The following is a 55,149-nucleotide window of genomic DNA, read 5'->3' on the forward strand; positions in this document are numbered from 1 at the left end:
CCCGCCACGCGGGTACGTCCGGCCGGGGCGGCGTACGATCGGAACCGGACCACAACCGGGAATCACTGGACGGCGCGCGGCGTTGGCCAGTGCGTCCGGACCCAAAACCGCGCAGGGAGACTTCCACGTGACCACGCCAGCGCAGACCGAGTCGACCGAGGCCCAGGCCCCTACTTCCGTCGTCCTCACCGACGTCGCGGCGCAGAAGGTCAAGGCCCTGATCGAGCAGGAGGGCCGCGACGACCTGCGGCTCCGCGTCGCGGTGCAGCCGGGCGGCTGCTCCGGCCTGCGGTACCAGCTCTTCTTCGACGAGCGTTCGCTCGACGGTGACGTCGTCAGCGACTTCGGTGGCGTCGAGGTCGTCGTCGACCGGATGAGCGCCCCCTACCTGTCCGGCGCGACGATCGACTTCGCCGACCGGATCGACGCCCAGGGCTTCACCATCGACAACCCCAACGCGGGCAACTCCTGCGCCTGCGGCGACTCGTTCAACTAAGTCGCGCACCACGCACCACCGACGACGGGGCCGTCCTGCGGGACGGCCCCGTCGTCGTGTCGGGCCGATGGTGGGAGCGGTCCCGGGTGACCCGGGTGCACGGGTGGACGGGCGGTTGCCGTTGCCCGACCGACCGGACACGTCCGGGTTGCCGGGCCGGTAGGCTGACCGCGCCCTGCTCCCGACCCTGAGGGTTGACATGAAGATCGCCGTGACCGGCTCGATCGCCACCGATCACCTGATGAGCTTCCCGGGTCGGTTCGCCGACCAGCTCATCGCCGATCAGCTGCACAAGGTTTCCCTCTCCTTCCTGGTGGACGACCTGGTGCTCCGCCGTGGCGGGGTCGCGGCGAACATCTCCTTCGGCATGGGGCAGCTCGGGCTGCGCCCGGTGCTGCTCGGGGCGGTGGGCGCGGACTTCGCCGACTACCGCTCCTGGCTGGAGCGGCACGGCGTGGACTGTGACTCCGTGCACATCAGTGAGGTGGCGCACACGGCGCGGTTCGTCTGCACCACCGACACCGACATGTGCCAGATCGCGTCGTTCTACGCGGGTGCGATGAGCGAGGCCCGCAACATCGAGCTGGCCCCCGTCGCCGACCGGCTCGGCGGGCTGGACCTGGTGCTGGTCAGCGCCAACGACCCGGAGGCGATGCTGCGGCACTCGGCCGAGTGCCGCAGCCGTGGGTACGCCTTCGCCGCCGACCCCTCCCAGCAGCTCGCCCGGATGCCCGGCGAGGACGTGGTGGCGCTGATCGAGGGCGCCGAGTACCTGATGACCAACGACTACGAGAAGTCGCTGCTGCAGAGCAAGGCGCAGCTGACCGACGACCAGTTGCTGGACCTGGTCAAGGTGCGGGTCACCACACTGGGCAAGGACGGCGTGGAGATCGCCGGCCGCGGCATCGACCCGATCCACGTGCCCATCGCCCGGGAGATCCGGGCGGTCGACCCGACCGGGGTGGGCGACGGCTTCCGGGCCGGTTTCTTCACCGCGCTCTCCTGGGGCCTCGGCCTTGAGCGGGCCGCCCAGGTCGGCTCCCTGCTGGCCACGCTGGTCCTGGAGACGGTGGGCACCCAGGAGTACGACGTCCGCCGCGACCTGTTCGTCAAGCGCCTCGCCGAGTCCTACGGCGACGCCGCCGCCGAAGAGATCCGCCCCCACCTCCTCCCGTAACCCCCGCCCCACCCAGCTCAACCTTGCCCGCCCCGCCCCGCCCCGCCCCGCCCCGGCCCCAGCCCCAGCCCAGCCCCAGCGATCTTGCACTTTCTGTCGCTGTTTCGCGGCTTATGCGCGGTTTTGTCGCGGCAGAAACTGCAAGATCGCGGGGCGGGGCGGGGCGGGGCGGGACGGGGCGGGGCGGGATCGCGGGGCCGGGCGGGGTCGGGCCGGGATCGCGGGGCCGGGATCGCGGGGCGGGGTGGGGTTAGTGGGTGCGGCGGATGTCGTAGGCGGGGCCGTCCGGGCCGGTCACCGCGCCGAGGAACTCCTGGCCGCGCATCCGGCACCAGGCGGGGATGTCCACCGCCGCGGCCGGGTCGTCGGCGAGCACCCGGACCACCGTGCCGACCGGCACCTGCGGCATCCGACGGGCCGCCGCGATCACCGGCAGCGGGCAGCGCTGGCCCCGGCAGTCGAGCACCTCGTCCGGCATCGTCACAGCCCCACCACCCCGGCGTCGGCGCGCAGCCCGGCGACGATCCCGGGCAGTTCGGCGAGGAACCGCTCGACGTCGGATTCGGTCGTGTCCCGGTGCAGGCTGACCCGGACGTTGCCGTGCGAGAGCACTCCCATCGCCTCCAGCACGTGCGACGGCCGCAGGGTGGACGACGTGCAGGACGAGCCGGACGACACCGCGAACCCCCGCCGGTCCAGCGCGTGCAGCAGCGTCTCGCCGTCGACGTACAGGCAGGAGAACGTCACCAGGTGCGGCAGGCGCAGGACCGGGTCGCCGACCACCTCGACGTCGGGCACCTCGGCCGCCACCCGCGCCCGGATCCGGTCCACCAGCGGCGCCAGCCGGGCCTCCTCGGCCGCCGCGTCGGCCGCCGCCGCGCGCAGGCTCGCCGCCGCCGCCACCACCGCGGGCAGGTTCACCACCCCTGGCGTACGCCCACCCTCGCGCTCGTCGGCCGGCCAGGGCGACTCCCAGCGGGTGCCCTTGCGGACCGCCAGCAGCCCCACCCCGGGTGGCCCGCCCCACTTGTGGGCGCTGGCGCTGAGCATGGACCAGCCGGCCGGCAGGGGCACCCGCCCGACCGACTGGGCCGCGTCGACGTAGAGCGGCACCCCGACGTCGGCGCAGACGGCCGCCGCCTCGGCGACCGGCTGCACGGTGCCCACCTCGTGACTGGCGGTGATCAGCGCGGCCAGCGCGACGCCGGGCGCCCGGACGGCCGTCGACCACTCGGCCAGATCCAGCCGACCCACCCGGTCGACGGGCACCGCGTGGGCGACGCCGCCGGCCGCGAGGTGCCGCTCGGCGGCGTGCAGGACTGCGGAGTGCTCGATCGCGGAGTGCACCAGGGTCGCCCCGGTCCGGTGCCGTCCCGCCAGGCCACCGAGCACCGCGCCGTGGGCTGCGGTCGTACCGCTGCTGGTGAAGGACAGCTCGTCGGCGCGGACGCCGAGCGTCTGCGCGGCCGCCTCGCGGGCGGCGTCGAGCAGTTGCCGCGCGCGGCGTGCCTGGCTGTAGAGCTTTCCCGGGTCGGCCCAGCCGTCCTCCAGGGCGGCCAGCAGCGCCTGCCGGGCGACCGGATGCAGGGGCGCGGCGGTCGCCGCGTCCAGGTAGACCGAAGAGGCGCTCACGGATCAGTACGCTATCGCGACGTTATGCCCAGGATCCCCCCGATGGGGGCGGACAGTGACCCCACCACGGCCGAGTCCGTCATGGTCGAGTAATCTGCGACCGTCGGTGACGCCTTTGCCGCCGGTGCGCAGGAAAGACGCACCGCGGCGCGCTAGGGAGGCAGGACCAGGTGGTCGCAAGGAGTTCGGAGGTACGGCCGTCGGCCGTACGGCACGGTGCTGCCCCAGGGGTCGGTGGACGCCGGGGACGCGGTGCTGGTCGGTTGGCCGGGCTCGGTCTCGGGGGCGTGGCACTGCTGGTTCTGCTCACGGGCTGTGACGTGGGCCAGACGTTCGACGGCTTCGGTTGGCCGCAGGGCGGCATCTCGGCCGAGTCGCACCGGATGTACGACCTGTGGATCGCCTCCTGCGTCGCCGCGCTCGCGGTCGGCGTCTTCGTGTGGGGCCTGATCTTCTGGTGTGTCGTGCGCTACCGCAAGCGCGGCAACGCGCTGCCGGTGCAGACGCGTTACAACCTGCCGATGGAGTTCCTCTACACCATCGCGCCGATCCTGATCGTCTCCGTGCTCTTCTACTACACGGCGATCGTGCAGACCGACGTCGACAAGTTGTCGAAGAACCCGGACGTCACGGTCGAGGTCGTCGCCTTCAAGTGGAACTGGCAGTTCAACTACCGCGACGGTCAGGGCACGGAAGCCAAGACCACCGCGTCGACGCTCGGCACCAGTGAGGTCATCCCGGTGCTCGTGCTGCCGACCAACCGGTCCATCCGGTTCGAGGAGACCAGCCGCGACGTCATCCACTCCTTCTGGGTGCCGGAGCTGCTGTTCAAGCGGGACGTCATGCCGGGCAAGATCCGCAACGTCTTCGAGGTCTCCAGCCTGGATGCCGAGGGCGCGTACGTCGGCCGCTGCGCCGAGCTGTGCGGCAGCTACCACGCGTTCATGAACTTTGAACTGCGGGTGGTCTCGCCGGAGAAGTACGACCAGTTCCTCGCGGCGAAGCAGAGTGGCAAGTCGACTCAGGACGCGCTGGCCGCGATCGGCGAGCAGCCGTACGCGGAGACCACGCAGCCGTTCGACACCCGACGGACGCAGAGCAACTTCAACCCGGACGACGCTCCGGCCGGCACGGGAAGCTGAGGCAGCCGCATGAAGACCGAGTGGCGTATCTTCCTGATCATCGCCGGGTTCCTCTTCGGCGCGACCATCCTCTACGGCGCCTGGACCCACGGTGAGTCCGGCAACATCGAGTGGGTGGGCACCGTCGCCCTGCTGCTGTCGTTCCTGCTCTGCTCGATGTGCGGTGGCTTCTTCTGGTTCGTCTCCCGCCGTATCGATCTGCGCCCGGAGGACCGGCCGGACGCTGAGATCGCCGATGGCGCCGGTGAGGTCGGCTTCTTCAGCCCGGGCAGCTACTGGCCGTTCGGTCTGGCGCTGGCCGCCGCGATCGCCGCGCTGGGCATGGTGTTCTGGCAGTTCTGGCTGATCGGCGCCGGCCTGGTGGCGGTCGTCTTCGCCGCCTGTGGCCTGCTGTTCGAGTACTACACCGGCACCCGGCGCACGGCCGAGCACTGATCCACCCGGTCGCCCGGCGCGACCGATCCCGTACCGCCACGAAGGCCCGCACCCTCCTCGGGGGAGCGGGCCTTCGTCGTGGCGCATCCGGATGCGACCGCGTCGGCGCGGTGGGGGTGGCGGCCCACCGGCGTTGCGGGGCCGGTCGGGGCGGCGCCGGTCGGGGCGGCGCGGGTCAGGCGGCTCGGGTCGGGCGGCGCGGGTCAGGCGGCGTAGCGCCGGGTGGGCTGGCGACGGCGGCGGTCGGCCAGCCGGGTGACGGGGGCGGCGAACGTGGCGATCACCACGGCCGCGCCGCAACCGGTGCAGATCAGCTCGGGACAGTCGCTGCCGTGGCCGTCAGCGCAGGGCGGCGCCTCGAACGGTGCCACGCCCTCGCAGACGTCGCAGTAGAGATCGCGGTGCGACACGGGCGTCTCCTCTCACTCCAGGCGAGCCGCAGCCGAAATGCGACAGCGACGCACATCGGAAGCGGAGAACTACTCGCCTGTAGTTTCCCACGCGGGTCCGACAAATCTCCGCGCCGGCCGTCCGCGCACCGTCCGCCGGGCACCGACGCCACCCGGACGTGGGCCACCCCGCGTTCGGCCGGACACCTGCGGATGCCAGGCATCCCGGTTCGGTCGCCCGGGACGCTCGCGTCCCACGCGGCGGATCAGGCGGTGGTGGCCGCCTCGGCGGTGGTGGCGGTCTCGATCCAGCGGTCCAGGGTGGCCGCCGCCGCGCCCGAGTCGATCGACTCGGCGGCGCGGTCCAGGCCGGCGCGCAGCGCCTCGGTCAGGTCGCCGTCCAGCGGACCCTGGGTGGCGAGCGCCGCCGCCGCGTTGACCAGCACCGCGTCGCGGACCGGGCCGGTCTCACCGGCCAGCAGGCGACGGGCCACGCCGGCGTTGTACGCGGCGTCACCGCCGCGCAGGTCACCGAGGGTGGACCGGGGTACCCCCAGGTCGGTCGCGTCCAGCACAGCCTCGCGTACGGTGCCGCCCTGTGCCGCCCACACCCGGGTCGGCGCGGCGGTGGTGAACTCGTCCAGCCCGTCCTCGCCGCGCATCACCAGCACCGAGTCACCCCGGGCGGCGAACACGCCGGCCATCACCGACGCCATCCGTGCGTCGAAGCAGCCGACGGCGCCGGCGCGGGGGCGGGCCGGGTTGGTGAGCGGGCCGAGGAAGTTGAACACGGTGGGGACGCCCAGCTCCCGGCGGACCGGCCCGGTGTGCCGCATTCCCGGGTGGAACCGGGCGGCGAAGCAGAACCCGATCCCGGCCTCGGTGACGCAGCGCACGATGGCGTCCGGGTCGAGGTCCAGCGGGACGCCGAGGAACTCCAGCAGGTCGGCGGTGCCGCAGGAGGAGGACGCCGCCCGGTTGCCGTGCTTGACCACCCGGACACCGGCGCCCGCCACGACCAGGGCGGCCATGGTGGAGATGTTGACCGTGTGGGCGAGGTCACCGCCGGTGCCCACCACGTCGAGCGCCGTCGAGCGCAGGTCGTCGGGCAGGTCGACCGGAACGGCCCGGCTCAGCATGGTCTCCACCAGGCCGGCCAGCTCGGCCGAGGTCTCGCCCTTGGCCCGCAGCGCCACGGCGAAACCGGCGACCTGCGCGGCGCCCGCCGAGCCGGCCATGATCTCGCCCATGGCCCAGGCGGTGTCGGCGGTGGACAGCTCCTCGCCGCGCAGCAGCGAGTTGAGCAGGTGCGGCCAGGTCCGATCGCCCATTGCGGGCCTCCCGAGCGTACGAAGTGCGGGTGGGCTGGAATCGGCGCCGGCTGGTCCGGCGCCGTGTCGGTGCCGGAGAGCGGGGGACGTCAGGCGGGTGCGTGCGTCCGCAGCAGCTCGGCCACCGTGCTGCCGGTGGTCACCGGGTCGAGCGGGTGCACCAGCGTCGCGTCGACCTCGGCGTACGCGGCGAGCCATCGGTCCGCGGCGCGGGCGATCACCAGGCAGGTGGGAGGGGCGTCGTCCCGATCGTCCTTGATCTGGCGGGCGATGCCGATGCCGCCGCCGGGGCTCGCCTCACCGTCGAGCACCAGCAGGTCGATCTCGTAGTCGTCGACCAGCCGGATGGTCTCGGCGTACGTCGACGCGTCGACGAACTCGATCTGCAGCCCGGGGGCGGGCCGGGTGCCGACAGCGAGCCGCATCCGGTCACGGACCTGCGGGTCGTCGCTGTAGAGCAGGACGGTGCACAGACGATCGCTCATGGCTGACAGGCTCCCACCTCGTAGCTGCCCGCCGATCGTACCGGTCGACGTGACGTAGTCGACATCCCGCCCGACGCTCGGCCGCTGGCGTACCGTCTGCGCAGCTCAGGTCGTCGCGGCGTCGGCGGCGCGCTCGCGGGCCTCCTGGCGGTCCAGCTCGCGGTCCACCCGGCGGGCCTCCCGTTCGGACTGCTTCACCCACTGCACGACCAGCACCGCGAGCATGGTCACACTGACGAACTCACCGCCGGCCCAGAGGATGCCCCCGGCGACCACCTGGTCGGCCTTGGGGTCGGCCCAGCTCAGGTTGAGCGACGGATACCAGTCGCCGCCGAAGAGCGTGGTGCTCTGCATGATGGTGAGCCCGAGCACGGTGTGGAAGGGCACGGAGAGCAGCATCAGCAGGGCCCGCGCCGGGTACGGCCAGCGGCCCGGGAGCGGGTCGAGGCCGAGCAGCGGCCAGAAGAACACGCAGCCGGTCATGATGAAGTGCGCGTGCACCAGCTCGTGCGCCCAGGCGTGTTCCAGGGTGAAGCGGTACAGGTCGCTGAAGTACAGCGCGAACGGGTTGACCACGAAGATGGCGAACGCCACCAGCGGGAAGCTGTAGACCCGGGCGACGCGGCTGTGCACGATCGCCAGGAGGCGCTTGCGCGGCCCGACGGGCAGGGTCCGCAGGGCGAGCGTCATCGGTGCGCCCAGCGCCAGGAAGATCGGCGACACCATGGAGAGCACCATGTGCTGGACCATGTGCACCGACAGCAGCGCGGTGTCGTAGGCGTGCAGCCCGCTGACCGTGACCAGCGCGATACCGCCGAGGCCGGGGCCGAGGAAGAACGCCGTACGGGCGATCGGCCAGCGGTCCCCGCGGAGGCGCAGCCGGTGCACCCCGTAGAGGTAGAGGCCGGCGGCGAGCACCAGGCCCAGGGCCAGCCAGCTGTCCAGCCGGGTCTCGGTGAGCACCGCGCCGACGGTGAACGGCGGCGGGGTCGCCCCGGCCCCGGCGGCGAGCACCGACGGGCCGGCCGGAGTGGCCGCGAGCACATCGGCCGGGACGGCCGAGGTGGCGGCGAGGATCAGATCGACGTGCAGCACGCTTTTCAGGCTAGGCCAGGCGAACCGGACCCTGACGCCCGGGCCACGGAAGGCGCAGGTTTGCCACCCCGCTGATCGCCGGCCCCGGTCAGGGGCAATAATGACGGCGTGACTGCGGCCCCAGCCATTGACAAGAGCCGGATCCACTCTCTGACGCGACCCAACATGGTCAGCGTCGGGACGATCGTGTGGCTCTCCAGCGAACTCATGTTCTTCGCGGCGCTCTTCGCGATGTACTTCTCGATCCGTGCGGCAGCGCCGGAGCAGTGGGAGAAGCACACCGAGTCGCTGAACATCCCGTACGCGACCACCTTCACGGTGATCCTCGTGCTGTCCTCGGTGACCTGCCAGCTCGGCGTCTTCGCGGCGGAGAAGGGTGACGTGCACGCGCTGCGTCGCTGGTTCACCGTCACCTTCGTGATGGGCCTGATCTTCGTGCTCGGCCAGGTGAACGAGTACCGCCACCTGGTGGAGGACGGCGTCAAGCTCAACGTCGACGGTTACGGCTCGATGTTCTACCTGACGACCGGCTTCCACGGCCTGCACGTGACCGGCGGTCTGATCGCCTTCATCATCTTCATGGTCCGCACGACCATGGGCCGGTTCACCCCGGCGCAGGCGACCTCGGCGATCGTCGTGTCGTACTACTGGCACTTCGTCGACGTCGTGTGGATCGGCCTGTACGCCATGATCTACTGGCTTCAGTGATCTTGGCGCGTCACGAACCGCGCCGCTGCTCCGTCCCCTGAGACAAGGTCCAACCGGTTAAGGACACAGCTCATGACTTCTGACAACGACCGCCGACGCGGTCTGCTCGCGCGCTTGCGCGGGCGGCCCGCCGCGCGCAGCAGGGGCCGCCGCCGGCTGGGCGCCGCGGTCCGGCTGTTCGCCGCGCTGATGCTCGCCGGCGGCGCCTACACCGTCTTCGCCCCCGGTGCGCAGGCGCAGGACAATCCGCCGCTGACCGGCGCCGCAGCCGAGGGCAAGGCGCTGTTCGACGTGAGCTGTGTGACCTGCCACGGACGCAACGCCCAGGGCGTCGAGGGCCGCGGGCCGAGCCTGATCGGCGTCGGCGCGGCCTCGGTCGAGTTCCAGGTCAGCTCGGGCCGGATGCCGCTGGCCCGCCAGGAGGCCCAGGCGCACCGCAAGCCGCCGGTCTTCACCGACGAGCAGACCCGTCAGCTCGGCCAGTACATCCAGGAGCTGGGTGGCGGCCCGGTCGTCCCCGAGGGCGACGACCTCCGCGACGGCGGCAACGTCGCGGCCGGCGGTGAGCTGTTCCGGATCAACTGCTCGCAGTGCCACGCCTTCGGCGGTGGCGGTGGCGCGCTCTCGTCGGGCAAGTTCGCCCCGAGCCTGCACCCGGCCACCGACCGGCAGATCTACGCGGCGATGCTGAGCGGCCCGCAGAACATGCCGGTGTTCGGCGACAACCAGATCACGCCGGAGCAGAAGGCCGACATCATCGCCTACATCCAGGAGACGCTGAAGACCGACCAGGACCCGGGCGGGTTCAACCTCGGTCGGTACGGGCCGTCCACCGAGGGCCTGGCGATCTTCCTGGTTGGCATTGTGGCGCTCGTGTTCGCTAGCCTGTGGATTGCGGGCAAGTCGTGACCGAGCGGATCGTCAGATTCAGTGCCGTGGTGCCGCTCGGCGCCACCCGTAGCGAGGTGACGGCATGAGCACGCACACCGAGCACCAGGCCCCGCAGGGCCGGGAGCCGCTCGACGTGAACGACCCCAGGCTGACCCGGTTCGACATCGTCCGTGAGGGCGCGCGTCGGGACGACATCGAGATCGTGCACTACGAGCCGCAGGTGCTGCCCGGCACCAAGGCCGAGCGTCGGCTGACCCGGGTGGTGGCCGGCTTCTTCCTGATCACCGGCCTGGCGGCGACCGCGTTCCTGGCCATCTACATCTGGTGGCCCTGGCAGTACGCGCCGGGCCGCGGCGGCGACAAGTTCTACACGCCGCTGCTGGGCGCCACCCTCGGCATCGCGCTGCTCGCCGTCGGCTTCGGCATCCTGACCTGGGGCAAGAAGTTGCTGCCCAAGGAGGTCTCGATCCAGGACCGGCACGAGGGCGCGGTGGACGCCGACGGTCGCACCATCACCGGCCAGACGATGCTCTACATGGCCGACGAGCTGGGTGTGAAGCGTCGTCCCCTGCTCGGCATCTCGCTGCTCGCCGGTCTCGCGCCGGTCGCCGCGGTCGCGGCGGCGCCGCTGGTCGGCGGCCTGATCTCGCAGCCGCACAAGAACAACCAGATGTTCACCACCGGCTTCGCCACCCCCGAGGGCGGCCAGCGGATCCGGCTCGTCCGCGAGGACGGCCGCCCGGTGCGCCCGGCGGACATCAGCACCGGCGGCCAGTTGACGGTCTTCCCGGGCATCGAGCACGGCGTGAGCAACAGGCACGCCGACTCGCCGACGCTGCTGATCCACCTGCGTGACTCGGACGCGCAGGAGTCGCGCCGGGCCAACGAGCGGGTCGGCCACGGCGACTACATGTGGGGCAACTACGCGGCGTTCTCCAAGATCTGCACGCACGCCGGCTGCCCCGCGAGCCTCTTCGAGCAGCAGACCAACCGGCTGCTCTGCCCGTGCCACCAGTCCCAGTTCCTGATCACCGACAACGCCCGGCCCGTCTTCGGCCCCGCCAGCCGGCGGCTGCCGCAGCTGCCGATCGAGGTGGACTCCGAGGGCTTCTTCGTGGCGAAGTCCGACTACACCGAGACCGTCGGGCCTGATTTCTGGGAGCGGCCATGAAGCGTCGAAAGTTTGACCTGGCAGCCACGCCGGGCAAGGCCGCGGTGGGGGTGGACGACCGCTTCCAGGTGGCCACCCCGCTCCGTCGGCTGCTGAACAAGGTCTTCCCGGACCACTGGTCGTTCCTGCTGGGCGAGATCGCGCTGTTCTCGTTCATCGTGCTGCTCCTGACCGGTGTGTTCCTCACCTTCTTCTACGAGCCGGCGATGACCGAGGTGGTCTACGACGGCAGCTACGCGCCGTTGCAGGGCACCCCGATGTCCGCCGCGTACGCCTCCAGCCTGGACCTGTCGTTCGACGTCCGCGGTGGCCTGGTGATGCGGCAGATGCACCACTGGGCGGCGCTGCTGTTCATGGCCGCGATCGTCGTGCACATGCTGCGGGTGTTCTTCACCGGCGCGTTCCGCAAGCCGCGTGAGACCAACTGGATCATCGGCTCGCTGCTGTTCTGGGTCGGCTTCCTGGCCGGCTTCACCGGCTACTCGCTGCCGGACGACGGCCTGTCCGGCACCGGTCTGCGGATCGCCTCGGCGATCATGCTGTCCATCCCGGTGATCGGCTCCTGGCTCACGTCGTCGATCTTCGGTGGCGAGTTCCCCGGCACGATCATCATCAGCCGGTTCTTCATCGCCCACGTCCTGCTGATCCCGGGTCTGCTGCTCGCGCTGATCAGCGCCCACCTGGGCCTGGTCTTCAAGCAGAAGCACACCCAGTGGCCCGGCCCCGGCCGGACCAACGGCAACGTGGTCGGCGAGCGGATGTTCCCCCGCTACGCGCTGAAGCAGGGCGGCTTCTTCATGGTCGTCTTCGGCGTCATCGCGCTGCTGGGCGGTCTGTTCCAGATCAACCCGATCTGGCTGTTCGGCCCGTACGAGGCGTGGGTGGTCTCGGCCGCCAGCCAGCCCGACTGGTACGTCATGTTCCTCGACGGCTCGACCCGACTCATGCCGGCCTGGGAGATCAACATCCCGATCGGCGACGGGTACGTCATCCCGCCGCTGTTCTGGCCGACGGTCGTGCTTCCCGGCATCCTGGTCGGCCTGTCGACGATGTACCCGTTCCTGGAGGCCCGGCACCTCAAGGACCGCAAGAGCCACAACCTGCTCCAGCGGCCCCGTGACGTTCCGGCCCGTACGGCCGTCGGCGCCATGGCCGTCGCCTTCTACATCGTGTTGACGCTCTCGGGCGCCAACGACGTGATCGCCGACAAGTTCCAGATCAGCCTGAACGCGATGACGTGGGCGGGCCGGGTCGGCCTGCTGATCGCCCCGCCGCTGGCGTACTACATCACCTACCGGCTCTGCCTGGGTCTGCAGCAGCACGACCGGGAGGTGCTCGCGCACGGCGTGGAAACCGGCATCATCCGGCGCCTTCCGGACGGCCGGTTCGTCGAGGTCCACCAGCCGCTGAGCGCAGCGAACGGGCACGCGGACGGCCACGGCGAGCTGGACTACGTCGGCTGGGTGGTGCCGAAGAAGATGAACCGGCTCGGGGCCCTCGGCCCGGCGGTCCGGGGCTTCTTCTACCCGATCGAGAAGCCGGTCGAGGCGCCGGTCTCGCCGGGTCACCCGCCGGTCGAGCCCCGCGGAGAGCGCGCGGAGATCGGCAGCGGCGAGAGCCGCCACTGACCCGACAGCAACCCCTCGTGGCGCCCGCCGGCCTTCCGGGGGGCGCCACGTCGTTGTCGGTGTCCCGTCGCCCATCCGAGCAGGAGTCGGACGGCCACGGCGGGACCGGTCGACCCCGCGCGTCGGGCGATCGCAGGAATAACCCCCGTGAGCCGGGTATCCGTGCGGTCCAACGTCTCAAGGGGGGGAAGCATGTTGGGTCTCAAACGCCTCGGCCTGTTGGCCGCGCTGGTGCTGGTAGGTGTCGCGCCGGCTGCGGCCGCGCAGGCCGCGGCACAGCCGTCGACGCAGGACACCCAGTATCTGCAGGCGGTGCACCAGGTGAACCTGTTCGAGATCACCGCCGGTGACCTGGCTCAGCAGAAGGGCCAGAACCAGGGGGTCAAGGACCTGGGCGCGATGTTCAAGACCGACCACACCCAGCTGGACCAGACGGTGCAGCAGACCGCGTCCCAGCTCAACGTCCAACTGCCGAACGAGCCCACGGCCGACCAGCAGGCGGTCATCGACAAGCTGAACAACGCCAGCGGCGCGGAGTTCGACAGGCTCTGGGTGACCAGTGAGCTGGCCGGTCACGTCCAGGCCATCCAGGCCACCCAGACGGAGATCTCGCAGGGCTCCGAGCAGTCGGTGGTCCAGTTGGCGCAGACCGCCCTGCCGACGCTGCAGGCGCACTACGACGAGCTGGTTCAGCTCGCCAACCAGTTGGGCATTCCGGTCCCGCAGACGAGCGCCAGCGGTACGCCCAGCCCGGGTACCTCGGCACCGGCTCCGGGTGGCACCACCACCGAGTCGCCCGCTCCGGGTGGCATCACCGAGTCCCCGGAACCGGGCCTCGGCACCACCGAGCGGCCCGCTCCCAGCGAGAGCTGACGTAGCGGCAGCAGACGGCCGGTCCACCCGCGCGGGTGGACCGGCCGCGCCACGTCCGGGGCCGGCCGTCCGCGCGGCCGGGCGGGTCAGTCGGCGTCGGCGAGGCCGATCGCGAACGTCTCCTCGAGGTCGAGCTGGGAGTACGCCCGGAACGCGATGTGCGACTCCGTGTTCAGCACACCCGGCACCTTGGAGATGCTGCCCGCGATGACCTGTGCGATCTGGTCGAACTCGCGGACCCGGACGATGGCGATGAGGTCGACGTGCCCGGCCACCGAGTAGACCTCGCTGACGCCGGTGACATTGGCCAGGGTCTCCGCCACCTCGGGGATCGCGTCGGTGGCGCAGTCGATCAGCACGATCGCGGTGATCACGGGGCAATTCTCCGTTCGTCGGCGTCGTCGCCCATGCTAGATGTTCCCGACGGGACCGGGGTCGGGTGTACCCGACGCCCGTCCTCCCGCGCCCGCGCGGTAGCCAGCAGCCCGCCGGCGCGGGTGTGCGGGTCAGCCGTGGGCGGCGGCGTGCACCGTGCCGCCGTCGCCGAACCGGATCACGTCGTGCAGCCGCTCGCCGCTGCGCACGAGGGCGTCCGGCCAGACCACGGTGCGGCGCACGTCGCCCTCGACCCGTGCGCCCGCGCCGACCACCGACTCCAAGCAGCGGCCGGTCACCGTGGCGGCCGGGTCGACCAGCACGTCGCCGCCCGCGGCGTGCAGGTTGGCCGCCAGGTAGTCGGCGGGGGTGCCGGTGTCGTAGAACGTGCCCGGGTAGGGCACGACCTCCAGCGCGCCGGCCGCCTCCGCCGGACGCCACACCGCGCGTACCAGGTCGGAGAAGACCACCGGCAGGTCGCGGACCAGTCGCCACGGCAGCAGCGAGAAGCCGGTGAAGCAGTGCCCGGCGAAGGTGCCCGGTGCGGTCGGGTCGGGGGCGGGCTGCCCGAGCAGGCGTACGGAGTCCCCGTCCCAGCCGTCCAGCAGCGCGGCCACGTCCGGGCCCGGGGGAGTGGCGGGGTCGGCCAGGTACGCGTCGGCGTTGCCGACCAGCACCGGCCGACCGGCGATCCAGTCCCGCAGGTTGGCCACCCCACCGGCGGTGCCGAGCGGGTCACCGGGCTCCACCGACAGGTGGGCGCGATCGCCGACATGCGCGACCACCTGGTCGGCCAGGTAGCAGGCGTTCACCGCGACGCGTGCGGGACCGCTCAGGCCGAGGCCGGCCAGGCGGGCCAGCGCCCGGTCCAGCAGTGGCATGTTGCCGACCGGGCAGAGCGCCTTGGGCACCCGCGCGGTGAGCGGGCGCAGCCGGGTGCCCTCACCCGCGGCGAGCACGACCGCGCAGACGTCCGCCGGCCCGCCCGTTGCGCTCACGGCGCGGTGTCGGGCACCGGAGGCGGGAACTGCCCGGCCAGGGGCCCGATGTCGTAGTAGGCGAGCAGCCGGGCCGTCGGCCAGGTCAGCTTGGGCAGGTCGTCCAGCGGATGCCAGGCGGCCTCGAAGACCTCCGCGCCGTCGACGGTCAGTTCGGTGCTGGACGCCGGCACCTCCGTCTCGAAGACCATGTCCACCCAGCCCTTGGCGTGCACGATCGCGTTCGGCACCGCCGGGCGCAGCCGGGACGGTGCAAGCCGGATGCCGGACTCCTCGAACAGCTCCCGGGCCGCCCCCACGACCGGAGGCTCGGCCCGGTTGAGCAGGCCGGCGGGCAGTGACCAGCCCTTGCCCGGGGGTTGGCGCAGCATCAGCAGCCGGCCCGCGCCCGTCGCCTCGGAATCGCGGACCAGGGTGACCGCCCCGACGATGTACTTGGGCACGGCCAGCTTGACCAGGCGACGGCGCACCGGCAGAGGCAGCCGGTAGAAGGCCTGGTAGAAGATGGCCCGACCGGTGGCGCGGGAACGGGGGATCATGACCCCAGGCTAGTGGTCACGAATGTCCTTCGGACGCGCTGGGGCCGGGCCGGTCACTGTCGATGGTCGACCAGGTCGATGAGCTGGCGTACCACGGTGTCCGGTTCGATCACCCGGTCGAAGACCGCGACCAGCAGGGTCTCCAGGTCGGGATAGCCCAGCTCCTCGGAGAGCCGCAGCAGCGGCAGGTCGCTGGCGAGGCCGCGGTTGTGCTGGCGCAGGGCGAGCCCGATGGTGGCCCGACCGAGGCGGACCTTGTCGCTGATCGTGATGCCCGGCTCGGTGTGCTCGGCGAACCACCTGTTGATCTGCATCTGCGCGTTCGGCGACTTGACGAAGCCCAGCCACTCCTTGCGCGGGCCGCGTGGCGCCACGCCAGCCTCGAAGCCGTTGTCGCCGTCGCTCTCGGTGAAGATCTCCACCACGTCGCCCTCGTCCAGCTCCGAGCTCAGCGGCGCGAGCCGGCCGTTGATCCGGGCGGCGAGGCAGTGGTCGCCCCGCTGGCTGCCCAGCTCGTACGCCAGGTCGACAGGTGTGGCGCCGGCCGGCAGCACCACCTGACGCCCGTCGGCGAAGACCTGGATCTGGCCCTCGGCGAGGTCGCAGCGCAGCGACTCGTAGAACTGGGCCGGGTCGGCCGCGTCCGGCTCCCAGTCGAGCACGCGGCGCAGCCAGTCCAACTGCTCGGCGCGCGCCGCCGCGCCGCCGCTGCCCGAGCGCGGGAAGCGGAAGTCGGCGGCGATGCCGTACTCGGCCGAGCGGTGCATCTCCTCGGTGCGGATCAGCACCTCCACCGTGCGGTCCTGTGGGCCGCAGACGCTGGTGTGCAGCGAGCGGTAGAGGTTGTTCTTGGGTGAGGCGATGAAGTCCTTGAAACGGCCCGGGATCGGCCGCCACGTGCCGTGGATCGCGCCCAGTGCGGCGTAACAGTCGGTGGCCGGGCCGTCGACCACCACCGAGATGCGGGGCAGGTCGTACGGGGCGGTGTGGCCGCCGGCGATGGTGTCCTTCCAGATCGAGTAGAGGTGCCGCGGGCGCGGGCTCACCTCGGCGTCGACCCGGCTGCGGCGCAGCGCCACCCGGGCCCGGGTCACCACCGCGTCGAGGTACGAGTCCCACCCGGGCCGGTCGTGCACGTGCCGGGCCAGCCGGGCGTGCTCCTCGGGCTCCAGGTGCAGCAGCACCACGTCGTCCAGCTCGCGCTTGAGGGTCTGGATGCCCAGCCGGTCGCAGAGCGGGACCAGCACCTCCTGGGTCTTGCGGGCGATCCGCTCCCGGGACGCCGCGGAGCGCACACCGAGCGTGCGCATGTTGTGCAGCCGGTCGGCCAGCTTGATGATCAGCACCCGGACGTCCTTGGCGGCCGCGACGATCATCTTGCGGATCGTCTCGGCCTCGGCGGCCTTGCCGTAGAACGCCTTGTCGAACTTCGTCACCCCGTCGACCAGGTGGGCCACCTCGCCGCCGAAGTCCTCCGACAGCGCCTGGAGCGTGTAGCGGGTGTCCTCGACCGTGTCGTGCAGCAGCGCCGCCACCAGGGTCGTGGTGTCCATGCCCAGCTCGGCGCAGATCTGCGCCACCGCGAGCGGGTGGGTGATGTACGGTTCCCCGCTCTTACGGAACTGACCGCGGTGCATGTTCTCCGCGATCGTGTACGCGCGGCGCAGCACGGCGGGATCGGTGCCCGCGTGGATGCCCCGATGGGTGCGGACCAGGTGGGTGACCGGGTCGGAGTCGGTGGTCGGCCAGGTCAGCAACGACCGCAGTCGGCGGGTCAGGGGCAGCTCACCCGACCGGGTCGGCAGGGCGCCCCCCAGGGCGGCGCCGTGTCCGGCGTCGACGTCCACGAGGGACACCTCCTCACCCCGGCTCCGCGACCGCCGGACCGGGCGATCGGGAGCAGGCCCACGAAACGGGCAGGACTGCACTTCTCTAACAGCCTAAGGGAGTCGACGTAGTCCGATCGGTCAGTTGGTCATGAGCGTTCGGTCGAGAGTTGGTGCGACGCGCCGCTCTCGGCCTTCGCCAGCAGGTCACGGAAGCGGCCCGCCCCGCCCGCCGGCGAGGACCAACCGGACGACATCTCGACCAGCCGGGTCTCCGGCCGCTCCAACCAGGACAGGATGCGCTCGGACTCCTCGGCCGTGGCCGACGGCACCGGGCCGTGCCCGCCCGACACCGTCTCGGCGGTGGCCCGGATGGCGTTCAGCGTGGGTCGCGGGTGGACGCCGGGCGGGGACACCCCGGCCCCGGCCAGGCGACCGTGCCGGACCAGGGCCAGCTCCCAGCCGCCCCGGGCGGCCGGTCGGGCGGCGGCCAGCTCCACGATCCCGGTCAGCGCCGCCAGCCGCTGCATCCGCACGGTGGCGCGCAGCACCGCGGCCAGCCGGGACCGCACCACGGCGGCCTCCTCGTAACGCTGGTCGGCCGCGAGCACGTCGATCCGCGCCAGCAGCGCGTCCACCACGGGCTGCGGGTCGCTGGCTGTCGCGGTGCGGAACGGACCGGCTGCTCTGTCGTCGTACTCCTCGGGGGTGATCTTGTGCTCGCAGGGCGCCGGGCAGCGACCGAGCTCGGCCAGCGCGCAGGCCGGCGTGACGGTGCGCAGCGAGAGCCGGTGCGTGCACTGGCGCAGCGGCACCGCGTCGTGAAAGCCGGCGGCGGCCAGCTCGGCGGCCCGCCGGGAGGTGAAGGGCCCGAGGTAGGCGGTGTCCGTGGGGGAGATGTCGCGCACGATCGACAACCGGGGGTACGGACCGTCGGTCAGCTTGAGCCACACCATCCGCTCCGGGTATTTCGACCGCCTGTTGTACGGGGGAGCGTGCGCGGCGATCAACCGCAGCTCGCGGACCTCCGCCTCCAGCGAGTGGGCACACTCCACCGCCTCGACCCGCTCGGCAGCGGCCAGCATCTCGGAGATCCGGGCACGCTTCTCGCCGGCCGTGAAGTAGCTGCGCACCCGGGTGGCGATGTCGCCCGAGGTGCCGACGTAGAGCGGCCGGTCGTCGGCGGCCCGGAAGATGTAGACGCCGGGCACCCTGGGCAGCCCCTCGGCCAGGTGTCGCTTGCGACGCTGCGTCGGGGTGACCGCGCGGGCGAACTCGATGGCGTCGCCGACGGTGTCCACCCGGTGCCCACCGAGCCGGCCGATCAGCCCGTGCAGCACGTCGACGGTGGCCTTCGCGTCGTCGAGCGCCCGGTGGGTGGGCTGGGTGGCGGTGCGGAAGTAGGCGGCCAGGGTGCCCAGCTTGCGGTTGGGCACCTCGTCGCGGGTCAGCACCCGGCGGGCCAGCGCCGCCGTGTCCAGCACACGCGGATTGGGCCAGCGGTGCCCGTGCTTCGCGCAGGCGGCCTTGAGGAACCCCACGTCGTACGGGGCGTTGTGGGCGACCAGCACCGCGTCGGCGATGAACTCCAGGAAGCTGGGCAGCACCTGCTCGATCGGCGGCGCCGGCACCAGCATGGCCTGGGTGATCCCGGTCAGCACGGTGATGAACGGCGGGATCGGCTGCCCCGGGTTGACCAGGGTGGCCAGCTCACCCAGGTGCTCGCCACCGCGCACCTTGACCGCGCCGATCTCGGTGATGCCGCCGCCGTCGGGTGCGCCGCCGGTGGTCTCCAGGTCGACCACCACGAAGGTCGTCGCGTACAGCGGCAGGGCCGGGTCCACCCCGCCCACCGCCGGGTCGAGACCGGCAAGTGACTCCTGGACGTACTCCGCCTGTGCCATCGGCGGCACGCTAGCGCCCCGGTCCGACACTCCCGTCGCAGCGGTCCCAGCAGTCACCATGGGGCTAGGATGAGAGATCGGCTCACCAACGGGCGGTGGGCCCGGTCGCGGTGGGAGACTTGCCACATGCCCCTCACCGAGCCGTACGATGACCACCTCCCGCAGGAGGATCCGGTCGCGGGCGACGGTGCCGTGGGCGACCCGGACAGCGGTGACACTCCTGCCGATTCGGGTGGCGACCCGGCCGTCGAGCCCGAACCGACACTGCCCGAGCCGGTCCGGCAGCGGATCGTGGCGCTGACCGCCGCAGTGCTGCCCACCCTGCCCGCCGACGAGGTGCCGGTGCCGCTGCGCCGGGTGGCCAAGTTCGCCCCCAACCGCCGGGCCCGACTCGGCGCCCCGGCCATCGCCGCCCAGCTCACCGCCGACCCCCTGTTCCGGCAGCGGGTCACCGCGCGGGTGCTGGCCGACGCCGGTGACCTCGGCGCGGCAGTGGTCGAGGGCACCGCGCCGGCCGCCGCCGATCCGGTCGAGGTGGCCGCGCTGGCGTACCTGGCCCGGCCCCGTGGCTGGCGCGAGCTGATCGACTCCAGCGGCGCGGCGGTCCGCGCCGAGGCGGACAGCGCCGTCGTCGCCGAGCTGGTCCGCGAGGCCGAGCAGCGGGCCACCCGCGCGGAGCACGACCGGGCGGTGGCCCGGGTCGAGGCCGACAAGCTCCGCGACGAGCTGGCGCGGGTCCGCGAGGAGCTGGGCCAGCTCCGCGAGGAGTCCCGGCAGCTGGCCCGTACCCTGCGCGAGACGCAGACCCGTGAGCGCAAGGCCAGCGAACTCCTGGCCACCGAACGCGGCCGGGCCGCGCGCGCCAGCGCCGACGTGGACGCCGAACTGCGCCGCGCCCGCGCCCGGCTCGCCGAGGCGGAGGCCGCCGCCGGGGTGGCCCGGGCCAGCGCCAAGGAGGCGCGTTCGGTCGACGACGCCCGCCTCTGGCTGCTGCTGGAGACCATCGGTCAGGCCGCCGTCGGGCTGCGCCGGGAGCTGGCGCTCGACCCGGTGGACAAGCTCCCCGCCGACTTCGTCGCCGACGCGTTCGCCGAGCACCCGGGCGCCGCCCCGGCCGGCCCGGCCGCCCGTGCCCGCGACACCGACGACCCGGCCCGGCTGGACCAGTTGCTCGCCCTGCCCCGGGCGCACCTCGTGGTGGACGGCTACAACGTCACCAAGCGTGGCTTCGGCGAGATGTCGCTGGAGCAGCAGCGCAAGCGCCTCATCACCGGTCTGGGCGGGATCGCCGCGCAGACCGGCGACGAGGTCACCGTCGTGTTCGACGGCGCCGAACGGATGCACGGGCTGCCGCCCGCGCCCCGCGGCGTGCGGGTGCTCTTCTCCCGCAAGGGCGAGACCGCCGACGAGCTGATCCGCCGCCTGGTCCGCGCCGAGCCGGCGGGCCGCCCGGTCGTCGTCATCTCGTCCGACCGCGAGGTCGCCGACGGCGTACGCCGGCACGGCGCGTACCCGCTGGGCGCCGACTCGCTGCTGCGGCGCCTCGCCCGGTCCTGACCGCGCGAGCGGGCCGAGGAGTCGGGGCGGGCAAGAATACGGCGAGGTTCCTGCAGGTTCGGTCGGCGACGGTGTCCGCATCCGCCCGGCACCGCCGGGCACCGGACAAAGGCAGGCGTACGACATGAGAAAAAGACTGCTGGGCACCATCCTCGGCACGGTTGTCACACTGGCGGCGCTCCTCGTCGCTCCGGGACCGGCCCAGGCGGCCTCGGGTGGCGGCTGCACCGGCGCCTACCCGATCAGCTCGTGCATCTCGTACCAGGGCTCCAACCAGACCGTGGTGGGCGACTTCTACATGAACGCCATACCTGACCAGTCCCGGTGCACGGCGTACCTGCAGCTGCGGACCACGAACAACGGCAACAGCTCCTGGATCTACTACGACCTGAGCCGGACCGGCCGGTTCGGGCCGATCAGCCGCAACGTCAACGTGATGAACAACTTCAAGGGCTCCGCCGTGGCGGTGGTCGAGGTCTACACCTGCAGCGGAACGTTGCACGGCATCTTCACCAGCCCTCGGGTGTACTACCCGTGACGTCCGGATCCGGCCGCTGGTGCGTCGGCGCCAGCGGCCGGATCGCGGGTCAGACGCAGCGGGAGACGGCGGGGTTCGGGTCGTGCCCCGTGTTCACGTAGTCACCGGCGAGCATGCCGCTCGCGTTGCCGTAGAACGCGTTGTACCAGACGGTGTCGCCGTTGACCGACGAGCCGGGCGCCCAGCAGTTCAGGTAGACCGACTGGCCATTCGGGATCGTGAGGATCACCGAGCACTGCGAGTTGTTGAGCCACTGGCAGTAGCGCAGGTTCAGGTCCGTCTGCGTCTGGAAGTAGCCGCCGGCGAACGCCGGTGTGGCGACCAGGCCGACCGCCGCGGTCACCGTGACGGCGCAGGCGGCCAGGAGACGTCGTGGAAACATGTCGTCAACCTCCGGCGATCGGGTCAGTAGGAGCAGTACGGGGAGTCCATGATGTCGAGGGCTACCGCGTAGCCGTACGGCTCGAGGTAGGCCAGCTCGCCCGGGGAGACGCAGACCCAGTCGCCGTTGGAGTAGAAGATCTTCGCGCCGTCGTCGTTACGGCTGTTGTAGACCCAGTCCGCGCCCCGGCTGCGGGACCCGAGGGTCTGGTAGTAGTTGTCCTGGAACGACGCGGTCGGCGGGGCGCCGTCGTACGGGTTCCCGGTCACCCAGAAGCAGACGCGGGGGTAGTTGCAGCCGAGCGCCGAGGTGGCCTGCGCGGGCGTGGCGACGAGCCCGCCCGCGGCCGTCGCGATGGCCGCGAGGAGCGCGCCGGCCGAGAGTCGGGATCGTGTGATCGAGGATGGTCCACGCATGAAGTCCTCCGGTGGGTCAACGTGGGGACGGCCGGTTCCACTCGGCCCGGCAGGTGCGCCGGTGGACCTCGTCGGGCGGTGGATCGGCCGTACCGCAACGATCGCAGCGGCCTCTGGCGGGGGACAGGCGCTTGACCGGCAGTTGACCGGCGATTGGAACAGACGCGATCGACAAGCGTGCGCGCGTGATCGACACGGGATCGCCGATATCGGGGTGTCCGGCCGGTCGGGATACCCCGATTTCGCTGATCTGGAGTCGATCTAGCCCTCAACGGGGCGGTGCGGGCGGTTCTGTCGTACCCGGTGGATAGCGTCGATGTGACCGACGGTGCTCGGGTGACGACGACAGGGTGTCGACCGCGCATCGCGAGCGATCAGGAGGCGTGATGCTCATCGACTGCGACGGGTGCGCGAAACGGGCCGACGGCTGTTCCGGCTGCCCGCTGACCGCCCTGTTCGACGAGACGTCCCCGGCGGCCGGGCTGGTCGCCGCCGAGGTCGAGGCGATCGAGGTGCTCGCCCGGGCCGGCTTCGACGTCGAGGTGCTGGCCGCGCCCGCGCGGCCCGACGCCGCCCCACGGCCGGGTGCCCCCGGGCGCCGGGTCCGCCGGGTGGCCTGACTTCCCGCACGACTGAGTTCCCGCACGACCACCCGCGCCGGCCCCCGACGGAGCGCGACACCGCGGGCGAAGCGGGCTTTTCGCGGGCCATAGGATGGGCGGTCACGGCGGGAGGAGCGGCGGGATGAGCGGGGTACGACGCGAGCGCGGCGGGCCCGTCGGTGCCACGCGCGCCGGCGCCGCACGGCAGGGGATGCCCCGGTGACCCCGCGCGGCTGGGCGCTGCTGACGCTGGCCGGGTTGACGGTGGCCCTGCTGGTGACCGCCGCGCTGTTCATACCCTGGCACCGGCCACCGGCGCCCCGCGCCGACCAGCTCGCCGCGCTGCGTGACCTCCCGGCGGAGCAGGTGGCCAAGGCGCGCGAATTCCGTTCCGCGCTGCGCCCCGGCAGCTACGCCGCGCTGGCCGTCGGGCTGCTGATCGCCGTCGCGCTCGGTCTCACCCCGCTAGGCAGCCGCCTGGTCGAGCTGGTGGGCCGGCCGTTCGGTGGGCACTGGATCGCGCAGGCGGTGCTCGGCGGTCTCGCCGTGGTGCTCGTCGCCGACCTGCTCACCCTCCCGTTCTCCGCCTGGCGGCAGAGCGTGCTGACCCGCTACGGGCTGAGCACCAACGGGTGGAGCGGCTGGACCGTCGACCTGCTCAAGTCGTACGCGGTCAGCGCCGTGATCGGCGCGGTGGCGCTGTTCGGCTTCTACGCGGTCATCAGGTTCGCGCCGCGCTGGTGGTGGGCGTTCGGCGCGGCGGGCGCGGCCCTGCTGGTGGTGCTGCTCTCGTTCGTGCTGCCCGTGCTGGTGGAGCCGGTGTTCAACAAGTTCACCCCCATGGAGCAGGGTCCGCTGCGCACCGAGCTGATGAGCATGGCCGCCCGCGACGGGGTGCCGGTGCGCGACGTGCTGGTCGCCGACGCCTCGCGGCGCACCAGGGCGGTCAACGCGTACGTCTCCGGCCTCGGGCCGACCCGCCGGGTGGTCGTCTACGACACGCTGCTGAGCGAGGGCACGCCGGCCGAGGTGACCGCCGTGGTGGCGCACGAGTTGGGGCACGCGAAGGACTCCGACGTGACGGTGGGCACGCTGACCGGGGCGCTGGGCGCGGCCGCCGCAGTGGTCGCGCTGTACCTGCTCGGCTCGTGGGGGCTGCTACTGCGGTTGGCAGGTGTCGACTCGGTGGCCGATCCACGCGCGTTTCCGCTGCTGATCGCCCTGGTCACGGTGGCCGGCCTGGTCGCCACACCGGTGCAGGCGCTGATGTCCCGGCGGGTGGAGGCGCGCGCCGACGCGCACGCGCTCGCGCTCACCGGCGACCCGGTGGCCTTCGAGTCGATGCAGCGCCGCCTCGGCTCGGTCAACCTCGGCGACCCCGATCCGCCGCGTTGGGAATACCTCTACTCGGCCTCGCATCCGTCCACCGTGGAGCGGATGGCCGCCGCCCGCGCGTACGCCCGGGAGGCCGGCCTGTGAGCCGCACGCTGCTGATCACCAACGACTTCCCGCCCCGTCCGGGTGGCATCCAGTCCTTCGTGCACAACCTCGCCGTGCGTCAGCCGGCCGGGTCGGTTGTCGTGTACGCGTCGAGCTGGCGCGGCGCCGCGAAGTTCGACGCCGACCAGCCGTTCGAGGTGATCCGCGAACGCACCCGGGTGCTCCTGCCCACCCCGCTGATCGCCCGCCGGGCGGCCCGCCTCGCCCGCACGTACGACTGCGACACGGTGTGGTTCGGCGCGGCGGCCCCGCTGGGGTTGCTCGCCGCCGGCCTGCGCCGCCGCGCGGGCGTACGCCGGGTGGTGGCGCAGACCCACGGCCACGAGGTCGGTTGGGCGGCGCTCCCGGCTGCCCGGCCGGCGCTGCGGCGCATCGGTCGGGGTGTCGACGTGACCACCTACCTCGGCGAGTACACCCGGGTCCGGCTGGCCCGCGTGCTGGACGGGGTGACCGACCTGCGCCGGTTGGCGCCCGGGGTGGACGTGGACACCTACCACCCGACGGTGGACGGCGAGCCGGTCCGGGCCCGGTTGGGGCTGACCGACCGGCCGGTGGTGGTGTGCGTGTCCCGGCTGGTGCCGCGCAAGGGTCAGGACATGCTGATCCGGGCGCTGCCGGAGATCCGCCGCCGGGTGCCCGACGCGGCGCTGCTGATCGTCGGCGGCGGTCCGTACCGGGCGACCCTGGAGAAGCTGGCCCGGCAGACGGGCGTCGAGCGGGACGTGGTGTTCACCGGTTCGGTGCCGTCGGCCGAGCTGCCGGCGCACTACGCGGCCGGCGACGTCTACGCGATGCCCTGCCGCACCCGCAACCGCGGCCTGGACGTCGAGGGGCTGGGCATCGTCTACCTGGAGGCGTCCGCGACGGGTCTGCCGGTGGTGGCGGGGGACTCCGGCGGCGCCCCGGACGCGGTCCGTGAGTCCGAGACGGGCTACGTGGTCCGCGGCCGCGACGTCGCCCAGCTCGCCGACCGGGTGGCCCGGCTGCTCGAAGACCGGGATCTGGCCCGCCAACTGGGCGCGGCCGGCCGGGCGTGGGTGGAGCGGGAGTGGCGCTGGGAGGCGCAGGCACAGCGGATGGCGGCTCTGCTCGCCGGCTGACCGCCGCTGGTGTTCAGGTGCGGGTCGGCCGGGGCGGGGCGTAGCGGGGCACGTACTCCTGGTCGGTGAGCCGTTGGATCGCGGCCATCACCTCGTCGGTGATCGTGCGGATGTCGCGGGGGCCGGTGATGCGCCCGGCGACCGGGATCGGCGGACCGAACCGCAGGGTGACCGGGTGTCGGCGGGGCAGCCGCGCGTCGACCGGCAGGACCTCGGCGGTGCCGAGCACACCGACCGGGATGATCGGCACCTCGGCGTCGCGGGCGAGCCGGGTCATGCCGACCCGACCCCGGTAGAGCCGCCCGTCCGGGGACCTGGTGCCCTCGGGGTAGATGGCGACGAGACCACCGGCGCGCAGCACCGGCACTGCCGCGTCGAGGGCCGTGAGGGCGGCCCGGCCGCCGGCGCGCTCGACCCGGATGGCGCCCATGCCGGCGACGATCTGCCGACTGAGCCAACCGCTCGGGCCTCGGCCGGTGAAGTACTCGGCCTTGGCCCAGAAGGTGACATGGCGCGGCGTCAGGCAGCCGAGGAACACCTCGTCGGCGACGGACAGGTGGTTGCCGGCGAGGATGGCGCCTCCCTGGCGGGGCACATGCTCCAGCCCTTGGACGCGGGGCCGCCAGCCCAGCCGCAGGGTGGTGCCGACGGTCAGTTTGCCGATGTCGTACAGCAGGGGCACGTCTTCTCCCGGTTCAGTGCGGCGCGGGGCCGAGGTGCGCGTCGAGCGCGGCCCGCAGCAGGGTGTCGTCGTCGGTGACGCCGGTGGCCAGCGGCAGGCTGCCCCAGGCCCAGAGCTGGGCGATGCCGTGCAGGTTGGCCCAGAGCGCGCCGGCCAGCACCGGGGCGGGCGCGGCGGCCGGCTGGCGTGCCTGGGCGACCAGGTCGACCAGGAGGGTGAACAGCGGCAGGCTCGTCTCGCGCAGCCGCAGACGACCGCTGGCCAGCAGGTCGTGGCGGAACATCAGCTCGAACATGCCGTGGTGTGCCGCGGCGAAGTCCAGGTACGTCCGGGCCAGCGCGACCAGGCGGGTACGCGGATCCGGGCCGGCCGCGCGCAGCGTCTCCTCGACGCGGGCGGTGAGGTCGGCGAAGCCCTCCCGGGCGATGGCGGAGAGCAGGTCGACGTGGGTGGGGAAGTAGCGGCGCGGGGCGCCGTGCGAGACGCCCGCCCGACGGGCGATTTCCCGCAGTGACACCGCCGACTGGCCCTCGCGCAGCACGAGGTCCACCCCGGTGGCCACCAGTCGGGCGCGCAGGCCCGCCTCCCCCTCGTTCATAGACAGTGTCTACCAGTCGGGCGTAGACGCTGTCTACTGCCAGTGTGGGGGTTTCAGCGGATGCGGGCCAGGATGCGGTCGGCGGGGGCCGGCCGGCCGAAATGCCAGCCCTGGGCGGCGTCGCAGCCGATCGCCCGCAGCCGCTCGGCCTGCCCGGCGGTCTCCACCCCCTCGGCGGTCACCGTCAGGTCCAGCGCGTGCGCCAGCGACACCAGCGAGGCGAGGATCCGCTCGTCGGTACGCCCCACCGCCGGCGAGCGCAGACCGGCCACGAACTCCCCGGCCACCTTCAGTTCGGTGACCGGCAGGTCCCGCAGGTACGCCAGGTTGCTGTAGCCGGTGCCGAAGTCGTCGATGGCGATGCGGACGCCGAGATCGGCCAGCACCCGCAACGCGCGCACCGGCTCCTTGGCGCTGCTCATCATCGTGCTCTCGGTGATCTCCAGCTGAAGTCGCTCGGGCGGCAGACCGGTCTGGCGCAGCAGCGTGCGGACCTCCTGCACCAGGCCGGGCCGGTGCACCTGCCGTACGGCCAGGTTGACGCTCACGAACGGCGCCTCGACGCCGTCGGACGACCACGCCTCCGCCTCGCGGCACGCCTCGGCCAGCACCCACCCGCCCAGCTGCACGATCAGGCCGGTCTCCTCGGCGAGCGCGATGAAGCTGTCCGGCCGCAGGACACCCAGCTCCGGATGGCGCCAGCGGACCAGCGCCTCCACGCCGAGCAACCGGCCGTCGCGCAGCGAGGTCAGGGGTTGGTAGTCGAGGTAGAACTCGCCCCGCTCCAGCGCGGCCGGGATGGCCGCCGAGAGGGCGTAGCGGGCCAGCTCGCGGCGGTTGCGCTCGGCGTCGTAGAGCGCCCAGCGCGCCCCGCCGGCCGACTTCGCCCAGTGCAGCGTGCTGTCGGCGGCCCGCATCAGGTCGCTGGGCGTGGCCCCGGCCACCTGCCGCTCGACGATGCCGATGCTCGCCGTGACCTGGAGTTCGTGCCCGTCGACAACCGCCGGTGTGCGGACCGCGGCCAGGGCGCTCTCGGCCACCTCCACCACGGCGTCGGTGCCGCTGGCCCCCTCCACCAGGATGACGAACTCGTCGCCGCCGAGGCGGGCCACCAGGTGCTCACCGAGGGCCTCGCGCAGCCGCTCGGCCACAGTGGTCAGCAGCCGGTCGCCCACCTGGTGCCCCAGGCTGTCGTTGACGACCTTGAAGCGGTCCAGGTCGAGGAAGCACACCCCCATGCGCTGGGCGCCCCGGCCCGGCTCGTTGAGCGCGGCGGTGAGTCGTTCGGTGAACAGCGTCCGGTTGGGCAGGCCGGTGAGCGGGTCGTGGGTGGCCTGGTGGCGGAACCGGGCCTCGCTGGCCCGCAGCGCCCGTTCGGCCTGCGTCCGGGCCATCATGGCGGCCCGACGGATCGACTCCTGCTCGTCGAGCGTCCGGTCGCGCAGCGCCCGGGCGTAACCGGTCGCCACGGCGGCCAGCAGTCGCGCCATCCGGTCCTCGACGTCCTCGGCCACCAGTCCCAGGTCCCGCACGAGCCGGAGCTGGATGACCTCGACCGTACGCCCCAGCCCCTCCGCGGACGCGATGTGCGCGGCGACCAACTCGGCGCCGACCCGGTGCCCGGCGCGCAGGTCGAACGGCTCGGCGAGCAGCGCGCCGGCCAGCTGCCCGGTGAGCCGGTGCAGGAGGGCTTCGAGCTGGGCCTGGGTCATCGGCAGGTAGCTCGTCCCGGAGACCGCCTTGGCCCACGCGCGGGCGAAGGTGCCCGGACGGGTAACCTCCCCGGGCGACTCAGTCACCGAGTCGTCCGACGCCGCCCATGAAGACCGCGCGCTCGGCGTCCTCCGCGCTCTCCGGGGTGTCCGGTCGCCACTGCGGCACCCAGACGACGCCCGGGTCAACCAGCTCGAACCCGTCGAAGAGCGCGGTCAGCTCGGCCCGGTTACGAATCCAGAGCGGACTGTCGGTACGCCGGTAGACCCGCTCGGCCTCGGCGCGCTCGTCCTCGCTGCGCCCGTCGTCGCTGGCCTGCGACAGCACCAGGTAGCTGCCGGGCACCAACGCGTCGCGCAGCGTCGCCAGCAGCTCCGCCGGCCGGTCGTCGTCGGAGACGAAGTGCAGGACGGCCACGACCATCACGGCCACCGGCTGGCTCAGGTTGAGCAGCTTGCGGACGTCGGGGTGCGCCAGGATCCGGTCCGGGTGTCGCAGGTCCTCCTGGACGACCACCGCGCGGTCGTTGCCGGCCAGGATCTCCCGGCTGTGCGCCACCGCGACCGGATCGACGTCCACGTAGACCACCCGCGACTCCGGGTCGATGCGCTGGGCGATCTCGTGCACGTTGCCGACGGTGGGAATGCCCGAGCCGATGTCGAGGAACTGCCGGACGCCGGCCTCGGCGAGATGGTGGACCGCTCGGCGCAGGAACGCCCGGTTGGCCTGCGCCATCAGCGGCGCCTCCGGGACGGCGGCCACCATCGCCTGCGCGGCGGCCCGGTCGGCGGCGAAGTTGTGCGATCCGCCGAGGTAGTAGTCGTACATCCGCGCGACGCTCGGGCGCTCGATGTCGATGGTGTCGGGTGCCCAGTCCGGCCGCTGCATGCGCTCAACCCCTTGAGTCCGCGACGCGGGCGTCGTCGCCCGCGCGGGTATTCTGCCCCCGACGTACCCGCCAGACCATAGCGTGCCGCCAGATTCCCGCCGACGTCGGTCGATACGCGAAGGTCCGCGCCGGCAGAGAGCCGGCACGGACCTGCGATCGCGGTGTCCCGCTCGACGAGCGGGCGCCGGTCAGAACTTCGGGGCGTCCGGTGCTTCCAGCAGGCCGAGCCGCAGCGCGGTCATCAGCGCCTGTGCCCGGTTGGCGGCGCCGAGCTTCTCGTAGAGCTTCGAGATGTGCGTCTTGGCGGTGGACTCGCTCACGAACAGCTGCTTCGCGATGCCCGCCACGCTCATCCCGTCAGCGAGCAGCCGCAGCACCTGCCCCTCGCGGGGCGACAGCTGCGGGCCGGACGGGGCGAGCCGACGCTTCATCGCCTCGGCCAGGTCGGCGGCGGTGAACGCGCTGGGCGAGGACGCGGCGTGCCGCGCGGCGGCCACCACCTCGTCGGCCGGGGCGGTCTTCGGCACGAAGGCGCTCGCGCCGGCCTCCAGGGCACCGAAGAGCTGGTCGTCGCCCGCGTACATGGTCAGCACCACGATGCCCATCGACGAGCTGGACTTGCGCAGCGCGCGGGTGGCCTCCAGGCCGCTGCCGTCGGGCAGCCGCAGATCCATGATCACCACGTCCGGCTGCAGGGCGCCGGCCTGGCGTACCCCCTCAGCCGCGGTCGCGGCCTCGCCGACGACCTCGAACTGGCGGTCGCGCTCGAAGGCGTGCCGCAGGCCCTTGCGAATCAGGTCGTGATCGTCGACAAGGAGAACCTTGGTGCGGGTGGCCGGTGTCGGACTTGTGGTCATCCTCGGGTTACTCCCCTTCTGGTGCTGCGCTGTCGCGCACGTTGTCGCGCCGGGACGAGGAACCGAGAACCACCGCCACGGTCGTGCCGCTGGGTTGCCGCGGCCTGATCTCCAACCGGCCCCGGATACGTTCCGCCCTCTCGGCCATGATCGCAAGACCGTACCGTCCGTCGGGGCGCTGGTCAGCCATCCCCTGACCGTCATCCGACACTTCAATTTGAGCGTACGGGGGGTCCACCTCACACGTGACCCAGAGATTCGAGGCCCCGGCGTGCTTGCGGGCGTTGGTCACCGCCTCCTGGGCGATGCGCAGCAACTCGGCCTCGGTGGCCGCCGGCAGGCGCGCGGTGGACTCGTCCAGCGACAGGTGCACCCGCAGCCCACCCGAGGCGCCAACGGTCCGGGCGTACTCGGCGATCGCCGCGGCCAGGCCGCCCTGGCGGTCCACCTCGCTGCGCAGCTCGAAGAGGCTCAGCCGCAGCTCGGTGATCACCCGGGTCACCTCGCCGCGCAGCGTACGCAGCGCCTCGGCGGTCTCGTCCGCGTCGTCGAAGACGGTGGCCAGGGCGTTGTCGATGCCGTAGCCGACCATCACCAGCTCCTGCGCCACCCCGTCGTGGATCTCGCGGGCCAGCCGTTGGCGCTCCTCGTTGGTGGCCAGCGAGCGGACCTCGTCGAACAGCAGCGCCGCCTCCAGCCGCAGCGCGGCCGGCCGGGTCAGTGCGGTCACCCGGGACACCACCGGCGGCGGGTACGCCTGCGCGACGTCCGCCTCCAGCACCACCAGCCCCACCGTGCGCACCCCGGCGACCAGCGGGACGATCAGCGCCGACACGTCCCCGCCCCGGTGGGAGCGCGACTGTGAGCGGGCGGCCGTCGTGGCCTGCTGACTGGCCCAGGCGTCGGCGATCGCCGAGTCCGCGTCCAGGGTCGTCTCCCAGTCCACCCGGTCCACCCCGGCCTGCGCGAGCACCACGAGCCGGCCCCCACCGCTGGCCGACAGCACCGCGCCCCGGTCCGCCCGGGCCACCGTGCGCAGCTCCTCCAGCAGGTGCTCGGAGATGCCGCCCGGGTCCAGGGTCGCCCCCGGCAGTTGCCGGGCCACCGTCCGCAGCTGGGTCAGCAGGCGGGTCGCCTCGGCGTACGGCTGGGGCTTGCCGTCGGCGCGCACGGCCATCACCCGGTGCAGGGTGCCGGCGGCGTAGAGCCCCAGCGCGGCGAGGATCAGCCACTGCGCGCAGACCGCGAGATAGCCCACCTGGCCGAGCTGACGCCCGCCGTCGACCTGGGTCAACGCGCCGCTGACCAGCAGCGTGCCGGCGGTCACCGCGAGCAGCGCCGCGCCCTCGCGGAAGCGGCGGCGCAGGGCGGTGACGGTCACCGGCACCGCCAGGTAGGGCAGCACCGCGGAGGCGCCGAGCCCGTCGACGGTCCCCCCGATCGACGCGACGGCGGCGACCTGGCTCGCGGCCAGCCCCAGCACCACCACCTCGGCCACCCGGCTCAGCGGCCCGATCAGCCGGTGCTGCGGGGCGAGCAGGGAGGGCGCCCCGGCGACCGCCAGCAGCGCGATCCACCACAGCTGGGTGACGTCGCGGGTGGCGAACAGGGTCAGGATCGCGACCAGCGCCAGCATCACCAGGCGGGCGGCCGCGGCGAGGGGATGCGGATGCGGTGTGGCGGATGCGGATGCGGGCACGTGACGGATGGTAGTCAGCCTCGGTAGATGTCGGCGATCTCCGCCGCGTACGTCTTGTGGACGACCTGTCGTTTGACCTTGAGCGACGGGGTCAGCTCACCCGTCGCCTCGGTGAAGTCGCGGGGCAGGATCCGGAAGACCTTGATCGCCTCGGCCTTCGACACGGACTGGTTCGCGGTGTCGATCGCGGACTGGACCTCGGCGCGCAGGCCCTCGTGCTCGCGCAGCTTCTCGACCGGGGTGTCCGGGGGCAGGCCGGCGCTCGCGAGGAACGTCGGCAACGCCTCCTCGTCGAGGGTGACCAGCGCGGCGATGAACGGCTTCGCGTCCCCGACGACGACGCACTGGCTGATCAACGGGTGAGCGCGGACCTGGTCCTCCAGCACGGCGGGGGCGACGTTCTTGCCGCCCGCGGTCACGATCAGCTCCTTCTTGCGGCCGGTGATGCTCAGGTAGCCGTCGGCGTCGAGCTGGCCCAGGTCGCCGGTGCGGAACCAGCCGTCGGCGCTGAGCGCTTCGGCGGTCGCCGCCTCGTTGTGCCAGTAGCCCTGGAAGATCAGCTCGCCGGAGATCAGGATCTCGCCGTCGTCCTCGATCCGGATGGTCACACCGGGCAGCGGTCGGCCGACGGTGCCGATCCGGGTGCCGGTGGGCAGGTTCGCTGCGGCGGCGGGCGAGGTCTCGGTCAGCCCGTACCCCTCCAGGATCGTCACGCCGACGCCGCGGAAGAAGTGACCGAGCCGGGCCCCCAGCGGTGCGCCGCCGGAGATGGCGTCGCGGCACCGCCCGCCGAGCGCGGCGCGCAGCTTGCGGTAGACGAGCCGGTCGAAGACCGCGTGCTGGGCGCGCAGCGCCAGGCCCGGTCCGCGCGGGGTCTCCAGAGCCTCGCTGTACGCGATGGCGACCTGCTCGGCGCGGGCGAAGACGCCGCCCTTGCCGTCGGCCTCGGCCTTCTGCTTGGCCGCGTTGTAGACCTTCTCGAACACCCGTGGCACCGACAGCACGAAGGTGGGGCGGAACTCCTGCAACTCGCCGACCAGGTTCTTGGTGTCGGCGCAGTGCGCCAGGGTGGCCCGCGCCTGCACCACGCCGATCTGGATGAGCCGGGCGAACGCGTGCGCCAGCGGCAGGAAGAGCAGGGTGGCCGCGCCGGCGTTGAACAGGTTCGGCAGCACCGGCACCGCGTTGGCGATGTCGGCGTACATGTTGCGGTGGGTGAGCACGCAACCCTTGGGGCGGCCGGTGGTGCCGCTGGTGTAGATGATCGTGGCCAGGTCGTTGGCGCGGACGGCCTTGCGGCGCCGCTCGACCTCGGCCAGCTCGACTGCGGCACCGGCGGTGACCAGCTCGTCGACCCCGCCGCGGTCGATCTGCCAGAGGTGGACCAGCTCGGGCAGGCGGTCGCGGACGCTGGCGACCAGGTCGGCGTGCGCGTCGGTCTCCACCACTGCGGCGACCGCGCCGGAGTCGGCCAGGATCCAGGCGGCCTGCTCGGCGCTGGAGGTCTCGTAGATCGGCACGGTGACCGCGCCGACCGTCCAGATGGCGTAATCGAGCAGCGTCCACTCGTAACGGGTGCGGCTCATCAGCGCGACCCGGGCGCCCGGGGCGACACCGGCGGCGATCAGGCCCCGGGCCACCGCCGCCACCTCGTCGCGGAACGCCAGGCAGGTCACCTCGGCCCAGGTCGTGCCGCTGCCGTCGGCCGAGCGCGTGGCGCGGGCGAACTGGACGGTGTCCGGCGCGGCCTCGGCGTTGTCCCAGACCGGATCGGTGAGGTTGGCCGCGTCGCCAACGGTGACGATCGGCGGAACGGAGAACTCGCGCACCTGCACTCCTTCGTGCTCGCACTGGCCGGGCCGCTGCCCATCCACGGTCTTCGGCTCTGTCGAAACCTACCCGGCGGGGGCGGCGCGGCGTACGGGCGGTACCCGCCGGGTAGCCTCCCCCCATGGCGGACTCCTCCACCCAGTCGATCATCATCGGCGCGTCACCGGACCTGGTGGCGGCGGTCATCTGCGACTTCCCGAGCTACCCGGAGTGGACCGAGGCGGTGCGCCACGCCGAGGTGATCGAGGAGTACGAGGACGGCTACGCCAGCCAGGTGCGCTTCGCGATCGACGCCGGCGTGATGGCCGACGAGTACGTGCTCGCCTACGAGTACGCCGAGGACCTGTCCCGCGTCGAATGGCACCTGCTGGCCCCCTCGAAGATGCAGAAGAGCCAGCGCGGCTCGTACGACCTGGTGGCGAACCCGGACGGGAGCACCACCGTGACGTACACGCTCGAGGTCGAGCTGTCGGTGGGGATGCTCGGCATGTTTCGGCGCAAGGCCGAGAAAATGATCATGGACACCGCGTTGAAGCAGCTCAAGCGCCGGGTAGAAGCACTCGGTGCGGCGCAGTGACGCGTCCGGCGGCAGGGTAGAGGAGCCGAGGGTGGGCGGAACGGATCCGGGTTCGGCCCGGGAAGAGGCGGAGCGTCTGGTCGCCACGGTGCTCGCGGGGGCGCGACTGGCCTCCGCCGGGTCGGCGGGCGGCGCGTTCGGCCCGCTGGGCGGGATGCTGGCCGGTGTCCTCGGTCACAGTGCCGCTCCGGGCGGCGGCACCCAGGGCGGTGGGGGTTTCGCCACCGGTTCGGCCGAATGCTGCGTCTGCCCGGTCTGTCGCGGCATCGCCGCGTTACGTGATCCGAGTCCGGAATTCGCCGAACGCCTTGCCACCGGCGCCGGAGACCTCGCGGCCGGCGTGGCCAGCCTGCTCCGGGCGTTCGCACCGCCGGAGCCGTCCCCGACGACCGCACCGCAGCCGTCCGCCCCGTCGCGGCAGACGCCCGCCGCGAGCAGCGGCGACGAGGCCCCGCCCTCCGCCCCGGCCGACCGGTCCGCCGACACCGACGACGAGCACGTGTGGCGCGATGCCACCCGCAGCGGGCATGATTCTCAGCCGGCGCCGGAGCGGGATGTCTGGTCGGTCGCCACCCGGACGGCGGACCCACTCGCCCCGGCCACCGCAGCACCCGTCGACGACGCCGGGTCGGTGGCCGCACCGGCGCCGACCAGCCGACCCGCAGTGCCCGCGTCGCGGGCGTCCGACGACACCGGCGCGGACGCGCCGGGCGGCGGCGCCTGAGCGCGGGACATCGCGATCCGGACCGGCGCGTCATCGGCGCGCGGACCGGACAGCACAGCAGAGGGGAGCGGCAGCGGTGACGCTGACCATCGGAGTCGACGTCGGTGGCACGAAGGTGGCCGGCGGTGTCGTGGACGACACCGGCACGGTTCTCGTGCAGAGCCGACGGGACACTCCCGCCGATGACGTCGGCAAGACCCGCGACGTCATCATCGAGCTGGTCGGCGAGCTGGCTGCCGGGCGGACGATCGAGGCCGTCGGTATCGGCGCGGCCGGCTGGATCGACGCCACCCGCTCGACAGTGCTCTTCGCCCCGAACCTCGCCTGGCGGGACGAGCCGCTGCGCGAGTACGTCAGCACCGCCGTCGGCCTGCCGGTGATCGTGGAGAACGACGCCAACGTGGCCGCCTGGGCCGAGTTCCGCTACGGCGCGGCCCGGGACGCCGACGACTCCATGATCATGTTCACGATCGGCACCGGCGTCGGCGGCGGCATCGTGCTCGGCGGCGAGCTGATGCGCGGCGCGCACGGCGTCGCCGCGGAGCTGGGCCACATGCTGGCCGTGCCGGACGGGCACCAGTGCGGCTGCGGGCGGCTGGGCTGCATCGAGCAGTACGCCAGCGGCAGCGCCCTGGTCCGCTTCGCCCGCGCGGGCGCCCGACAGGAACCCCAGCGGGCCGCGGCCCTGCTGGACCTGGCCGGCGGCGAGGCCGAGGCGATCACCGGCCACATGGTGACCGCCGCCGCGCAGGGCGGCGACCCGGTCTCCGCCGAGGCGTTCGCGCAGATCGGCCGGTGGCTGGGCACCAGCCTCGCCGACATGGCACAGATCCTCGACCCGCAGACCCTTGTCGTCGGCGGCGGCGTGATCGACGCCGGTGACCTGCTGCTCGGCCCGACGCGCCGCTCGTACCTCGACGCGCTCGCCCAGCGGGGCCGCCTGCCGGTGGCCGAGGTGCTCCCCGCCCAGCTGGGCAACAGCGCCGGGGTGATCGGCGCGGCCGACCTGGCCCGCCGGATCTGAGGGGGCCGGCGATGGGTGAGGCTGCCGGCGTACCGCTGCGCGTGGTGTCGTACAACATCCACAGCCAGCGCGACGACACGGCCGCGCTCGCGGCGGTGGTCCGGGCCGCGAGGCCGGACGTCGTGATCGTCCAGGAGGGGCCGCGTCGGTTCCGGTGGCGGCAGAAGTCCGCCACCCTGGCCGAGTCGTTCGGCCTGGTGGTGGCCGCCGGGGGCCTGCCCGCCCTGGGCAACCTGCTGCTGACCAGCCTGCGGGTGCAGGTGCGCGACACCCGTTGCCAGCGCTTCCCGCTGACCCCGGGCCGACACCTGCGCGGCGCCGCGTACGCCGAGTGCCGGGTCGGCGACGCCCGGTTCACCCTCGCCGGGTCGCACCTGTCCACCGACCCGACCGAGCGGCCCGCGCAGGCCGCCGAGTTCCGGCGGGGGCTGGACGCGGCGAGCAGCCCGGTGGTGGCCGGAGCCGACCTGAACGAGGGCCCGGACGGGCCGGCGTGGGCCACCGTGGCGCGTGGCCTGACCGACGCGGCGATCGCCGCCGACCGCGCGGAGCGGCTCACCTACTCGTGCGCCGACCCGCGCCGCCGCATCGACGCGCTCTTCGTCGATCCCCGGATCAGCGTTGTCGACTACGACGTGGTGGACACCCCGCAGACCCGCCGGGCCAGCGACCACTTCCCGGTCCTCGTCGACCTGCTGCTACCCACCGCCGGCTGACCCCCCCGTCTGGTATCCGTCGATCGGTCCGCTCCGGGGCTGGACATCCGGCTCCGATGTGGAGAGGATTTCGCGGCGACCGGCACCCGTGCCGCACAAAAGGAGATGTCCCGGTGTCCACCTCCACCGACCACGGCCGGCCCGACCCGGATGCGACCCAGTCCGCGCAGAGCCCCGACGGCCGTCCGCTCTCCGACCGGGGCGACACGGTCTGCGTCATCGGGGCCGGGGCCAGCGGCCTGACGGCCATCAAGAACCTGCGCGAGCACGGGTTCGGGGTGGACTGCTACGAACGGGAGACCGGCGTCGGCGGCGCCTGGAACTGGCGACACGACCGCAGCCCGGTGTACGCGAGCACCCACCTGCTGTCGTCGAAGCCGTTCACCCAGTTCCCCGACTTCCCGATGCCGGACTCGTGGCCGGACTACCCGCACCACAGCCAGCTCCTGGCGTACTTCGAGCGGTACGCCGACCACTTCGACCTGCGCTCGCACGTCTGGTTCGGCACCGAGGTGGTCCGGGTGGAGCCCGCCGAGGGCGACCGCTGGGACGTGACCACCCGCTCCACCGGCGGGTACGGCCCGGAGCGCACCTCCCGGTACGCCGCCGTGGTCATCGCCAACGGGCACAACTGGTCGCCGAAACTGCCCCGCTACGAGGGCCTCGAGGAGTTCCGCGGCGAGATCATGCACGCGTCGTCCTACAAGGACCCGGCGCAGCTGCGCGGCAAGCGGGTGCTGGTGGTCGGCGCCGGCAACACCGGCTGCGACATCGCCGTCGAGGCCGCCCAGCAGGCGTCGCGGTGCTGGCACTCCACCCGGCGCGGCTACTGGTACGCCCCGAAGTACGTCCTCGGGCGGCCCGCCGACCAGGTCAACGACGCCCTGCTGGCGCTGCGTGTGCCGCTGCGGGTCCGCCAGTGGCTCTACCACTGGACGCTGCGCCTGACCGTCGGCGACCTGACGCGCTTCGGCCTGCCCAAGCCCGACCACCGGGTGTACGAGACGCACCCGATCGCCAACAGCCAGCTCGTCTACTACGTGGGCCACGGCGGGATCGCCCCGGTGCCGGACCTGGCCCGTTTCCGCTCGTACGCCGTGGAGCTGGCCGACGGCCGCGAGATCGACCCGGACCTGGTCATCTTCGCCACCGGCTACCTGCCCCGGTTCGAGTTCCTCGACGCGTCGGTGTTCGGCGACAGCGCCGGCACGGGCCGGCCCACGCTCTGGCTCAACGCCTTCACGCCGGGGCACCCGACGCTGGCGGTCGCCGGCCTCGTGCAACCGGACTCCGGGATGTTCACCCTGGCGCACTGGCAGACGGTGCTCTTCGCCCGGCTGTTGCAGGCCCGCCGGGACCGGCCCGAGCGGGCCGCGGCGTTCGCGCAGCGGGTGCGCGACCGGGCCGGGGAGCGTTACTCGGGGCAGGTCAAGGACAGCAGCCGGCACTGGTTCGAGGTCGGGCACGCCGACTACCTGCGCGCCGTCCAGCGCGCCCTGCACGACCTGGAGGCCAAGTGAGCGCGAGGAGTGAGCTTGCGAGCCCCGCAGTCGCGAACGGAAGGCAGGATCAGTGACCGAGCTGCGGATCATGCGGGGTCGGGAGTGGTCCCGGCCGGTCCGGCCGGCGCGACGCGAGGTGCTCAGCGCCGTTCCCGAGGTGGAGCAGGGGCGGCCTCCGCTGCTCTTCGTTCCCGGCTTCGGGCACGGCGCGTGGGCGTTCGCCGAGCACTGGCTGGGTCACGCCGCGTCGCGGGGCTTTCCGGCGTACGCGCTGAGCCTGCGGGGGCACGGCGCCAGCGAGCCGGCGCCGGAGGCGACGCTGCGCGCGTACGCCCACGATGTGGTCCAGGTGGCCGCGAGCCTGCCGCGCCAGGCGGTGCTGGTGGGGCACGGCGCCGGGGCGCTCGTGGTGGCGCACGCGTTGGCGCGTTACCCGGCGCGCGGTGCGGTGCTGGTGGCGCCGGTCTTCGGCGGCTGGGGGGTGCTCTCCGCGGCGGTGCGCCGCAACCCGGCCGGGACGTTGCCGGCGGTGTTCGGCGGGCCGTTGCGGCTCAGCCGCACGCAGTTGTTCAGCCGCGAGTTGGCCGACGAGGAGGCCCGGCGGTACGTGGCGCGGCTGGGTCGGGCGGGCCGGCGGGCGCAGTGGGCGCTGCTGGGCGAGCCGGAGGCCGAGCCGGCGGTGGGTTCGCCGCCGGTCCTGGTGCTGGGCAGCCCGGACGACCGGGTGGTGCCGGCGTCGACGTTGACGCGGATCGCCCGCCGGTACGGTTCGGCGCCGTTGCTCTTTCCCGGCATGGGGCACGACCTGATGCTCGACGCGCGCTGGGCCGAGCCGATCGACGCGATCCTGGACTGGCTGGAGAAGGAGCCCGCCGCCCGGTGAGTGGTCGCGCCGGTCAGCCGCCGGTGTGCTGCGCGGCGGAGGTGGCCCGGGTCGCCGGGTGCGGCACGAGGGGGGCGCCGTCGCCGCTGGTGAGGCGGCCGACCAGGGCGCCGCGCTCGTCCAGCGCGCTCAGGTAGGAGCGCGCCCAGGCCCGGATGTCGTGCTGGTGCAGGTGGGCGCGCATGGCCCGCATCCGTTCGGTGACGTCGGCGGGACTGGCCCGCAGCGCCGTGCGCAGCGCCTGCTTGAGCCCTTCCAGGTCGTGCGGGTTCACCAGGTACGCCTGCGACAGTTCGGCGGCCGTGCCGGCGAACTCGCTGAGCAGCAGCGCGCCCGTGTCGTCCACCCGGGCGGCGACGTACTCCTTGGCGACCAGGTTCATCCCGTCGCGCAGCGGGGTCACCGCCATCACGTCGGCGACCCGGTAGAGCGCGGCCAGCTCGGCCCGGTCGAAGGGCTGGGTGAGGTAGTGGATGGCGGGCTCACCGACGCGGCCGAACTCGCCGTTGATCCGGCCCACCTCGCGCTCGATGCGTTCGCGCAGGATCTGGTACTGCCCGACGCGTTCCCGGCTCGGCATGGCGACCTGCACCAGCACCGTGTCGCGGACCTTGACGTCGCCGCTGGCGAGCAGCTCGCTGTACGCCTTGAGGCGCTGCTCGATGCCCTTGGTGTAGTCCATCCGGTCGACGCTGAGGATGACCTGGCGGGGATCGCCGAGGTCCTGGCGGAGGCGGCGGGCCCGCGCGGCGACGTCGGGGCGGGCGGCGAGGGCGGCCATCTCGGCCGTGTCGATGGAGACGGGGAAGGCGCCGATGCGCACGACCCGGTCGTCGATGCCGATCCGGCGGTCGGTGGCGGGCAGCTCCAGCACCCGGGTGACCAGTTGGGCGAAGTTGTGCGCCGCCTGAGCGCGCTGGAAGCCGACCAGGTCGGCGCCGAGCATGCCGCGCAGCAGTTCGGCCCGACGGGGCAACTGCATGAACAGCTCCGGCGGCGGGAACGGCACGTGCAGGAAGAAGCCGATGCGCAGGTCGGGGCGCAGCGCGCGCAGCTGCCCGGGAACCAGCTGGAGGTGGTAATCCTGCACCCAGACCACGCCGCCCGGCTCGGCCACCTCGGCGGTCGCCTCGGCGAAGCGCTGGTTGACCCGCTGGTACGCCTCCCACCAGCGGCGGTGGTGCTCGGGTTGCTCGACGGCGTCGTGGTAGAGCGGCCAGAGGGTGGCGTTGGAGAAGCCCTCGTAGTGGTCGCGCAGATCTTCGTGGCTGAGGGCGACGGTGTGCATGTGGACGCCGTCCACGTCCGGCAGGGCGGGCGCGGCCCCGGTGCCCCCGGCCCAGCCGACCCAGGTCGCCGGGGTGTGCCGGAGCAGGGGGTGCAGCGCGCTGACCAGCCCACCGGGACTGCGGCGCCACTCGCAGGCGCCGTCGGGCGCCTGGCTGTCGTCGATGGGGAGGCGGTTGGCCACCACCACGAGGGAACTCTGTCGCATCTCGGGCATTCCGATCAGCAGAGGACTGACCGCCACGAGGAAGGGAAAACCGGTCAGTCAGCGGGGGAAGTGACGTACAGCGGTATTCCTACTGACAGTAAGTTACACCATTGTTACGCCCCGGGCGGGGGGCGTCGTCGTCCCGCCATGCGGTAGACGGCGCGCGGGTCAGACGACGGCGCCGTTGTCCGGGTCGTCGTCGTCCTCGTCGCCGGGGCGCAGCCGCCAGATCAGCGTGACGAAGCCGGCCAGGATGCCGGTGAACCCGAACAGGGTGACCGCCGAGCGGTCCACCGGGAGCAGCGACGGGAAGAGGAAGAGCACGAACCCGACGACCACCGCGAGCGCGCCGACCACCGCGTACTTGGAGATCCGGGGCAGTGGCGGGGGTGGCGGCGGGTGGTAACCCTCGTCCTCGTCGTCGTCGGGCAGATCGGCGCCGAAGGTGTCCAGACCGTCCAGCAGCGAGGGCTCGTCACCGCGGGTGCCCCGGCCGACCGAGATCCCGGAGAAGTCGGTGGCCGACGGCAGCCGGCGGACGTCGGTGGCTGTCGGCCCGGCCTCGTCGACGCCGGAGCGGGCGAGCGGACCGGCCGTCGACTCGTCCCGGGTTTCCCGGTCGTCGCGCTCGTCCACGTCCTCCGCTGCCGGCCAGGGGCGCTCGTCGGCGGTCGAGGTGGTGTGGAAGCCGGCCACGATCCGGGCCCACTCGGCGTCGATGTCCGGTTCGTCGCGGGCCGGCGGCTGCTCCGGGGTGCTCTCGTCGGCGAGCTGGGTGAGGTAGTCGCGGGCCGTGGTCAGGTGCGAGCGGTCGACGTAGAGCCGATCGACCGGGCGGGCCGGAACCGTCGTGGTGCGGGTGACGGGGTTGAGGTCGGCGGAGGGTTGCAGGTAAGCGGCGATCCCACCGGCCGCCAGGACGTCGAGCAGGTGCTCGCCGACGCGCGGATCGACGTCGCCGACGACGGCGTACTCGCTCGCGTCGAGCCCGTTGTCCCGCCGTCCCCGGCGGGCACCACCCGCTGACACCCGGCAATCCTCCTCAACGCGCCCTCGGCGCGGCCGCCCCTGCCCCCTCGGCGTCCGTCCGCACGCCGTGCTCTGAATCGTGACACGTCGGAGGCCGGTTCCGGGAGTGCGTTGTGTCGCGTCTTGGAAAGTCAGGGGCACTGCCGCAGGTCGCGGCGGTGGCTCTTTGTCCGTTCTTGCGCGACACGTGCGATCTCGGTGATCGTCGGCGACCGGGTGTTTCGACCCGCCCACACCGTGCCGACGATCGAAAAAATGAGAGACGTCGACGTCCGTTGTGGTGCGAGCGCGGGCTTCGTAGGCTCGTCGGCGACGGCGGCGCTCCCGGCATGGTGCTGTCGCGGGCACACCACGGGAAAGGACGCCGGTGCTCTACTGGCTGTTGAAGTACGTTCTCCTCGGTCCGCTGCTCAAGCTGATCTTCCGCCCGCAGGTGGAGGGCCTGCACCACGTGCCGGCGACCGGGCCGGTGATCCTGGCCAGCAACCACCTCTCCTTCTCCGACTCGATCTTCACCCCGTTGATCATTTCGCGGAAGGTCACCTTCGTGGCCAAGGCCGAGTACTTCACCGGCAAGGGGATCAAGGGCTGGCTGACGAAGATGTTCTTCGTCGGCACCGGCACCATCCCGGTGGACCGCTCCGGCGGCCAGGCCGCCCGCGCCGCCCTGGACACCCAGCTGCGGGTGCTGCGCGCCGGGGGAGTGGCCGGCATCTACCCCGAGGGCACCCGCTCCCCGGACGGGCGGCTCTACCGGGGAAAGACCGGGGTCGCGCGGCTCGCGCTGGAGAGCGGCGCGGTGGTGGTGCCCGTGGCGATGCTCAACGCCGACCAGATCCAGCCGCCCGGCACGCTCATTCCCCGGATCGACCGGGTGCGGATCCGCTTCGGCGCCCCGCTGGACTTCTCCCGCTACGCGGGGCTGGCCGGCGACCGGTTCGTCGAGCGCGCGGTCACCGACGAGATCATGTACGAGCTGATGGAGCTCTCCGGCCGCGAGTACGTCGACATCTACGCGCAGAAGCTCAAGCCGGTGCCCGCCTGAGTCGTCTCAGCAGGCCACCGCCGGCCCCGTCGGGCTGATCGGCCGGCCGGCCAGCGCCAGCAGGCCCGGGGCGTCGTTGCGCAGCGCGAAGGTGCGGACCTCGGCGCGCGGCACCCGGGCGCCCGCCGGGTCGCCGGCGCGGGTCAGCTCCGCCGCCGCGAGCGCCAGCGCCAGCACCCGGTCGCTGACGTCCGGAATCCGCCCGTACGTCTCGGCGGCGGCCAGGTGCAGCTCGGCCGCCCGCCGGTGGTCGCCGTCGGCCGCCGCCACCGCCGCCGTCACCGTCCGCAGCGCCGCCTCCGACCACGGCGTGCGATGTCCGACCCGGTCCAGCATCGCCCGGACCCGCACGGAGGTGTCCCGGCCGGCCAGAGCGGCGGCGTACGCGGCGGCGGCGATCCACTCCCCGCTGGCCAGCGCCGGCACCGCCGACCAGGACCGGTCCAGCTCGTCGATCAGCTCCGCCGCCTCGGCGTCGCGGCCCTGCAACGCCCGGCACAGCGCCGCCATGCTCAGCATCGTCCACCGCAGGCGGTGAAAGCCGCTGCGCCGCGCGGTGGACAGCGCGTCGGCCAGGTCGGCCGGGTCCTCGTCGTCGCGGAGCACCAGCAGACAGCAGCGCAAACCCCGCACCTGCATGTCCCAGCTGCCCGTCGGCGTGTCCACGAACGCCTCCGCGGCGGCGAGCAACCGGCCGAAGTCACCCTCGAACCACGCCCGCATCGCCTCGGCCGAATAGCTCGTGGTCAGCGTCTGGCCGCTGGCCGTACGCGCCGGCGCGGCCGAGAGCAGGGCGTTCGAGCGCAGCCAGTCACCCTCCTCGCGGATCGCCCAGGCCAGGTTCTGGGTGGCCCGGGGCAGCGCGAGCAGCTGACCGGCGCGGGCGAACTCGACGATCGCGTGCAGCTCGTCCAGGCCGACCCGGTCACCGGCCTGGTAGCGGGCGGTGGCCGCGGTGATCCGCGCGTTGGTGCGCGCCTCGGTCAGGCCCAGCCGCTCCGCGATCTCCGCCGCGGTGTCCGCCGCCGACACGGCCGGGTCGCGCTCGTAGTTGAGCATGTGCAGGCGGCCCAGCTCGGCGTACGCGTCGGCCTTCTGCGGGCTGTCCGGCAACGGCTCGAACAGCTGGACCGCGCGGTCCAGGCAGGCCAGCGCGTCACCCCGGTCCGCGCGCAACCAGGCCGCCTGACCGAGCAGCGTCCACGCCCGTGCGGCACACGCGTCGTCGCCGTGCGCCGACAGCCGGTCCGCCAGCGCGTGCACCTGCTCCGGTCCGCCGCCGGACAGGAACGCGTTGCCGTCGCGGTAGAACGAGATCTCCGTACTGAGCAGCTCCAGCTGGAGCCGGCCCACCGGGTCGCTGTCGTCGGCCAGGCCCAACGCCCGGCCCGCGTGGCTCGCCGCCGCGTCCAGCCCGTGCAGGGCGTACGCCCGCCGGGCCGCCCGGTGCAGCGCCTGCCGCGCCGGCCCCGCGTACCGGCGGACCTGCATGCCGAGCGAGCGGGCGATCTCGTGGGCCGCCCAGCGGTGGTGGGCGAGCACCTCCGCCAGGTCGGTGTCGCGGCTGTGCGACAGCGCGTCGAGCCAGTCCGCGGCCCGCTCGTGCCGCGCCACCCGCTCGGTGCGCGGCAGCCGCTGGTAGCAGACGTCGCGCACCAGCACGTGCCGGAACCGGAACTCCGCCTGCCCCGCCATCGTCGACGCGGCCTGCTCGTGCACGAAGTCGCGCTGCTCCAGCCGGCGCAGCGCGCGCTCCACCGACTCGACCGGCTGCCCCAGCGCGGCGGCCACCGCACCCGGCCAGAACTGCACCCCCACCACCGAGGCCGCCAGCAGCACCGCGCGGTCCTTGGCGTCCAGCAGGTCCACCCGGTTGGCGATCACCGCGTGCACGCTCTCCGGCATGGTCAGTTCGAGCTGCTTGTCCAGCGACCAGCCCCGCCCGGACTGCCGCAGCGCGCCCTGTTCGATGAGCATCCGGACGTACTCGTGGGCGTAGAGCGGGTTGCCGCCGGCCACCTCGATGAGCGGGGTCAGCATGTCGGCGGAGAACGCCGCCTGGCCGAACAGGTGCGCGTACAGGGCGGCGATGCCGGTGTCGCGCAGCGGAGGCAGGGTGATGGTCACCGAGCCGGTGATGGTCCCGGCCCAGCTCGGGTCCCGGTCGACCAGTTCCGGGCGGGCGGTGCAGAGCAGCAGCAGCGGCGCCTCGCGGGCCGCCGCCCCGAGCAGTTCCACGAAGCGCAGCATCGCGTCGTCGGCCCAGTGCAGGTCCTCGAAGACCAGCACGGTGGGGCGGCGGGCGGCCAACGCCAGCAGGAACCGCCGCCACGCGGACTCGGCCTCCTCCGCCGGCAGCGGCGTGCCGGGCAGCCCGACCAGCGGGCGCAGGGCGTCCACCACCCGGTCGCGCTCGCCCGGGCCGATCAGCTCGCCCACGGCGGCGGCCAGCCGCTGCGCCGCGCTGGCGGCCGGGTCGGTGTCCAGGATGCCGGCCTCGGTCTTGACGATGTCGGCCAGCGCGGCGAACGTGACGTTCTCGCCGAACGGCGGGCAGCGCCCCGTCCGCCATGTCAGCGGCTCGTCGACCAGCCGGCCCGTGTGCCGGTACAGCTCGCGCAGCAGCCGGCTCTTACCGATGCCGGCCCGGCCGAAGATCGTCACCACCTGCGGCAGCCGGTCGCGCAGCGACCGGTGCAGGGCGTTGACCAGCATGCCCAGCTCGTGCTCGCGGTCGACCAGCGGCGTGGTGTCCGGCTCTCGATCGGTCGGCAGGCGGCGCAGTGGGGACAATGCGAGCCACACCTCGGTCGGCGACGACCGGCCGCGCAGGGTGACCGGGGGCTGCTCCTCGTAGCGGATCGTGTCCCTGGTCAGCGCGTGCGTGGTGCCGCACACCAGCACCCCGCCCGGTGGCGCGACCGACTGCATCCGGGAGGCGGTGTTCACCACGTCGCCGGCCACGATCGCCTGCCCGCCGTCCCGGGCGGCGGCCACGTCGACGAGGGCCTCCCCGGTGGCCACCCCCACCCGGAACCGCATCTCGGTGCTACCCGTCGGCGCGAACCGGGTGAGCACCCGTTGCAGCTCCAGCCCGGCCCGGACGCAGCGCAGCGCGTCGGTCTCGGTGGCGATCGGGGCGCCGAACAGCGCCATCACCGCGTCGCCGATGTACTTCTCCACCACCCCGCCGTACTGGCCGACGACCCGGCGGGCCGCGGAGAAGAAGCCGGTCTGCATGCCCCGGACCTGCTCCGGGTCGGCCCGCTCGACGTACGGGGTGAAGTCGATGAGGTCGACGAAGAGCACGCTCACCCGGCGGCGGTCCTCCTGCGGGGCGACGGCGGCCGGCCGGTCCGCGCCCGGCCGGGGCGAACCGCACGAGGTGCAGAACGTGACGTCCGAGGCGAGGGGGCGCAGGCAGTGCGGGCACACGGCACCGAGCTCGGCACCGCAGCCACCGCAGAAGCGGTCGCCGTCGGCGGCCGTGCGTCCACAGCGCCCACACTGCGCGGCGATGACACACCCTCCATGGCGATCCGGGCCGACGCCCCCCGTCGTCCCGTCACAGGGCAGTATCACCGCCCACGTGGCTGTCAGGTAACCGGCCTGTTGGCTTGTGGACAGTCCACCTTGGGTCCGGCGGACTACATTCAGTCCGCCACATCTTCGATCAGCGACCAGAGGGGGACAGGTCAATGGTGTACGTCAAGCTCGAGAGCGACTGGACCGACGGCAACGGGGTCAGCCACTCCGCGGGCGAGTCGGTCGACGTCGACGCCGCCACGCTCGCCACGCTCCAGGCCGAGGGCATCGTCAGCGAGCAGTCGAACGGCCCGGGCGGCGACAGCAAGGGCCCGAACAAGTGGGCCGGCCCGGGCAGCCCCGGCGTCTGAACCGCGCGTCGGTGACGCGACGACACGGCCGGGCCGCCCACGGGTGACCCGGCCGTGTCGTGTCGTGGTGCGCTGCCCGTCGGTGCGGCTCAGCGGTCGGTTACGCCGACGCTGCGGTGCGGCTCAGCGGTCGTTCGCGGCGCGCTCAGCGGTCGTTCATGCCGGCGCGGCGGCGCAGCGCGGCCACGTCGGTGACGACGATCCGGCGGCCCTCGGTCCGCAGCCAGCCCCGGCTGGCGAAGGAGCCGATCGCCTGGTTGACGCTCTGGCGGGAACCGCCGGCCATCTCGGCGAGCTGGCTCTGGTTGAGCTCGATCGTGATCATCGGGGCCTGGCTCTCGCCGGCCAGCCGGACCAGTGTCTTGGCGACCCGGCCGGGCAGGTCGAGGAAGACGTGGTCGGCGTTCTGCTCGGTGAGCCGACGGATCAGGCCGCCCAGCGAGCGCATCACCGCGTCCAGGATGCGCGGGTTGGAGTGCACGAGTTCCATGAACGCGCCCCGGGACAGGGCGAGCGCCGCGCAGTCCTCGATGGCCTCGGCCGACGCGGACCGGGTGGAGGCGTCGAGCAGGGAGACCTCGCCGAGCACGTCCGGAGGACGGATCACCGACAGCACCGCCCGCTCGCCGGTCGGCGCCGTGCGGAAGACGGCCACCGCGCCGCGGCGCAGCACGATCAGCGACTCGCCCGGGTCGTTCTCCACGAAGAGCAACTGACCCTTGCGGTAGGTGCGCGGAACAGCGGCCGCGATGACGCGCTGGCGCACCTCGGGCTCCAGCCCGGCGAACATCTCGACACCCGTGAGCGCGTCACCCGGCTCCGGCAGGCGCATCTCCACGGCCCAACCCCTCCCCGGTCATGGACCACACAATCGCTCACCGGGTGAACCTGATGGCCCTGACAAGGTGAACTGACACCGATTCGGCATCCGGTAGCGGTACACATCAGATCATGACGGTCCAGTCGCTTGCTGTACACCCCTCGAAGCACTTCCGTGACCGTCGCGAGCTGCGGCGTACTCCCTGCACCGGCCCCCGCCGGCCGCTGCCGGCCGGCGGTGGGCGAGGATGGCCGGAATGGTCTACCGCTACTTCTACGACTGCGAGTTCATCGAGGACGGCCGGATCGTCGACCTCGTGTCGATAGGTGTCGTCGACGAGTACGGCCGCGAGTTCTACGCGGTCTCCACCGAGTTCGACGACTCCCGTGCCGTGCCCTGGGTCCGACGCAACGTGCTGGACCGGCTGCCGTCTCCGGCGGACCGGGCCTGGCGTTCCCGGGAGCGCATCCGTGACGACCTGTACGACTTCCTCATGGAGCCGGTCCGGGACCGGCCGGGGGAGCAGCTGGAGCTGTGGGCCTGGTACGCGGCGTACGACCATGTGGTCCTCGCCCAGCTCTGGGGGGCGATGCCGGCGCTGCCCCGGGAGATCCCCCGGTTCACCAAGGACCTGCGCCAGCTCTGGGACGACCGGGGCCGGCCGACCCTGCCGGACGCGGACGCGGCCCGGCACGACGCCCTGGTCGACGCCCGGCACAACCTGGCCCGCTGGCGGGCGATGACGGCACGCTGAGCGGTCGTCGTACCTTTGTAGGTTTGACCGGTTCTGTCCCGGGCAACGGTTCGACCAGTCGAGCCGAGGGAGACTGCCATGAGCAACGATCCGACCAGCATCGCCGAGGCCCGGACGCGGGTCACCGAGCTGGTCCGCGCCGCACGGATCTGCATGCTCACCACGATCGCACTGGACGGGCGCCAGGTGAGCAGGCCGATGGGGCTGCAGGAGGCCGAGTTCGACGGCGACCTGTGGTTCTTCGCCTACGCCGACTCCGCCAAGGTGCGTCAGATCCGGGTCAACCCGGAGGTCAACGTCGCCTTCTCGGACCAGAAGCACAACGCCTGGGTGTCGGTCTCGGGCACCGCCAACGAGGGTTTCGACGCCGAGCGCGCCCAGCGGCTGTGGAACCCGGTGCTCAAGGTCTGGTTCCCGGACGGGCTGGACACGCCCGGCCTGACCCTGATCAAGGTGCACGCCAGCTCCGCCGAGTACTGGGACTCGCCGAGCAGCACCGTGGTCAATCTGCTCGGGTTCGCGAAGGCCGCCGTCACCGGCCAGCCGCCGGAGGCCGGCGAGAACCGCGAGGTGACGTACTGACCCGCCGCCCCCGGGGCGCGCTGTCGTCGCGCAGGTAGGCCGACTACAGTTCGCAGTGACGGCCCGCCCCGGGCCGGCAATGGCGCCGATGGTCTGACCTGACACATACCTGGGGCATATCGGGCTTTACCTGATGCTCCAGGAGGATGAGCGGATCATGCGTATCGGCGTGCTCACCGGCGGCGGCGACTGCCCAGGTCTCAACGCGGTCATCCGGGCGGTGGTCCGCAAGGGCGTCGCCACCTACGGTCACGAGTTCGTGGGCTTCCGGGACGGTTGGAAGGGCCCGCTGGAGGGTCTGTCCCGTCCCCTGGGCATCGCGGACGTCCGCGGCATCCTGCCCCGTGGCGGCACCATCCTCGGTTCGTCCCGGACCAACCCGTTCAAGATCGAGAACGGCGTCGAGCGGATCAAGGACAACCTCGCCGAGCAGGGCGTGGACGCGCTGATCGCGATCGGCGGCGAGGACACCCTCGGCGTGGCCACCAAGCTCTACGAGCTGGGCGTGCACGTGGTCGGCGTGCCGAAGACGATCGACAACGACCTCGGCGCCACCGACTACACCTTCGGCTTCGACACCGCGGTCAACATCGCGATGGAGGCCATCGACCGGCTGCACACCACCGCGGAGAGCCACCACCGCACCCTGGTCGTCGAGGTGATGGGCCGGCACGCCGGCTGGATCGCCCTGCACGCCGGCCTGGCCGGCGGCGCCAACGTGATCCTGCTGCCCGAGCGTCAGTTCGACGTCGACCAGGTGGCCGGCTACGTCGAGAAGCGCTTCCAGCACCAGTACGCCCCGATCGTCGTGGTCGCCGAGGGCGCCCAGCCGCTGGACGGCCAGATGGTGCTCGCCAACCAGGAGCTGGACTCGTTCGGCCACGTCCGCCTCGGTGGCATCGGCCAGTGGCTCGCCGAGCAGCTGGAGGCCAAGACCGGCAAGGAGGCCCGCACCGTGGTGCTGGGCCACATCCAGCGCGGTGGCACCCCGACCGCCTTCGACCGGGTGCTCGCCACCCGCCTGGGCCTGCAGGCCATCGACGCGGTCAACGACGGCGACTGGGGCAAGATGGTCGCGATGCAGAGCACCGACATCGTCCGGGTGCCCCTCGCCGAGGCCACCCGCGAGCTCAAGACCGTGCCGCTGGAGCGGTACGCCGAGGCCGAGGTCTTCTTCGGCAGCTGATCGACGGTAGGACGGCGCGGCGGGCCACCGGTCCGCAGCTGGTCAACGGCACGACGCGGCGGGCCGGTTGGTCCGCCGCGCCGTGCTCCGACGCGAGAGGGGTACGGCCGAGATGTCAGCCGAGGTGCACACGGTCGCGGTGATCGGCGCCGGCAAGATCGGCGAGCTGATGCTCTCCGGGCTGCTGCGCTCCGGATGGCCGGTGGAACGGCTGCTCGCCACCGCCCGCCGCCCGGCCCGCGCCGAGGAGCTGACCGCCCGCTACGGCGTACGGGTGGTCGACAACCTGGCCGCCGTCGACGAGGCGGCCGTGCTCGCGGTCTCGGTCAAGCCACAGGACGCCGCCGCGCTGCTCGACGAGATCGGGCCCAAGGTGCCCGCCGACAAGCTCGTCATCTCGCTCTGCGCCGGGCTGCCCACCAGCTTCTTCAACCGCCGGCTGCCCGAGGGCACCCCGGTCGTCCGGGTCATGACCAACACCCCGGCGCTTGTCGACCAGGCGATGACCGCCATCTCGGCGGGCGCGTACGCCACCGGGGAACACCTCGCCCTGGCCGAGGAGATGTTCAAGCCCCTCGGCCAGACGATCCGGGTGCCCGAGTCACAGCAGGACGCGGTCACGGCGCTCTCCGGCTCCGGCCCGGCCTACTTCTACCTCCTGGTCGAGGCCATGATCGACGCCGGGATCCTGCTCGGGCTGCCCCGGCAGGTGGCGCACGAGCTGATCGTGCAGACCGCTATCGGCTCCGCCGTGATGCTGCGCGACTCCGGCGAGCACCCGGTCAAGCTGCGCGAGGCGGTCACGTCGCCGGCCGGCACCACGATCTCCGCGATCCGCGAGCTGGAGAAGCACGGCGTACGCGCGGCGCTGCTCGCCGCGCTGGAGGCCGCCCGGGACCGCGCCCGCGAACTGGCCGCCCAGGCCGACTGACTCCACCGAGCGGCCCGCACCCGCCGACCGACACCGCCCGGGACGTCCTCGCCGCCGGCAGCGCCGAGTCGCCCGGCCTTCCCGTGACCTCCGCCGCGCCACTCGCGGGGCATGCGCGGCACGGCACGTGGCGCATACTGGCGGCGTGTTCACACTCGCTCAGGCCCGGCACCTGGTGGCCACCCTGCAGCCGCGTGTCGACGAGCTGATCCGGCTCCGCGCCGACCTCGCCGAGCTGCGTGTCGACCTGGCCGACCACGGCGTCAGCGCGCTCGGCGGACTGGCCGAGGTGAAGGGGCTGGAGGCCCGGCTGCACGCCGTCGTCGAGGAGCTGCACCAGCACGAGATCCAGGTCAAGGGCATCGCGCCGGTGCTGCTCGACTTCCCCGGCGAGCGGGCCGGCCGTGCGGTGCTCTGGTGCTGGCTGGAGGGCGACTCCGACGTGCGCTGGTACCACCGCGCCGAGTGCGGCTTCGCCGGCCGCCGCCCGGTCTGACGCCGGCCTGCCGCTCTGACGTCGGCCCCGCCCGGTCTGGCGTCGGCCTCGCCCGGTCTGGCGTCGGCCTCGCCCGGTCTGGCGTCGGCCTCGCCCGGTCTGGCGTCGGCCTCGCCCGGTCTGGTGTCGGCCCGCCCGGCGGTGATCGACTCGGGATCCGGGAATCCGGGGTGTCGGGCCGGGCCGGACACCCCGACCTCCCGCACGCCGAGGTGATCAGCCGTCGGCGATCGCGAACACCACCACGTTGTCCCGGTAGTGCCCGCGCCGCCGGTCGAAGTCGCCCCCGCAGGTGACCAGACGCAGCTCCGCCCCGGGCGTCGGGCCGTACACCACGGCCGTCGGGAACCGGTCCTTGCGGGTACGCAGCGATCCGGTCACCCGGAACGACAGCCACCGCCCGCCGCGCCACACCTGGACCAGGTCACCCGGACGCAGCTCGTCGAGCCGGGCGAAGACCGCCGGGCCGCTGCGCGAGTCCAGGTGCCCGGCGAGCACGGCCGGGCCGGTGTCGCCGGGTGCCGGGCCGCCGCCGTACCAGCCGGCCGTGTCGAACTCGGCCGGCGGAACGAGTACGCCGGCGCGGTCCAGGCCGAGCACCGTGAGCTCCGAGTCGACGCGGATGCGCGGCACGCGTACCCGCGTGGGTGGACCTGCCGGCCGCGGCGGCGCGGCCACGGACGGGCAGCCGTCGGCGCAGCCGGGGTGCCAGCTCGCGGCCGGCGGCGGCGGGCCGGTGGTGGCCAGCCCGACCCCGGTGCCGGCGGCCAGGCAGACCGCCGCGCCGGCCGCGACCAGCGCGGCCAGCGGCGCCCGGCGGTCGCGATGCCGTCGGATGGCGGCGGCGGGCCCGATGCTCACCAGGTGGTGCGCCGCCGCCGGCGCCACAGGAGCAGACTCGCCGCGCCGGCCGCCGCGGCCAACCCGCCGGCCACCAGGGGGTACGCGCCGAACCCGGCGTCGGACGTGCCGCCCGCACCGGTGTCCACGCCGCCGGCCGGTGCGACGGTGCCGCCCTCGGCGTCGCGGCGCAGCTCGGCGGTGAGGCCGCCCTGCTTGTCGTCGAGCACCAGCAGCGAGTAGACCGCGCCGCCGGTGAGCCGCACCTCGGCGTCGGTGCTCGGGCCGCCCGCGCCGGTGAGCCGCAGCTTCCAGGTGCCCGGCTCGACCTGCTGGTAGTCCGTGGTGGTGGCGAACTGCACGCCGTCGGCGATCGTCGGCCCGTCAGCGGCGGCGACGTCGAGAACGGGTGTGCGCACCGACGCCTGCACGACGCGCACCTTGGCCCGGCCCTGGGTGGGAGCGCTCAGATCGTCGGTGAGCACCCGCAGCCCCAGGTCGGCGTGCCGCCCGACACCGGCCACCGTGTACGCGCCGCCACTGGTCACCGCCACCTCGGTGGTGAGCACCGGCGGCTCGCTGGCGGGCGTGCCGGCCTCGCGCATCGCCACCGCGTACCGCCCCGGGGGCAGCCGGAGATAGTCGGAGACCACGCCGTAGCCGACGCCCGGGAACACCCTCGGCTTCGCGGCGCCGGGGGCGGCCAGGTAGACGTCGACGGCCGGGGTGTCGGGGGAGAGGTGGGCGAGGCGGACGTAGCCGACGGTGTCCGCGCTGGCCGGGGCCGCCGCGGTGGCGGCGAGGGCGGTGCCGAGCAGGAACGCGCCAGCGCCGGCGAACAGCCGGCGGGACGCGGTACGGAGCGTGTGCATGTCGCCTCCGGAAGGGCACGTTCGGTGAGCGGGCGGCAACCCACGGACAGAGTCCCGTGTGTGGGACTCCGACGCAAGTTGTGCGCGCAATGTTTCTTCGCGCCGCGCCGCGCCGCTGCCTGCGCTACCCCGCGCCGCTGCCCGCGCTGCCTGCCGCAAGATCGTGCTCGATCCAGGATGTAGTGGTCTCGGCGTCGGGAGGATGCCACTACATCCAGGATCGAGCGCGATCTTGTAGTGCGGCGCGAGGAGATCCCGACCCAGAACGCCGGGCTGGTGCCGCTACCGCACCGCGAGGAAGCCGAACAGGTCCGGCACGCCTCCCGAGCCGGCCTCGACGAACCGGACCGGTCGGAGGCCGGCGGCCACTGTCGCGTTGAGCAGGTCGGCGAGCGGCACGTGCCAGGCGCCGACCCGGACCCGGACGCCGCCGGTGTTCCAGCTGTCGAAGCTACGTGACCTGTCGGCGTAGCGTTCGTCGACGACGACGCTCGGGTGGCGACCCCAGTCGGCGAACGCGCCCACGAAGCACGGGTGCACGCCCACGTGCACGAACCTCCCGCCCGGGCGCAGCACCCGGCCGACCTCACGCAGCACGGCCGGGTAGTCGGGCACGTCGGTGCTGGACAGGACGCACATCGCGGCCGGCAGGGAGGCGTCGGCGACCGGCAGGGCGGCGGCGTCCCCCCGGGCCACCGGCAATCGATCGCGCGCGTGCCGCAACTGCCCGCCGGACAGGTCCACACCCACCGGTGTCCAGCCCAGGTCGCCAGGCACGGACGCGTGCGCGCCGGTGCCGCAGCAGATGTCGAGGCAGGGCCCCTCGCCCGTGCCGAGCAGGTCCGCGACGGCGGTGTGCACCCGCCGGAGATAGTCGCCACCGCCCGAGATGAAGCCCTCGTACCAGTCCGCGTGAGCGTCGTACGCCGGTGTGCTCGTCGCTCCCATCCGCCGATGCTACTGACGCACGCCCGGCCCCCCGTCCCCGTTCTTCCGAGGGCAGACACGGCCGGATCGTCCCCGCTGGCTACTCCGCTTCGGCCACGAAAACGCCCTGCCCCTGTTGGCCGTAGACCAGGTTTCGTTGGTGCAGTTCGCGTACGGCCCGGTAGGCGGTCGATCGTGCCACGTTGTAGATCTCACCAATTTCCGAGACCGAGGGCAGTTGATGGCCGGGCGGGTACTCCCCGGAGTTGATTCTGCGCGCGATGTCGTCGGCGACACGGAGGTAGTGCGGTGGCCTGGTAGGCATGATCGGCTCTCCTGGACTTCAGCGAAGATCATGCTTCCAGCCGGGGCCTGGGCAGGACAAGTGGCGACGCGACTCGACTGAGCACAGTGAGAACTTGACTACAGTGAGACAGTGGATACAGTGAGACAGTGATCGGACTCTTCTGGACTTCAGCACCCCGAGGTTTTCGATCCATCCACCCCTGGAGGGCGCGAAGCATGGCCTCCGCCCTCCAGGGTGTGCATCTCGTGACCTCGGGAAGGTGCGTGCGATGGCGATCGACGAGCCGGTGTCCAGGGCGACGGAACTCTTCATGGCCGAGCGGGTCCTCGACGCTCACTGGTCCCGAGTGCATGATCGACCCTGGCCGACGGGCGGCTGTCTGGAGTGTCAAGGTCAGCACGACTGTCCGCAGTTGGACTGGGCCCTCGGAATCGTGGCGGACGTCGCCTCGGTGCTCTTTCAGAAATAGCGTCTACGCCCGACAGTCGAGGCCGTGAGCGCCTCCGTTGGACCGCCTGGCCAACGGTTGACGGGCCATCGCTCGGCCTCGCGTTCGCCTATTCTCGGGCGATGCGGGATCGCCGGGTGGCGCTGGCGTGGGCGGCGTTCGTCGTCGTCGCGCTGGTGTCCTGTGTGCTCGTGCTCAGGCGCGGTGACCGACTCTCCGACCTGCACATCTACTACGGCGCGCTGTCCGATCTGCACGCGGGCCGGCCGCTGTACGAGTACCGCGCCCGAAACGGCGGGCCGTTCACCTATCCGCCGTTCGCCGCCCTGGTGCTGGCCCCGATCACCGCAGTCAGCGAGGGCGTTCTCCAGGGCGTCTGGCTGGTGGCGACGTGCGCGGCGGTCGTCGCCATCGCCGCGATGGTCGGTGTCGCGCTGAGCACCGATCGGTCGCACCGCCCACTGGTCGTCGCGGTGGCCGCCACGGTGTTGATGCTGTCGGCGCCGGTGCAGAGCAACCTGCGGTTCGGGCAGGTCAGCGTCTTCATCGTGATGCTGGCACTGCTGGACGGGATGGGCGTCGGCCCACCCCGGCTGCGCGGGGTGCTCGTCGGGGTGGCCGCGGCGATCAAGCTGAC

57 protein-coding genes (1 of these 57 running past the window's edge) are annotated in these 55,149 nt (G+C 72.8%); 29 read left to right on the forward strand and 28 right to left on the reverse strand.

What is annotated here, in order from left to right; all coding sequences use genetic code 11:
• Positions 1 to 127 precede the first annotated feature (127 nt).
• Both erpA and ACLQ27_RS20345 read left to right on the forward strand, forming a co-directional pair.
• Positions 128 to 496, forward strand: a complete 369-nt coding sequence (gene erpA / locus ACLQ27_RS20340; RefSeq protein WP_234587006.1) for an iron-sulfur cluster insertion protein ErpA — start codon at positions 128 to 130, stop codon at positions 494 to 496.
• Positions 497 to 695: 199 nt separating this feature from the next.
• On the forward strand, positions 696 to 1,673 hold the full coding sequence (locus ACLQ27_RS20345; protein ID WP_234587004.1) for a carbohydrate kinase family protein: 978 nt from the start codon (positions 696 to 698) through the stop codon (positions 1,671 to 1,673).
• A gap of 250 nt (positions 1,674 to 1,923) precedes the next feature.
• Here ACLQ27_RS20345 and ACLQ27_RS20350 read toward each other — a convergent pair whose 3' ends face one another.
• Positions 1,924 to 2,157, reverse strand: coding sequence for a sulfurtransferase TusA family protein (locus tag ACLQ27_RS20350; protein WP_234587002.1), 234 nt, complete (start codon positions 2,155 to 2,157; stop codon positions 1,924 to 1,926).
• Positions 2,154 to 3,305, reverse strand: a complete 1,152-nt coding sequence (locus tag ACLQ27_RS20355) for a cysteine desulfurase family protein (protein WP_425868150.1) — start codon at positions 3,303 to 3,305, stop codon at positions 2,154 to 2,156. The genes ACLQ27_RS20350 and ACLQ27_RS20355 overlap by 4 nt, the downstream gene beginning before the upstream one ends.
• Before the next feature lie 170 nt (positions 3,306 to 3,475).
• On the opposite strand from ACLQ27_RS20355, the gene coxB reads away from it, so the two are divergent.
• On the forward strand, positions 3,476 to 4,447 hold the full coding sequence (coxB, locus tag ACLQ27_RS20360; protein WP_234586994.1) for an aa3-type cytochrome oxidase subunit II: 972 nt from the start codon (positions 3,476 to 3,478) through the stop codon (positions 4,445 to 4,447).
• A 9-nt stretch (positions 4,448 to 4,456) separates the two neighbouring features.
• Complete coding sequence (locus tag ACLQ27_RS20365; protein ID WP_234586992.1) at positions 4,457 to 4,882, forward strand: cytochrome c oxidase subunit 4; 426 nt, start codon at positions 4,457 to 4,459, stop codon at positions 4,880 to 4,882.
• Between the two features lie 203 nt (positions 4,883 to 5,085).
• On the opposite strand, the gene ACLQ27_RS20370 is transcribed toward ACLQ27_RS20365, so the two are convergent.
• The 4 genes from ACLQ27_RS20370 to ACLQ27_RS20385 all read right to left on the reverse strand — a co-directional run bounded on the left by ACLQ27_RS20370 (position 5,086) and on the right by ACLQ27_RS20385 (position 8,182).
• Complete coding sequence (locus tag ACLQ27_RS20370) at positions 5,086 to 5,292, reverse strand: hypothetical protein (protein ID WP_357496702.1); 207 nt, start codon at positions 5,290 to 5,292, stop codon at positions 5,086 to 5,088.
• A 245-nt stretch (positions 5,293 to 5,537) separates the two neighbouring features.
• Complete coding sequence (gene trpD / locus ACLQ27_RS20375; RefSeq protein ID WP_234586988.1) at positions 5,538 to 6,602, reverse strand: anthranilate phosphoribosyltransferase; 1,065 nt, start codon at positions 6,600 to 6,602, stop codon at positions 5,538 to 5,540.
• Positions 6,603 to 6,691: 89 nt separating this feature from the next.
• Positions 6,692 to 7,087 carry a hypothetical protein gene (locus tag ACLQ27_RS20380; RefSeq protein WP_007463197.1) on the reverse strand — a complete coding sequence of 132 codons (396 nt, stop codon included), beginning with the start codon at positions 7,085 to 7,087 and terminating at the stop codon, positions 6,692 to 6,694.
• Between the two features lie 105 nt (positions 7,088 to 7,192).
• Positions 7,193 to 8,182 carry a cytochrome c oxidase assembly protein gene (locus ACLQ27_RS20385; protein ID WP_357496705.1) on the reverse strand — a complete coding sequence of 330 codons (990 nt, stop codon included), beginning with the start codon at positions 8,180 to 8,182 and terminating at the stop codon, positions 7,193 to 7,195.
• Between the two features lie 108 nt (positions 8,183 to 8,290).
• Between ACLQ27_RS20385 and ACLQ27_RS20390 the strand changes: the two genes are divergently transcribed.
• From ACLQ27_RS20390 to ACLQ27_RS20410, 5 genes are all read left to right on the forward strand, one after another.
• Entirely contained in the window at positions 8,291 to 8,890 is a 600-nt protein-coding gene (locus ACLQ27_RS20390) for an aa3-type cytochrome oxidase subunit III (protein WP_039906645.1), read from the forward strand.
• A gap of 72 nt (positions 8,891 to 8,962) precedes the next feature.
• A complete protein-coding gene (locus tag ACLQ27_RS20395; protein WP_357496707.1) occupies positions 8,963 to 9,799 on the forward strand; it encodes a cytochrome bc1 complex diheme cytochrome c subunit in 837 nt (278 codons plus the stop codon).
• Between the two features lie 64 nt (positions 9,800 to 9,863).
• Positions 9,864 to 10,952 (forward strand): cytochrome bc1 complex Rieske iron-sulfur subunit, encoded by a 1,089-nt coding sequence (locus ACLQ27_RS20400; RefSeq protein WP_234586981.1) that lies wholly within the window; start codon positions 9,864 to 9,866, stop codon positions 10,950 to 10,952.
• Positions 10,949 to 12,580, forward strand: a complete 1,632-nt coding sequence (locus tag ACLQ27_RS20405; RefSeq protein ID WP_357496710.1) for a cytochrome bc1 complex cytochrome b subunit — start codon at positions 10,949 to 10,951, stop codon at positions 12,578 to 12,580. The genes ACLQ27_RS20400 and ACLQ27_RS20405 overlap by 4 nt, the downstream gene beginning before the upstream one ends.
• Positions 12,581 to 12,772: 192 nt before the next feature.
• Positions 12,773 to 13,453 carry a DUF4142 domain-containing protein gene (locus tag ACLQ27_RS20410; RefSeq protein ID WP_234586977.1) on the forward strand — a complete coding sequence of 227 codons (681 nt, stop codon included), beginning with the start codon at positions 12,773 to 12,775 and terminating at the stop codon, positions 13,451 to 13,453.
• An 86-nt stretch (positions 13,454 to 13,539) separates the two neighbouring features.
• On the opposite strand, the gene ACLQ27_RS20415 is transcribed toward ACLQ27_RS20410, so the two are convergent.
• The 5 genes from ACLQ27_RS20415 to ACLQ27_RS20435 form a co-directional block, all read right to left on the reverse strand.
• A complete protein-coding gene (locus tag ACLQ27_RS20415) occupies positions 13,540 to 13,827 on the reverse strand; it encodes an Lrp/AsnC family transcriptional regulator (protein ID WP_007463184.1) in 288 nt (95 codons plus the stop codon).
• A gap of 132 nt (positions 13,828 to 13,959) precedes the next feature.
• Positions 13,960 to 14,826, reverse strand: a complete 867-nt coding sequence (locus ACLQ27_RS20420; RefSeq protein ID WP_425868154.1) for a nucleotidyltransferase family protein — start codon at positions 14,824 to 14,826, stop codon at positions 13,960 to 13,962.
• A complete protein-coding gene (locus tag ACLQ27_RS20425) occupies positions 14,823 to 15,365 on the reverse strand; it encodes an NUDIX hydrolase (protein WP_234586973.1) in 543 nt (180 codons plus the stop codon). Before ACLQ27_RS20425 ends, ACLQ27_RS20420 begins: the two co-directional genes overlap by 4 nt.
• Before the next feature lie 53 nt (positions 15,366 to 15,418).
• Positions 15,419 to 17,212 carry a RelA/SpoT family protein gene (locus ACLQ27_RS20430; protein ID WP_357496809.1) on the reverse strand — a complete coding sequence of 598 codons (1,794 nt, stop codon included), beginning with the start codon at positions 17,210 to 17,212 and terminating at the stop codon, positions 15,419 to 15,421.
• 128 nt (positions 17,213 to 17,340) lie between these two features.
• Positions 17,341 to 19,095: a DEDD exonuclease domain-containing protein gene (locus tag ACLQ27_RS20435; RefSeq protein ID WP_425868156.1), complete on the reverse strand. Its 1,755-nt coding sequence runs from the start codon at positions 19,093 to 19,095 to the stop codon at positions 17,341 to 17,343.
• 126 nt (positions 19,096 to 19,221) lie between these two features.
• On the opposite strand from ACLQ27_RS20435, the gene ACLQ27_RS20440 reads away from it, so the two are divergent.
• Positions 19,222 to 20,652, forward strand: coding sequence for an NYN domain-containing protein (locus ACLQ27_RS20440; protein WP_357496714.1), 1,431 nt, complete (start codon positions 19,222 to 19,224; stop codon positions 20,650 to 20,652).
• A gap of 124 nt (positions 20,653 to 20,776) precedes the next feature.
• The gene (locus tag ACLQ27_RS20445; RefSeq protein ID WP_234586966.1) at positions 20,777 to 21,190 is read left to right on the forward strand and encodes a hypothetical protein; all 414 of its coding nucleotides are present in this window, start codon (positions 20,777 to 20,779) and stop codon (positions 21,188 to 21,190) included.
• Between the two features lie 49 nt (positions 21,191 to 21,239).
• On the opposite strand, the gene ACLQ27_RS20450 is transcribed toward ACLQ27_RS20445, so the two are convergent.
• Together ACLQ27_RS20450 and ACLQ27_RS20455 are read right to left on the reverse strand one after the other, a co-directional pair.
• On the reverse strand, positions 21,240 to 21,572 hold the full coding sequence (locus ACLQ27_RS20450; protein ID WP_234586963.1) for a hypothetical protein: 333 nt from the start codon (positions 21,570 to 21,572) through the stop codon (positions 21,240 to 21,242).
• 23 nt (positions 21,573 to 21,595) lie between these two features.
• Positions 21,596 to 21,988: a hypothetical protein gene (locus tag ACLQ27_RS20455; protein WP_234586961.1), complete on the reverse strand. Its 393-nt coding sequence runs from the start codon at positions 21,986 to 21,988 to the stop codon at positions 21,596 to 21,598.
• A gap of 386 nt (positions 21,989 to 22,374) precedes the next feature.
• Here ACLQ27_RS20455 and ACLQ27_RS20460 point away from each other — a divergent pair, with 386 nt between their 5' ends.
• The 3 genes from ACLQ27_RS20460 (at position 22,375) to ACLQ27_RS20470 (ending at position 25,190) form a co-directional block, all read left to right on the forward strand.
• Entirely contained in the window at positions 22,375 to 22,608 is a 234-nt protein-coding gene (locus tag ACLQ27_RS20460) for a hypothetical protein (RefSeq protein WP_234586958.1), read from the forward strand.
• A 201-nt stretch (positions 22,609 to 22,809) separates the two neighbouring features.
• On the forward strand, positions 22,810 to 24,069 hold the full coding sequence (locus ACLQ27_RS20465; RefSeq protein WP_425868159.1) for a M48 family metallopeptidase: 1,260 nt from the start codon (positions 22,810 to 22,812) through the stop codon (positions 24,067 to 24,069).
• The gene (locus tag ACLQ27_RS20470) at positions 24,066 to 25,190 is read left to right on the forward strand and encodes a glycosyltransferase family 4 protein (RefSeq protein WP_357496718.1); all 1,125 of its coding nucleotides are present in this window, start codon (positions 24,066 to 24,068) and stop codon (positions 25,188 to 25,190) included. Before ACLQ27_RS20465 ends, ACLQ27_RS20470 begins: the two co-directional genes overlap by 4 nt.
• A 13-nt stretch (positions 25,191 to 25,203) precedes the next feature.
• On the opposite strand, the gene ACLQ27_RS20475 is transcribed toward ACLQ27_RS20470, so the two are convergent.
• The 7 genes from ACLQ27_RS20475 to ACLQ27_RS20505 all read right to left on the reverse strand — a co-directional run bounded on the left by ACLQ27_RS20475 (position 25,204) and on the right by ACLQ27_RS20505 (position 33,457).
• Positions 25,204 to 25,872 carry a lysophospholipid acyltransferase family protein gene (locus ACLQ27_RS20475; RefSeq protein WP_357496720.1) on the reverse strand — a complete coding sequence of 223 codons (669 nt, stop codon included), beginning with the start codon at positions 25,870 to 25,872 and terminating at the stop codon, positions 25,204 to 25,206.
• Positions 25,873 to 25,885: 13 nt separating this feature from the next.
• Positions 25,886 to 26,470, reverse strand: coding sequence for a TetR/AcrR family transcriptional regulator (locus ACLQ27_RS20480; protein WP_357496722.1), 585 nt, complete (start codon positions 26,468 to 26,470; stop codon positions 25,886 to 25,888).
• 53 nt (positions 26,471 to 26,523) lie between these two features.
• Positions 26,524 to 28,182: a putative bifunctional diguanylate cyclase/phosphodiesterase gene (locus ACLQ27_RS20485; RefSeq protein WP_234587024.1), complete on the reverse strand. Its 1,659-nt coding sequence runs from the start codon at positions 28,180 to 28,182 to the stop codon at positions 26,524 to 26,526.
• A 79-nt stretch (positions 28,183 to 28,261) separates the two neighbouring features.
• Positions 28,262 to 29,071 carry an SAM-dependent methyltransferase gene (locus ACLQ27_RS20490; protein ID WP_425868160.1) on the reverse strand — a complete coding sequence of 270 codons (810 nt, stop codon included), beginning with the start codon at positions 29,069 to 29,071 and terminating at the stop codon, positions 28,262 to 28,264.
• A 189-nt stretch (positions 29,072 to 29,260) separates the two neighbouring features.
• On the reverse strand, positions 29,261 to 29,929 hold the full coding sequence (locus ACLQ27_RS20495; protein WP_200209675.1) for a response regulator transcription factor: 669 nt from the start codon (positions 29,927 to 29,929) through the stop codon (positions 29,261 to 29,263).
• Positions 29,930 to 29,936: 7 nt separating this feature from the next.
• Entirely contained in the window at positions 29,937 to 31,565 is a 1,629-nt protein-coding gene (locus ACLQ27_RS20500) for a GAF domain-containing sensor histidine kinase (protein WP_425868325.1), read from the reverse strand.
• Between the two features lie 77 nt (positions 31,566 to 31,642).
• Positions 31,643 to 33,457, reverse strand: coding sequence for an AMP-dependent synthetase/ligase (locus ACLQ27_RS20505; protein WP_425868162.1), 1,815 nt, complete (start codon positions 33,455 to 33,457; stop codon positions 31,643 to 31,645).
• 122 nt (positions 33,458 to 33,579) lie between these two features.
• Here ACLQ27_RS20505 and ACLQ27_RS20510 point away from each other — a divergent pair, with 122 nt between their 5' ends.
• The 6 genes from ACLQ27_RS20510 (at position 33,580) to ACLQ27_RS20535 (ending at position 38,884) form a co-directional block, all read left to right on the forward strand.
• Positions 33,580 to 34,035, forward strand: a complete 456-nt coding sequence (locus tag ACLQ27_RS20510) for an SRPBCC family protein (protein WP_234586939.1) — start codon at positions 33,580 to 33,582, stop codon at positions 34,033 to 34,035.
• A 31-nt stretch (positions 34,036 to 34,066) separates the two neighbouring features.
• On the forward strand, positions 34,067 to 34,759 hold the full coding sequence (locus tag ACLQ27_RS20515; RefSeq protein WP_425868164.1) for a hypothetical protein: 693 nt from the start codon (positions 34,067 to 34,069) through the stop codon (positions 34,757 to 34,759).
• Between the two features lie 76 nt (positions 34,760 to 34,835).
• Complete coding sequence (locus ACLQ27_RS20520; protein WP_234586935.1) at positions 34,836 to 35,783, forward strand: ROK family glucokinase; 948 nt, start codon at positions 34,836 to 34,838, stop codon at positions 35,781 to 35,783.
• Positions 35,784 to 35,794: 11 nt separating this feature from the next.
• Positions 35,795 to 36,499, forward strand: a complete 705-nt coding sequence (locus tag ACLQ27_RS20525) for an endonuclease/exonuclease/phosphatase family protein (protein WP_357575198.1) — start codon at positions 35,795 to 35,797, stop codon at positions 36,497 to 36,499.
• 113 nt (positions 36,500 to 36,612) lie between these two features.
• A complete protein-coding gene (locus tag ACLQ27_RS20530; RefSeq protein WP_234586930.1) occupies positions 36,613 to 38,019 on the forward strand; it encodes a flavin-containing monooxygenase in 1,407 nt (468 codons plus the stop codon).
• Positions 38,020 to 38,089: 70 nt separating this feature from the next.
• A complete protein-coding gene (locus tag ACLQ27_RS20535; RefSeq protein WP_357496812.1) occupies positions 38,090 to 38,884 on the forward strand; it encodes an alpha/beta hydrolase in 795 nt (264 codons plus the stop codon).
• Between the two features lie 13 nt (positions 38,885 to 38,897).
• On the opposite strand, the gene ACLQ27_RS20540 is transcribed toward ACLQ27_RS20535, so the two are convergent.
• On the reverse strand, positions 38,898 to 40,379 hold the full coding sequence (locus ACLQ27_RS20540; RefSeq protein ID WP_357575200.1) for an alpha,alpha-trehalose-phosphate synthase (UDP-forming): 1,482 nt from the start codon (positions 40,377 to 40,379) through the stop codon (positions 38,898 to 38,900).
• Between the two features lie 168 nt (positions 40,380 to 40,547).
• Positions 40,548 to 41,408: a DUF308 domain-containing protein gene (locus ACLQ27_RS20545; RefSeq protein ID WP_234586926.1), complete on the reverse strand. Its 861-nt coding sequence runs from the start codon at positions 41,406 to 41,408 to the stop codon at positions 40,548 to 40,550.
• 367 nt (positions 41,409 to 41,775) lie between these two features.
• Between ACLQ27_RS20545 and ACLQ27_RS20550 the strand changes: the two genes are divergently transcribed.
• Positions 41,776 to 42,453 carry a lysophospholipid acyltransferase family protein gene (locus tag ACLQ27_RS20550; RefSeq protein WP_357496736.1) on the forward strand — a complete coding sequence of 226 codons (678 nt, stop codon included), beginning with the start codon at positions 41,776 to 41,778 and terminating at the stop codon, positions 42,451 to 42,453.
• Positions 42,454 to 42,459: 6 nt separating this feature from the next.
• Here ACLQ27_RS20550 and ACLQ27_RS20555 read toward each other — a convergent pair whose 3' ends face one another.
• Positions 42,460 to 46,035, reverse strand: a complete 3,576-nt coding sequence (locus tag ACLQ27_RS20555) for an ATP-binding protein (protein WP_425868168.1) — start codon at positions 46,033 to 46,035, stop codon at positions 42,460 to 42,462.
• A 116-nt stretch (positions 46,036 to 46,151) separates the two neighbouring features.
• On the opposite strand from ACLQ27_RS20555, the gene ACLQ27_RS20560 reads away from it, so the two are divergent.
• Complete coding sequence (locus ACLQ27_RS20560; RefSeq protein ID WP_357496740.1) at positions 46,152 to 46,349, forward strand: hypothetical protein; 198 nt, start codon at positions 46,152 to 46,154, stop codon at positions 46,347 to 46,349.
• A gap of 145 nt (positions 46,350 to 46,494) precedes the next feature.
• Here the strand turns inward: ACLQ27_RS20560 and ACLQ27_RS20565 are convergent, their stop codons facing one another.
• Positions 46,495 to 47,187 carry a Crp/Fnr family transcriptional regulator gene (locus ACLQ27_RS20565; protein ID WP_007463121.1) on the reverse strand — a complete coding sequence of 231 codons (693 nt, stop codon included), beginning with the start codon at positions 47,185 to 47,187 and terminating at the stop codon, positions 46,495 to 46,497.
• Positions 47,188 to 47,425: 238 nt separating this feature from the next.
• On the opposite strand from ACLQ27_RS20565, the gene ACLQ27_RS20570 reads away from it, so the two are divergent.
• The 5 genes from ACLQ27_RS20570 (at position 47,426) to ACLQ27_RS20590 (ending at position 51,118) form a co-directional block, all read left to right on the forward strand.
• Positions 47,426 to 47,923 (forward strand): polyadenylate-specific 3'-exoribonuclease AS, encoded by a 498-nt coding sequence (locus ACLQ27_RS20570; RefSeq protein WP_374109293.1) that lies wholly within the window; start codon positions 47,426 to 47,428, stop codon positions 47,921 to 47,923.
• A gap of 78 nt (positions 47,924 to 48,001) precedes the next feature.
• Entirely contained in the window at positions 48,002 to 48,505 is a 504-nt protein-coding gene (locus ACLQ27_RS20575; protein WP_357496742.1) for a pyridoxamine 5'-phosphate oxidase family protein, read from the forward strand.
• Positions 48,506 to 48,662: 157 nt separating this feature from the next.
• Positions 48,663 to 49,691: a 6-phosphofructokinase gene (locus tag ACLQ27_RS20580; protein WP_234587020.1), complete on the forward strand. Its 1,029-nt coding sequence runs from the start codon at positions 48,663 to 48,665 to the stop codon at positions 49,689 to 49,691.
• A 112-nt stretch (positions 49,692 to 49,803) separates the two neighbouring features.
• Positions 49,804 to 50,622 carry a pyrroline-5-carboxylate reductase gene (gene proC / locus ACLQ27_RS20585; RefSeq protein WP_357496744.1) on the forward strand — a complete coding sequence of 273 codons (819 nt, stop codon included), beginning with the start codon at positions 49,804 to 49,806 and terminating at the stop codon, positions 50,620 to 50,622.
• 145 nt (positions 50,623 to 50,767) lie between these two features.
• On the forward strand, positions 50,768 to 51,118 hold the full coding sequence (locus ACLQ27_RS20590) for a DUF2203 domain-containing protein (RefSeq protein ID WP_234586913.1): 351 nt from the start codon (positions 50,768 to 50,770) through the stop codon (positions 51,116 to 51,118).
• A 216-nt stretch (positions 51,119 to 51,334) separates the two neighbouring features.
• Here the strand turns inward: ACLQ27_RS20590 and ACLQ27_RS20595 are convergent, their stop codons facing one another.
• From ACLQ27_RS20595 to ACLQ27_RS20610, 4 genes are all read right to left on the reverse strand, one after another.
• Positions 51,335 to 52,006 carry a class F sortase gene (locus ACLQ27_RS20595; protein ID WP_425868171.1) on the reverse strand — a complete coding sequence of 224 codons (672 nt, stop codon included), beginning with the start codon at positions 52,004 to 52,006 and terminating at the stop codon, positions 51,335 to 51,337.
• On the reverse strand, positions 51,976 to 52,830 hold the full coding sequence (locus ACLQ27_RS20600) for a DUF4397 domain-containing protein (protein WP_357575205.1): 855 nt from the start codon (positions 52,828 to 52,830) through the stop codon (positions 51,976 to 51,978). The genes ACLQ27_RS20595 and ACLQ27_RS20600 overlap by 31 nt, the downstream gene beginning before the upstream one ends.
• Before the next feature lie 282 nt (positions 52,831 to 53,112).
• The gene (locus tag ACLQ27_RS20605) at positions 53,113 to 53,778 is read right to left on the reverse strand and encodes a class I SAM-dependent methyltransferase (RefSeq protein WP_425868174.1); all 666 of its coding nucleotides are present in this window, start codon (positions 53,776 to 53,778) and stop codon (positions 53,113 to 53,115) included.
• Positions 53,779 to 53,857: 79 nt separating this feature from the next.
• A complete protein-coding gene (locus ACLQ27_RS20610; protein ID WP_354858235.1) occupies positions 53,858 to 54,082 on the reverse strand; it encodes a GntR family transcriptional regulator in 225 nt (74 codons plus the stop codon).
• Between the two features lie 250 nt (positions 54,083 to 54,332).
• On the opposite strand from ACLQ27_RS20610, the gene ACLQ27_RS20615 reads away from it, so the two are divergent.
• Both ACLQ27_RS20615 and ACLQ27_RS20620 read left to right on the forward strand, forming a co-directional pair.
• On the forward strand, positions 54,333 to 54,533 hold the full coding sequence (locus tag ACLQ27_RS20615) for a hypothetical protein (RefSeq protein WP_425868176.1): 201 nt from the start codon (positions 54,333 to 54,335) through the stop codon (positions 54,531 to 54,533).
• A gap of 101 nt (positions 54,534 to 54,634) precedes the next feature.
• Positions 54,635 to 55,149, forward strand: partial view of a glycosyltransferase 87 family protein gene (locus tag ACLQ27_RS20620; RefSeq protein ID WP_425868178.1) — the beginning only. It continues 1,087 nt past the right edge of the window; only the first 515 of its 1,602 coding nucleotides appear in the window; the start codon lies at positions 54,635 to 54,637; the stop codon falls past the right edge of the window.

Source organism: Micromonospora sp. DT63 (genome assembly GCF_049841615.1).
In the GTDB taxonomy this organism is placed as follows: domain Bacteria; phylum Actinomycetota; class Actinomycetes; order Mycobacteriales; family Micromonosporaceae; genus Micromonospora.

Excerpts from the sequence above, each read along its gene's own strand:
- ACLQ27_RS20345 (WP_234587004.1), top strand. The coding sequence starts at position 696 with ATGAAGATCGCCGTGACCGGCTCGATCGCCACCGATCACCTGATGAGC.
- ACLQ27_RS20365 (WP_234586992.1), top strand. The coding sequence starts at position 4,457 with ATGAAGACCGAGTGGCGTATCTTCCTGATCATCGCCGGGTTCCTCTTC.
- trpD (WP_234586988.1), bottom strand. The coding sequence starts at position 6,602 with ATGGGCGATCGGACCTGGCCGCACCTGCTCAACTCGCTGCTGCGCGGC.
- ACLQ27_RS20380 (WP_007463197.1), bottom strand. The coding sequence starts at position 7,087 with ATGAGCGATCGTCTGTGCACCGTCCTGCTCTACAGCGACGACCCGCAG.
- ACLQ27_RS20395 (WP_357496707.1), top strand. The coding sequence starts at position 8,963 with ATGACTTCTGACAACGACCGCCGACGCGGTCTGCTCGCGCGCTTGCGC.
- ACLQ27_RS20400 (WP_234586981.1), top strand. The coding sequence starts at position 9,864 with ATGAGCACGCACACCGAGCACCAGGCCCCGCAGGGCCGGGAGCCGCTC.
- ACLQ27_RS20405 (WP_357496710.1), top strand. The coding sequence starts at position 10,949 with ATGAAGCGTCGAAAGTTTGACCTGGCAGCCACGCCGGGCAAGGCCGCG.
- ACLQ27_RS20410 (WP_234586977.1), top strand. The coding sequence starts at position 12,773 with ATGTTGGGTCTCAAACGCCTCGGCCTGTTGGCCGCGCTGGTGCTGGTA.
- ACLQ27_RS20425 (WP_234586973.1), bottom strand. The coding sequence starts at position 15,365 with ATGATCCCCCGTTCCCGCGCCACCGGTCGGGCCATCTTCTACCAGGCC.
- ACLQ27_RS20435 (WP_425868156.1), bottom strand. The coding sequence starts at position 19,095 with ATGGCACAGGCGGAGTACGTCCAGGAGTCACTTGCCGGTCTCGACCCG.
- ACLQ27_RS20440 (WP_357496714.1), top strand. The coding sequence starts at position 19,222 with ATGCCCCTCACCGAGCCGTACGATGACCACCTCCCGCAGGAGGATCCG.
- ACLQ27_RS20445 (WP_234586966.1), top strand. The coding sequence starts at position 20,777 with ATGAGAAAAAGACTGCTGGGCACCATCCTCGGCACGGTTGTCACACTG.
- ACLQ27_RS20450 (WP_234586963.1), bottom strand. The coding sequence starts at position 21,572 with ATGTTTCCACGACGTCTCCTGGCCGCCTGCGCCGTCACGGTGACCGCG.
- ACLQ27_RS20455 (WP_234586961.1), bottom strand. The coding sequence starts at position 21,988 with ATGCGTGGACCATCCTCGATCACACGATCCCGACTCTCGGCCGGCGCG.
- ACLQ27_RS20460 (WP_234586958.1), top strand. The coding sequence starts at position 22,375 with ATGCTCATCGACTGCGACGGGTGCGCGAAACGGGCCGACGGCTGTTCC.
- ACLQ27_RS20480 (WP_357496722.1), bottom strand. The coding sequence starts at position 26,470 with ATGAACGAGGGGGAGGCGGGCCTGCGCGCCCGACTGGTGGCCACCGGG.
- ACLQ27_RS20485 (WP_234587024.1), bottom strand. The coding sequence starts at position 28,182 with ATGACCCAGGCCCAGCTCGAAGCCCTCCTGCACCGGCTCACCGGGCAG.
- ACLQ27_RS20490 (WP_425868160.1), bottom strand. The coding sequence starts at position 29,071 with ATGCAGCGGCCGGACTGGGCACCCGACACCATCGACATCGAGCGCCCG.
- ACLQ27_RS20495 (WP_200209675.1), bottom strand. The coding sequence starts at position 29,929 with ATGACCACAAGTCCGACACCGGCCACCCGCACCAAGGTTCTCCTTGTC.
- ACLQ27_RS20500 (WP_425868325.1), bottom strand. The coding sequence starts at position 31,565 with ATGCTGGCGCTGGTCGCGATCCTGACCCTGTTCGCCACCCGCGACGTC.
- ACLQ27_RS20510 (WP_234586939.1), top strand. The coding sequence starts at position 33,580 with ATGGCGGACTCCTCCACCCAGTCGATCATCATCGGCGCGTCACCGGAC.
- ACLQ27_RS20525 (WP_357575198.1), top strand. The coding sequence starts at position 35,795 with ATGGGTGAGGCTGCCGGCGTACCGCTGCGCGTGGTGTCGTACAACATC.
- ACLQ27_RS20535 (WP_357496812.1), top strand. The coding sequence starts at position 38,090 with ATGCGGGGTCGGGAGTGGTCCCGGCCGGTCCGGCCGGCGCGACGCGAG.
- ACLQ27_RS20540 (WP_357575200.1), bottom strand. The coding sequence starts at position 40,379 with ATGCGACAGAGTTCCCTCGTGGTGGTGGCCAACCGCCTCCCCATCGAC.
- ACLQ27_RS20560 (WP_357496740.1), top strand. The coding sequence starts at position 46,152 with ATGGTGTACGTCAAGCTCGAGAGCGACTGGACCGACGGCAACGGGGTC.
- ACLQ27_RS20570 (WP_374109293.1), top strand. The coding sequence starts at position 47,426 with ATGGTCTACCGCTACTTCTACGACTGCGAGTTCATCGAGGACGGCCGG.
- ACLQ27_RS20575 (WP_357496742.1), top strand. The coding sequence starts at position 48,002 with ATGAGCAACGATCCGACCAGCATCGCCGAGGCCCGGACGCGGGTCACC.
- ACLQ27_RS20580 (WP_234587020.1), top strand. The coding sequence starts at position 48,663 with ATGCGTATCGGCGTGCTCACCGGCGGCGGCGACTGCCCAGGTCTCAAC.
- proC (WP_357496744.1), top strand. The coding sequence starts at position 49,804 with ATGTCAGCCGAGGTGCACACGGTCGCGGTGATCGGCGCCGGCAAGATC.
- ACLQ27_RS20600 (WP_357575205.1), bottom strand. The coding sequence starts at position 52,830 with ATGCACACGCTCCGTACCGCGTCCCGCCGGCTGTTCGCCGGCGCTGGC.
- ACLQ27_RS20605 (WP_425868174.1), bottom strand. The coding sequence starts at position 53,778 with ATGGGAGCGACGAGCACACCGGCGTACGACGCTCACGCGGACTGGTAC.
- ACLQ27_RS20610 (WP_354858235.1), bottom strand. The coding sequence starts at position 54,082 with ATGCCTACCAGGCCACCGCACTACCTCCGTGTCGCCGACGACATCGCG.
- ACLQ27_RS20615 (WP_425868176.1), top strand. The coding sequence starts at position 54,333 with ATGGCGATCGACGAGCCGGTGTCCAGGGCGACGGAACTCTTCATGGCC.